50 protein-coding genes, 1 tRNA gene, 2 pseudogenes and 1 riboswitch (1 of these 54 running past the window's edge) are annotated in these 56,033 nt (G+C 63.2%); of the genes and pseudogenes, 25 read left to right on the forward strand and 28 right to left on the reverse strand.

All coding sequences use genetic code 11. The features are described 5' to 3' along the window. Window positions 1-331: 331 nt before the first annotated feature. A complete protein-coding gene (gene apaG, locus FHX14_RS27315; protein WP_003588769.1) occupies window positions 332-724 on the reverse strand; it encodes a Co2+/Mg2+ efflux protein ApaG in 393 nt (130 codons plus the stop codon). 252 nt (window positions 725-976) lie between these two features. Beyond that, the gene (locus tag FHX14_RS27320; RefSeq protein ID WP_184380048.1) at window positions 977-2,161 is read right to left on the reverse strand and encodes an O-succinylhomoserine sulfhydrylase; all 1,185 of its coding nucleotides are present in this window, start codon (window positions 2,159-2,161) and stop codon (window positions 977-979) included. Between the two features lie 42 nt (window positions 2,162-2,203). Next, window positions 2,204-2,282, reverse strand: a riboswitch (SAM riboswitch). A 73-nt stretch (window positions 2,283-2,355) separates the two neighbouring features. On the opposite strand from FHX14_RS27320, the gene FHX14_RS27325 reads away from it, so the two are divergent. Next, entirely contained in the window at window positions 2,356-3,450 is a 1,095-nt protein-coding gene (locus FHX14_RS27325) for a 2'-deoxycytidine 5'-triphosphate deaminase (RefSeq protein WP_184380049.1), read from the forward strand. 122 nt (window positions 3,451-3,572) lie between these two features. After that, a tRNA-Gly gene (locus FHX14_RS27330) sits at window positions 3,573-3,646 on the forward strand. Between the two features lie 11 nt (window positions 3,647-3,657). On the opposite strand, the gene FHX14_RS27335 is transcribed toward FHX14_RS27330, so the two are convergent. Both FHX14_RS27335 and FHX14_RS32820 read right to left on the reverse strand, forming a co-directional pair. Then, window positions 3,658-3,936, reverse strand: coding sequence for a hypothetical protein (locus FHX14_RS27335; protein WP_184380051.1), 279 nt, complete (start codon window positions 3,934-3,936; stop codon window positions 3,658-3,660). 58 nt (window positions 3,937-3,994) lie between these two features. After that, window positions 3,995-4,312, reverse strand: coding sequence for a hypothetical protein (locus FHX14_RS32820; RefSeq protein ID WP_210301153.1), 318 nt, complete (start codon window positions 4,310-4,312; stop codon window positions 3,995-3,997). Between FHX14_RS32820 and FHX14_RS27340 the strand changes: the two genes are divergently transcribed. Beyond that, window positions 4,298-4,678, forward strand: a complete 381-nt coding sequence (locus tag FHX14_RS27340) for a VOC family protein (protein ID WP_184380053.1) — start codon at window positions 4,298-4,300, stop codon at window positions 4,676-4,678. The genes FHX14_RS32820 and FHX14_RS27340 overlap by 15 nt on opposite strands. Window positions 4,679-4,883: 205 nt before the next feature. Here the strand turns inward: FHX14_RS27340 and FHX14_RS27345 are convergent, their stop codons facing one another. Beyond that, window positions 4,884-6,893, reverse strand: coding sequence for a methyl-accepting chemotaxis protein (locus FHX14_RS27345; RefSeq protein WP_184380055.1), 2,010 nt, complete (start codon window positions 6,891-6,893; stop codon window positions 4,884-4,886). A 623-nt stretch (window positions 6,894-7,516) separates the two neighbouring features. On the opposite strand from FHX14_RS27345, the gene FHX14_RS27350 reads away from it, so the two are divergent. Continuing rightward, window positions 7,517-8,392, forward strand: coding sequence for a transporter substrate-binding domain-containing protein (locus FHX14_RS27350; RefSeq protein WP_184380057.1), 876 nt, complete (start codon window positions 7,517-7,519; stop codon window positions 8,390-8,392). Window positions 8,393-8,402: 10 nt separating this feature from the next. Here the strand turns inward: FHX14_RS27350 and FHX14_RS27355 are convergent, their stop codons facing one another. From FHX14_RS27355 to FHX14_RS27375, 5 genes are all read right to left on the reverse strand, one after another. After that, window positions 8,403-8,816: a tellurite resistance TerB family protein gene (locus FHX14_RS27355; protein WP_003570543.1), complete on the reverse strand. Its 414-nt coding sequence runs from the start codon at window positions 8,814-8,816 to the stop codon at window positions 8,403-8,405. 82 nt (window positions 8,817-8,898) lie between these two features. Then, window positions 8,899-9,618, reverse strand: coding sequence for a thermonuclease family protein (locus FHX14_RS27360; RefSeq protein WP_184380059.1), 720 nt, complete (start codon window positions 9,616-9,618; stop codon window positions 8,899-8,901). Window positions 9,619-9,629: 11 nt separating this feature from the next. Beyond that, a complete protein-coding gene (locus tag FHX14_RS27365) occupies window positions 9,630-10,319 on the reverse strand; it encodes a helix-turn-helix transcriptional regulator (protein ID WP_184380061.1) in 690 nt (229 codons plus the stop codon). 113 nt (window positions 10,320-10,432) lie between these two features. Continuing rightward, window positions 10,433-11,080, reverse strand: a complete 648-nt coding sequence (locus tag FHX14_RS27370; protein ID WP_184380062.1) for a response regulator transcription factor — start codon at window positions 11,078-11,080, stop codon at window positions 10,433-10,435. A gap of 93 nt (window positions 11,081-11,173) precedes the next feature. Further along, window positions 11,174-11,572: a hypothetical protein gene (locus FHX14_RS27375; RefSeq protein ID WP_003588756.1), complete on the reverse strand. Its 399-nt coding sequence runs from the start codon at window positions 11,570-11,572 to the stop codon at window positions 11,174-11,176. A 123-nt stretch (window positions 11,573-11,695) separates the two neighbouring features. Here FHX14_RS27375 and FHX14_RS27380 point away from each other — a divergent pair, with 123 nt between their 5' ends. Further along, entirely contained in the window at window positions 11,696-12,049 is a 354-nt protein-coding gene (locus FHX14_RS27380) for a DUF952 domain-containing protein (RefSeq protein WP_184380064.1), read from the forward strand. Continuing rightward, window positions 12,046-13,134 carry a quinone-dependent dihydroorotate dehydrogenase gene (locus tag FHX14_RS27385; RefSeq protein WP_184380066.1) on the forward strand — a complete coding sequence of 363 codons (1,089 nt, stop codon included), beginning with the start codon at window positions 12,046-12,048 and terminating at the stop codon, window positions 13,132-13,134. The genes FHX14_RS27380 and FHX14_RS27385 overlap by 4 nt, the downstream gene beginning before the upstream one ends. Here the strand turns inward: FHX14_RS27385 and FHX14_RS27390 are convergent. The 3 genes from FHX14_RS27390 to FHX14_RS27400 are packed head-to-tail and all read right to left on the reverse strand — an operon-like array spanning window position 13,110 to window position 15,245. Next, a complete protein-coding gene (locus FHX14_RS27390) occupies window positions 13,110-14,450 on the reverse strand; it encodes an MATE family efflux transporter (RefSeq protein WP_184380068.1) in 1,341 nt (446 codons plus the stop codon). The two genes, FHX14_RS27385 and FHX14_RS27390, sit on opposite strands and share 25 nt — an antisense overlap. 29 nt (window positions 14,451-14,479) lie before the next feature. Continuing rightward, complete coding sequence (locus tag FHX14_RS27395; RefSeq protein WP_003588749.1) at window positions 14,480-14,977, reverse strand: CAP domain-containing protein; 498 nt, start codon at window positions 14,975-14,977, stop codon at window positions 14,480-14,482. A 1-nt stretch (window position 14,978) separates the two neighbouring features. Then, the gene (locus FHX14_RS27400) at window positions 14,979-15,245 is read right to left on the reverse strand and encodes a DUF6460 domain-containing protein (RefSeq protein WP_164006429.1); all 267 of its coding nucleotides are present in this window, start codon (window positions 15,243-15,245) and stop codon (window positions 14,979-14,981) included. 174 nt (window positions 15,246-15,419) lie between these two features. Here FHX14_RS27400 and FHX14_RS27405 point away from each other — a divergent pair, with 174 nt between their 5' ends. The 3 genes from FHX14_RS27405 to FHX14_RS27415 all read left to right on the forward strand — a co-directional run bounded on the left by FHX14_RS27405 (window position 15,420) and on the right by FHX14_RS27415 (window position 17,462). After that, window positions 15,420-16,352 carry a methyltransferase gene (locus FHX14_RS27405; protein ID WP_184380167.1) on the forward strand — a complete coding sequence of 311 codons (933 nt, stop codon included), beginning with the start codon at window positions 15,420-15,422 and terminating at the stop codon, window positions 16,350-16,352. A gap of 208 nt (window positions 16,353-16,560) precedes the next feature. Continuing rightward, entirely contained in the window at window positions 16,561-17,196 is a 636-nt protein-coding gene (locus tag FHX14_RS27410) for a YitT family protein (RefSeq protein ID WP_183698224.1), read from the forward strand. Window positions 17,197-17,294: 98 nt separating this feature from the next. Then, entirely contained in the window at window positions 17,295-17,462 is a 168-nt protein-coding gene (locus FHX14_RS27415) for a hypothetical protein (protein WP_003588742.1), read from the forward strand. Window positions 17,463-17,809: 347 nt separating this feature from the next. Here FHX14_RS27415 and FHX14_RS27420 read toward each other — a convergent pair whose 3' ends face one another. Both FHX14_RS27420 and FHX14_RS27425 read right to left on the reverse strand, forming a co-directional pair. Then, entirely contained in the window at window positions 17,810-18,271 is a 462-nt protein-coding gene (locus FHX14_RS27420; protein WP_003588739.1) for a carboxymuconolactone decarboxylase family protein, read from the reverse strand. Window positions 18,272-18,292: 21 nt separating this feature from the next. Next, window positions 18,293-18,793: an Rrf2 family transcriptional regulator gene (locus tag FHX14_RS27425; protein WP_184380070.1), complete on the reverse strand. Its 501-nt coding sequence runs from the start codon at window positions 18,791-18,793 to the stop codon at window positions 18,293-18,295. A gap of 129 nt (window positions 18,794-18,922) precedes the next feature. On the opposite strand from FHX14_RS27425, the gene FHX14_RS27430 reads away from it, so the two are divergent. The 3 genes from FHX14_RS27430 to pdeM are packed head-to-tail and all read left to right on the forward strand — an operon-like array spanning window position 18,923 to window position 22,907. Beyond that, a complete protein-coding gene (locus FHX14_RS27430) occupies window positions 18,923-19,555 on the forward strand; it encodes a YitT family protein (protein WP_184380072.1) in 633 nt (210 codons plus the stop codon). A 48-nt stretch (window positions 19,556-19,603) separates the two neighbouring features. After that, a complete protein-coding gene (locus FHX14_RS27435) occupies window positions 19,604-22,129 on the forward strand; it encodes a ligase-associated DNA damage response DEXH box helicase (RefSeq protein WP_184380074.1) in 2,526 nt (841 codons plus the stop codon). Window positions 22,130-22,181: 52 nt separating this feature from the next. Further along, on the forward strand, window positions 22,182-22,907 hold the full coding sequence (pdeM, locus tag FHX14_RS27440) for a ligase-associated DNA damage response endonuclease PdeM (RefSeq protein WP_184380169.1): 726 nt from the start codon (window positions 22,182-22,184) through the stop codon (window positions 22,905-22,907). 233 nt (window positions 22,908-23,140) lie between these two features. Here the strand turns inward: pdeM and FHX14_RS27445 are convergent, their stop codons facing one another. The 9 genes from FHX14_RS27445 to FHX14_RS27485 all read right to left on the reverse strand — a co-directional run bounded on the left by FHX14_RS27445 (window position 23,141) and on the right by FHX14_RS27485 (window position 33,885). Then, complete coding sequence (locus FHX14_RS27445; protein ID WP_003588729.1) at window positions 23,141-23,722, reverse strand: transglycosylase SLT domain-containing protein; 582 nt, start codon at window positions 23,720-23,722, stop codon at window positions 23,141-23,143. Between the two features lie 28 nt (window positions 23,723-23,750). Continuing rightward, entirely contained in the window at window positions 23,751-24,737 is a 987-nt protein-coding gene (locus tag FHX14_RS27450) for an alpha/beta fold hydrolase (RefSeq protein ID WP_184380076.1), read from the reverse strand. Window positions 24,738-24,843: 106 nt separating this feature from the next. Further along, a complete protein-coding gene (locus FHX14_RS27455; RefSeq protein ID WP_184380078.1) occupies window positions 24,844-25,401 on the reverse strand; it encodes a dihydrofolate reductase family protein in 558 nt (185 codons plus the stop codon). A 179-nt stretch (window positions 25,402-25,580) separates the two neighbouring features. Continuing rightward, window positions 25,581-26,381 carry a TIGR02186 family protein gene (locus tag FHX14_RS27460; protein ID WP_184380080.1) on the reverse strand — a complete coding sequence of 267 codons (801 nt, stop codon included), beginning with the start codon at window positions 26,379-26,381 and terminating at the stop codon, window positions 25,581-25,583. After that, window positions 26,381-27,304: a sulfite exporter TauE/SafE family protein gene (locus FHX14_RS27465; protein WP_054183786.1), complete on the reverse strand. Its 924-nt coding sequence runs from the start codon at window positions 27,302-27,304 to the stop codon at window positions 26,381-26,383. Before FHX14_RS27465 ends, FHX14_RS27460 begins: the two co-directional genes overlap by 1 nt. Window positions 27,305-27,854: 550 nt before the next feature. Beyond that, window positions 27,855-31,640: a peptidoglycan-binding protein gene (locus FHX14_RS27470; protein WP_184380082.1), complete on the reverse strand. Its 3,786-nt coding sequence runs from the start codon at window positions 31,638-31,640 to the stop codon at window positions 27,855-27,857. Window positions 31,641-31,968: 328 nt separating this feature from the next. Next, window positions 31,969-32,334, reverse strand: coding sequence for a VOC family protein (locus FHX14_RS27475; RefSeq protein ID WP_184380084.1), 366 nt, complete (start codon window positions 32,332-32,334; stop codon window positions 31,969-31,971). Between the two features lie 84 nt (window positions 32,335-32,418). Beyond that, on the reverse strand, window positions 32,419-33,120 hold the full coding sequence (locus FHX14_RS27480; protein WP_184380086.1) for an SDR family NAD(P)-dependent oxidoreductase: 702 nt from the start codon (window positions 33,118-33,120) through the stop codon (window positions 32,419-32,421). Window positions 33,121-33,195: 75 nt separating this feature from the next. Further along, window positions 33,196-33,885: a DNA-3-methyladenine glycosylase I gene (locus FHX14_RS27485; protein ID WP_184380088.1), complete on the reverse strand. Its 690-nt coding sequence runs from the start codon at window positions 33,883-33,885 to the stop codon at window positions 33,196-33,198. A gap of 238 nt (window positions 33,886-34,123) precedes the next feature. Between FHX14_RS27485 and FHX14_RS27490 the strand changes: the two genes are divergently transcribed. From FHX14_RS27490 to FHX14_RS27510, 5 genes are all read left to right on the forward strand, one after another. Then, window positions 34,124-35,920 (forward strand): acyl-CoA dehydrogenase C-terminal domain-containing protein, encoded by a 1,797-nt coding sequence (locus FHX14_RS27490; RefSeq protein ID WP_184380090.1) that lies wholly within the window; start codon window positions 34,124-34,126, stop codon window positions 35,918-35,920. A 203-nt stretch (window positions 35,921-36,123) separates the two neighbouring features. Then, on the forward strand, window positions 36,124-37,332 hold the full coding sequence (locus FHX14_RS27495) for an acetyl-CoA C-acetyltransferase (RefSeq protein ID WP_003588709.1): 1,209 nt from the start codon (window positions 36,124-36,126) through the stop codon (window positions 37,330-37,332). A gap of 2 nt (window positions 37,333-37,334) precedes the next feature. Next, window positions 37,335-37,718 carry a cupin domain-containing protein gene (locus tag FHX14_RS27500; RefSeq protein ID WP_012556535.1) on the forward strand — a complete coding sequence of 128 codons (384 nt, stop codon included), beginning with the start codon at window positions 37,335-37,337 and terminating at the stop codon, window positions 37,716-37,718. A 16-nt stretch (window positions 37,719-37,734) separates the two neighbouring features. After that, window positions 37,735-39,948: a 3-hydroxyacyl-CoA dehydrogenase NAD-binding domain-containing protein gene (locus tag FHX14_RS27505; protein WP_184380092.1), complete on the forward strand. Its 2,214-nt coding sequence runs from the start codon at window positions 37,735-37,737 to the stop codon at window positions 39,946-39,948. A 503-nt stretch (window positions 39,949-40,451) separates the two neighbouring features. Beyond that, window positions 40,452-40,661: a cold-shock protein gene (locus tag FHX14_RS27510; protein ID WP_003545273.1), complete on the forward strand. Its 210-nt coding sequence runs from the start codon at window positions 40,452-40,454 to the stop codon at window positions 40,659-40,661. 141 nt (window positions 40,662-40,802) lie between these two features. Here the strand turns inward: FHX14_RS27510 and FHX14_RS27515 are convergent, their stop codons facing one another. Continuing rightward, window positions 40,803-41,303 (reverse strand): MarR family winged helix-turn-helix transcriptional regulator, encoded by a 501-nt coding sequence (locus tag FHX14_RS27515; protein ID WP_052636253.1) that lies wholly within the window; start codon window positions 41,301-41,303, stop codon window positions 40,803-40,805. Window positions 41,304-41,361: 58 nt separating this feature from the next. Here FHX14_RS27515 and FHX14_RS27520 point away from each other — a divergent pair, with 58 nt between their 5' ends. The 3 genes and pseudogenes from FHX14_RS27520 to FHX14_RS27530 all read left to right on the forward strand — a co-directional run. Then, window positions 41,362-41,766 carry a GFA family protein gene (locus tag FHX14_RS27520; RefSeq protein ID WP_003588705.1) on the forward strand — a complete coding sequence of 135 codons (405 nt, stop codon included), beginning with the start codon at window positions 41,362-41,364 and terminating at the stop codon, window positions 41,764-41,766. An 83-nt stretch (window positions 41,767-41,849) separates the two neighbouring features. Beyond that, a complete protein-coding gene (locus tag FHX14_RS27525) occupies window positions 41,850-42,314 on the forward strand; it encodes a nuclear transport factor 2 family protein (protein ID WP_003588704.1) in 465 nt (154 codons plus the stop codon). A 262-nt stretch (window positions 42,315-42,576) separates the two neighbouring features. Next, a pseudogene (locus tag FHX14_RS27530) lies at window positions 42,577-44,493 on the forward strand (methyl-accepting chemotaxis protein); the annotation flags it as partial. Here FHX14_RS27530 and FHX14_RS33490 read toward each other — a convergent pair. Beyond that, a pseudogene (locus FHX14_RS33490) lies at window positions 44,454-47,114 on the reverse strand (PAS-domain containing protein); the annotation flags it as partial. The pseudogenes FHX14_RS27530 and FHX14_RS33490 overlap by 40 nt on opposite strands. A 220-nt stretch (window positions 47,115-47,334) precedes the next feature. Between FHX14_RS33490 and mscL the strand changes: the two are divergent. From mscL to FHX14_RS27560, 5 genes are all read left to right on the forward strand, one after another. Then, window positions 47,335-47,772, forward strand: a complete 438-nt coding sequence (gene mscL / locus FHX14_RS27540; protein ID WP_003588699.1) for a large conductance mechanosensitive channel protein MscL — start codon at window positions 47,335-47,337, stop codon at window positions 47,770-47,772. Window positions 47,773-48,105: 333 nt separating this feature from the next. Beyond that, window positions 48,106-49,272 (forward strand): pyridoxal phosphate-dependent aminotransferase, encoded by a 1,167-nt coding sequence (locus FHX14_RS27545; RefSeq protein ID WP_184380094.1) that lies wholly within the window; start codon window positions 48,106-48,108, stop codon window positions 49,270-49,272. Between the two features lie 193 nt (window positions 49,273-49,465). Then, window positions 49,466-50,500 (forward strand): UDP-glucose 4-epimerase GalE, encoded by a 1,035-nt coding sequence (galE, locus tag FHX14_RS27550; protein WP_183693511.1) that lies wholly within the window; start codon window positions 49,466-49,468, stop codon window positions 50,498-50,500. A 101-nt stretch (window positions 50,501-50,601) separates the two neighbouring features. Further along, window positions 50,602-52,563 (forward strand): EAL domain-containing protein, encoded by a 1,962-nt coding sequence (locus tag FHX14_RS27555; RefSeq protein ID WP_184380096.1) that lies wholly within the window; start codon window positions 50,602-50,604, stop codon window positions 52,561-52,563. Between the two features lie 126 nt (window positions 52,564-52,689). Further along, the gene (locus FHX14_RS27560; RefSeq protein WP_184380098.1) at window positions 52,690-53,742 is read left to right on the forward strand and encodes an enoyl-CoA hydratase/isomerase family protein; all 1,053 of its coding nucleotides are present in this window, start codon (window positions 52,690-52,692) and stop codon (window positions 53,740-53,742) included. Window positions 53,743-53,752: 10 nt separating this feature from the next. Here FHX14_RS27560 and FHX14_RS27565 read toward each other — a convergent pair whose 3' ends face one another. After that, window positions 53,753-55,813 (reverse strand): ATP-dependent helicase, encoded by a 2,061-nt coding sequence (locus FHX14_RS27565; RefSeq protein ID WP_184380100.1) that lies wholly within the window; start codon window positions 55,811-55,813, stop codon window positions 53,753-53,755. A gap of 104 nt (window positions 55,814-55,917) precedes the next feature. Further along, window positions 55,918-56,033, reverse strand: partial view of a hypothetical protein gene (locus FHX14_RS27570; RefSeq protein ID WP_012556549.1) — the final stretch only. It continues 166 nt past the right edge of the window; the window shows 116 of its 282 coding nt (coding positions 167-282); its start codon lies beyond the right edge, outside the window; its stop codon occupies window positions 55,918-55,920.

A 56,033-nucleotide genomic window follows, 5' to 3' on the forward strand; every position in this document is an offset into this window, starting at 1 on the left:
CATCGCCTTGCTCGCCGCACTGCTAGCCGAAGACGACCTGCCGGCCCTCGATCCCGAGGCGCCGGACTCTCTCCCCCTGGCGGCCTGAACCGATCGGCATTGCCGATCTGGCGTCTCGTCGCCATCGCCATTACCAACATCTCTATCGCCGTCTTGCACGCGACCATCAGGCCGATCGCCATCGGCCAGCTGCTACATCGACTGCGAGAACCACCACGAAGGCGACGCGCCATCGCACATCGGCAGCTAAGTTAGCGCCTATGGGGCTTGACCCGAGGACCCATGCGGCAGGCACGGCGTTCGTGTTCGCACTGACCGCGAACCTACGTGCTTAGTTGAGCACGCGCAGCAGCCCCGGTGAATCCAACGAGAAAGCGGGGATGTCGACATCGAACATCTCGCCTTCATCCGTTTCCATCTGGTAATGCCCGAACATCAGGCCGGAGGGCGTGTCGAGCGGGCAGCCGGAGGAATATTCGTAGGTGTCGCCCGGGCTCAGCCGCGGCTGTTCGCCGACGACGCCGGGGCCGGTCACCTCGTCCACCTGCCCGTTCTGGTCGGTGATATTCCAGTAGCGGTTGACCAGGCGAACGGCGATGGCGGAATTGTTGCTGATGACAATCCGGTAACCCCAGACATAGCGATCGTCTTCCGGATCGGATTGCTCCTCCAGATAGAATGGTTCGACGACGACTTCGATATCTTTTGTGAGGGCGCGATACATGCCTTGCACCTTAGTCAAGATATGTTACCCGTATCTTATAAGAGGCGCTGTCCGTCAAGAAACGGAACGTTGATCGTGACTAAAACGGTCCTGATCCAAGCTGTTTCGATCGTTAAGCCTAATTGACAGTGTTAATTTCACTTCCGAACGCCGGCACCGCCGAACTTGTTCCCCGGCCGGACCGCAGTGAGGTCCGGCCTATGCCAACGTGGCGTGCCGAACCTCAGAGGGGTCCGGCCGCCATGGGTGCGATCAGGCCGAGACCTTGGCAAGCGCCTTGGCGAAATCCTCGATCAGGTCGTCGGTATCCTCGATGCCGGCCGAAAGGCGGACCGTGCCCGGGGAGATGCCGAGTTCGGCGCGCGCCTCTTCCGTCAGGTTCTTGTGCGTCGTCGTTGCCGGATGGGTGATCAGGCTCTTGCTGTCGCCGAGATTGTTGGAAATCTTGACGATATCGAGCGCGTTCTGCAGCGCGAAGGCCGCCTCCTTGCCGCCCTTCAATTCGAAGGCGACGAGGGTCGAGCCGCCGGTCATCTGCTTGGCGATGATATCGGCCTGCGGATGGTCCTTGCGGCCGGGATAGATCACCTTGGCGACCTTGTTTTGCTCGGCGAGGAAATCGGCGATCTTCGCCGCATTCCCGGTCTGCTGCTTGACGCGCAGCGGCAGCGTTTCGATGCCCTTCAGCAGCGTCCAGGCATTGAACGGCGACATGGCCGGGCCGGTATGGCGGAAATAGTCGTGCAGGTTCTCATCGATCCAGTCCTTGTCGGCAAGCACGACGCCGCCGAGGCAGCGGCCCTGGCCGTCGATATGCTTGGTGGCGGAATAGACGACGATATGGGCGCCGAGATCCAGCGGCTTCTGGAAGAGTGGCGTCGCAAAGACGTTGTCGACGACGACCTTGGCGCCGATCTGATTGGCGAGCTTGGCGACGCCTGCGATATCGACCACCTCGAGCGTCGGGTTGGTCGGGCTTTCCAGGAAGAACACCTTGGTGTTCGGCCGGATTGCCTTTTCCCAGTTGGCAAGATCCCGGCCGTCGACCAGCGTGCACTCGACGCCGTATTTCGGCGCCAATGTTTCCACCACCCAGCGGCAGGAGCCGAAAAGGGCGCGTGCGGCGACGATGTGATCTCCGGCTTTGACCTGGCAGAGGATGGCCGCGCTGACCGCCGCCATGCCGGACGCGGTGGCGCGGGCGTCTTCGGCGCCTTCGAGCATGCACATGCGCTTTTCGAACATGTCGTTGGTCGGGCTGCCGTAGCGGGCGTAGATGTAACCGTCCGTCTCGCCCTTGAAGCGGGCTTCGGCCGCTTCCGACGTGTCGTAGACGAAGCCCTGCGTGAGATAGATTGCCTCGGATGTTTCGCCATATTGCGAACGCAAGGTTCCGCCGTGGACGAGTTGGGTTGCCGGGCGCCAGGTCTTGCTCATGCCATCACCTTCACATAACAAAAAAACCGGCCGCAAAAGCAGACCGGTTTCAACCCGGTCTTTTTAGCCACTTGTTTAACGTGGCTGCAAGCCGACCGGCCAAATCACCACGGGATAATTCTGCAATACTGCTGTTAGCTGCTTGCGTCAATTCCCCGTATTTGGTTTTGTCGGCGGCAAATGATGGATGGGGCATGATGGCTCGTGAAACGGGAATTCTGGCGGACCGCGCGATCTCGGCGCTGTTCGAAACGGGGCGGCTGATCTCCGAGCGCGAGCTGGACCGCGACCAGATCCAGCCGGCAAGCCTCGACCTGCGCTTGGGCGCCAAGGCTTTTCGCGTGCGCGCCAGCTTCATGCCCGGGCCTTCGCATCTGGTCTCGGACAAGCTCGACCGGCTGAGCCTGCATGTGATTGACCTCACGGAAGGCGCGGTGCTCGAAACCGGCTGCGTCTATATCGTGCCGCTGATGGAGAGCCTAGCGCTGCTGGCCGACATGTCGGCCTCGGCCAATCCGAAGAGCTCGACCGGCAGGCTCGATATCTTCACCCGCGTCATCACCGATTACGCCCAGGAATTCGACAAGATCCCAGCTGGCTATTCCGGCCCGCTCTATCTCGAAATCAGCCCGCGCACCTTCCCGATCGTCGTGCGCCGCGGCTCGCGCCTGTCGCAGATCCGTTTCCGCGTCGGCCAGGCCCTGCTCGGCGAGCCGGAACTGTTGAAGCTGCATGAAAGCGAAACGCTGGTCGCCAGCAAACAGCCGAACGTATCGGGCGGCGGCATCGCGCTGTCGATCGACCTCGCCGGAGATGAAGACGGCCTGATCGGCTACCGCGGCAAACACCATACCGCCGTCGTCGATGTCGACAAGAAGGCCCAGCACGACATCTTCGATTTCTGGGAACCGCTTTATAGCCGCGGCCGCAACGAACTGATCCTCGATCCCGACGAGTTCTATATCCTTGTCTCGCGCGAGGCCGTGCATGTGCCGCCGGATTATGCCGCCGAAATGACCCCCTTCGACCCATTGGTCGGCGAATTCCGCGTCCACTACGCCGGCTTCTTCGATCCGGGCTTCGGCCATGCGCCGGCCGGCGGCCGCGGCAGCCGCGCCGTGCTCGAAGTGCGCAGCCACGAAGTGCCCTTCATCCTCGAAGACGGCCAGATCGTCGGCCGCCTCGTCTACGAACACATGCAGGAAAAACCGACCAGCCTCTACGGCTCCGGCCTCGGCTCCAACTACCAGGCCCAGGGCCTCAAACTCTCGAAGCATTTTCGCATCTGAGGGGTTGCGCAAGAGCATGATGCCGAAAAGTGTGAGCGGTTTTCGGGTGACATCATGCTCTAACTCTTTAATCTAGGGGCGACTTGACAGCGGCCCCCATCTGTTGGAAATCTCGCATCACTGCGGGTGTAGCTCAATGGTAGAGCAGCAGCTTCCCAAGCTGAATACGAGGGTTCGATTCCCTTCACCCGCTCCAGCGACGTCCCACTAATCCCCAAAAAACCGGATCGGCTTGTACTGCCGATGCGCGATGATCAGGCTGCGGTCGGGCTGGATGATGTAGGTTTCCTCCACCTGCCGGCCGTACTGGTCGATGAAATCATGTGGGAAGGCGGAGCCAACAGGTGATTTGGTGAGCTTGCTGCGTGGCTGGCCGTTATAGGTGATGCTTCCCGGGATCGGCTCCAGGCCGGGGCCGCTATAGGTAACGGTGCTGCATCCGGTGAGAATAAGGGTGCCGATGAGGCCGATGAGCGCGGGTTTCATGTCCATCCCTTCCGATGCCGCCGACGAAGCGATCTTACTCTCTATTGGCGCCGGCGCATCATGCAAACGGCATGGCCAGTTGCAATCCTTCGAGAAGCACCGCCTGGCGCGTCGTGATCGCTTCAGCCTTTCCATTGCCGAAACCGGCGACCTCTGTTAGATCGGCAGCGTCGAAAAAGGCAGGATCGGTTGAGGTAAGCCCGGTCCCTTCCGTCAGAGCGTCATCAGCGCTCTCAAGAAGCTCTGCTCCGTAGCCTATGGCACGAGAACCCGCGATGTGATCCGCATGCAAATGCGGGATCCCGGCGGCGTGCGGAGACGGCATATTGCAGTCCCGGGATTTTTTTGAACGGAGACTGTCATGCGCCTGAACCATCTCGATTTTCACGTACCCGACATCGCTGCGACGGCGGATTTCTTCATCCGCCATTTCGGCCTGCGGCTGAAGGATATGCGCGGCAATAATGGCCTTGCGATCCTGGAAGACGATGCCGGCCTTGAAATCGTCCTCAGCCACGCCATCGCCAAGTTCGGCACCGCCGACCAGGTGGAGATTGGGCGTCAAACCTATCATATCGGCTTCATTCTGCCTGATAGGGCGGATGTCGATAGGGTTCATGCCGGGCTTGTTGCTGACCGTGCGGCGCTCTCCGGCCCGCCGGCCGCTATGCGCGGCGGCTGGCTGTTTTATTGTACAGCGCCAGGGAATATCCTTGTCGAGGTGGGGTGGCGGCCGGGTTAGACGAGATCCGAAAAGGAAGGGCGCCGGCCGCCGCTTGCCCCTCATCCGGCTGCCGCCACCTTCTCCCCGCTAGCGGGGCGAAGGGGAAAAGTGGCAACCTCTCCGTTCCTCGCTAGCCTCGCGCATGGCACGTCCCCTCGCCCCGTTTACGGGGAGAGGGTTAGGGTGAGGGGCAGGCTTCGGGCGTGAACTGAACGGCTGTGCCTCAAAACTCCGTCCAGTCACCATCCTGGCCCTTCGGCGCGCTGTTGGTTGCGCCGAAAGCGTTGGCGAGGGTCTGGCCGAGGGCGCGGGCCGGTGAGGCGGTTGGGCGGGCGGTGCCTTCCCGGGCGACGCGGACCGCGGGGGCCTTGGCAACTGGGCGCGCGGCGGCGCGTGGTGCGGCTGCCGGCGGTCGGGTAGAGGAGATCGGTGCGGCAGCGGCGAAGCCGCCGGTGCCGGTCAGCCGGAATTGGCCGAGCAGATTGTTCAGCGCTGTCGCTTCCGTCGCTAGGCTGTGGCTGGCGGCTGTGGACTGCTCGACCATCGCCGCGTTCTGCTGCGTGCCCTGGTCCATGGTGTTGACGGCGGTGTTGATCTCCTGCAGCCCGATCGACTGTTCGCGCGAGGCTTCGGCGATGGCGTGGACGTGCTGGTTGATTTCCTGCACCTCCTGGACGATCGAATCGAGCGCCTTGCCGGTTTCGCCGACCAGCGAAACGCCGGTCTGCACATGCGTGCCGGAATTGGTGATCAGGTCCTTGATTTCCTTGGCCGCCTTGGCGGAACGCTGGGCGAGTTCGCGCACCTCCTGGGCAACGACGGCAAAACCCTTGCCGGCTTCGCCTGCGCGCGCCGCTTCGACGCCGGCGTTCAGCGCCAACAGGTTGGTCTGGAAGGCGATGTCGTCGATGACGCCGATAATGTTGGAGATCTCGCCCGAAGACTTTTCGATCTGCTGCATGGCGGAGACGGCCTTGCGGACGATCTCGCCGGATTTTTCGGCGCCGAGGCGGGTGCGGGCGACGAGCTGGCTTGCCTCCTCGGCACGCTTGGCGGCGTCGCGCACCGTCGTGGTGATCTCCTCCAGTGCTGCCGCCGTCTCTTCGACGGAGGCCGACTGCTGTTCCGTCCGTCTGGAAAGCTCGTCTGCGGAAGAACGGATCTCATTGGCGCCGGCGCCGATCGCCCGGGCATTGGCGCCGACCGTGTGCAGCGCCTCGTTGAGCTTCTCGACCGAGTTGTTGAAATCCTCGCGCAGCGCATCGAGATGCGCAACGAAGGGCTGGTCGATATGCGAGGCGAGATCGCCGGCGGCAAGCCGGCGCAGGCCGTCGCCGAGTGCGGTCACGGCGCCTTCGAGCTCCGCTGCCTCGCGGGTCCGCTGCGCCTCGCGTTCGCGGCGCTCGCCGTCACTGAGGTTGCGGTCGGCTTCGGCACGCGCCTCGATCCGGCCACGCTCGATCGCATTGTTGCGGAAGATCGAGACGGCCTTGGCCATCTGGCCGACTTCGTCGCCGCGGTCGAGCCCGCCGACCTCGCTTTCGGTGTCGCCCTCGGCAAGCCGTGTCATGCGCAGGTTGAGCCGGGTCATCGGGCCGGCAATGCCCATCTGGGCGACGACCACGCTGAAGCCGACGGCGGCGAGCACGGCGATGCCGATCAGAACGAGGCAGAAGACGATCCGCCCGTTGACCGAAGCCGAAAGCGCGTCGCCGCCGTCATTGAGCATCGCCATCATCGCATCATTGTTGGCGATCATCTTCGGCGTCAGCGCATTGAGTTTGGCATTGATCAGGGCAACGCTCGCCTGCGCCCCGGCGCTGTCCTTGGCTTTGCTCTGCTCGATGATCTTGTTCGCCAGCGTTTCGATCTCATCGATGCCTGCCTGAATTTCGTCGATCGCCTGTTTGCGGCTCGGCACCAGCGCCAGCGCATCCTTCATCCGCTCACGGGCCTGCGGCAGTTTGCTCGGCGTGGCGAGCGTCGTCTGGAATGCCGGCGTATCCGGCTTCATGTCGGCAAGCAGGCTCACCTGCAGCACCGAGGCCACCACCGAGGCGCTGGCGCGCGCGCTCTGCATCGAGGCCATCGCTTCATGATCGATGAAGGCGCTGTAGGCGGCATCCGCACGGCGGAACTCGGCGATGACATAGACCAGCCCGGCCATCGTGATCAGCCCGAGGAGCGCCACGACCGATATGATTTTCGTGCGGATTTTCAGATGCTTCAACATGGAAATGTTACCCGGTTGACCGGGGCGTCGCACGCCCGGTTCTTTGAAATCAATTGTTGCAAACAGAGCGCTGCGTCGGTGTCGCGGCTCAGGGATTATTGCGGCGTTGACGCATGCATCATGCAATCGGCCGGCGGGTCCGTGTCGTCGTCACAAATAGAGGCGATATTCTTTAATTCCGCGCTAACGGCGGGGCGGCGCCGCGGTGATTTTTGGGGATAAGGTGGGCAGGTGCCATGCCAAATCGAGCGCGGCACGGAGAGGTGGAGAGGGCAGGGCGAGGGGTTCCGTCTCCGTTGTTGGTGCGGTGATGCTCCTGCAAGCAGCAAGCGCCTGCATTCAAAAGAGCCTCATCCTGAGGTGCCCCGCAGGGCCTCGAAGGACGGGGCGGGCATTCCGGTGTGGAGATATGCAAGGAGCAGCGTTGCAGCGTGTCCTTCGAGGCTTCAGCCTTCGGCTTCCGCACCTCAGGATGAGGGACGTTGGAGGGTGCCGCGCGGCTGCGAGGCCGATGAGTTCGCATCGGTCATCCGCTCCAAGCATAGATATTCCCCGTCCCGCATGACTCTGCTACATCTCGCCGACACCACACGCTTCGCGCTTAACCCGAGATCAAGATCACGATGATGCAATCGAAGTTGGCATCCCTGGCTGTGAAGGGTTTTCCCGCGTTCGGGCTGTTTCTCCTGGCGCTGTTTTCCGGCTTTGCCGCATCCGCCCAGCAGGCAACACCATCGCTGCCGCTGCTTTTCGACGCGCGTGAACGTCTGGCGAGGCCCGACCTCTCCTCGCTGGTCCGCTTGCGCTTCCTGACCTCGGTCGATTTTCCGCCCTTCAATTTCACCGATCAGAACGGCAAGCTTTCCGGTTTCAACGTCGATCTCGCCCGCGAAATCTGCAGTGAGCTGGAGATTTCCGACAAGTGCCAGATCCAGGCGATCCCCTTTGCCGATCTGAAGGATGCGCTCGCCGCCTCGCAGGGCGATGCCGTGATCGCCGGTCTTGCCGTGACGCCGGAGCTGCGCCGGCAATTCGTCTTCTCCCGGCCGTATCTGATGCTGCCGGCCCGCTTCGTGCGCAATCTCGCCGTGCCGCTCGACGGCAAGACGGCTGCCGCGCTTTCGGCGCACCCGGTCGGTGTGGTCAAAGGCACGGTGCACGAGGCGATGCTGGCCGCCTTTTTTCCGGCGATCAAGGCTCAGGCCTTCGACACTAAGGACGCTCTGCTTGCGGCACTCAAGGATCGCAAGGTCGATGCCGCCTTCGCCGATGCGCTGCAGCTTTCCTTCTGGGTTTCGTCGCCCGCCTCGGCCAAATGCTGCGCCCTGTTCGACGGGCCCTATCTCTCCGAGCATTTCCTCGGCGAGGGCATGACGATCATGCTGCGGCAGAAGGACAGCGTGCTGACGGCGGCCATCGACCACGCGCTCGCCACGCTGTCACGCAACGGTCGTCTGCAGGAAATCTATCTGCGCTATTTTCCCTACGGCCTCTATTGAGCCTGCAAGCTTATCCCTTGCGGAAGCGGGCAATGGCGCTCCGCTCGATCGCCGCGCAGGTGAGCTTGTCGAGGCCGAGCCGGTCGCGCAGCAGGCTGAGCAACCGCAGTTCCTCGGCTTTGACAGAGAGATCGGCGGAAGCGACTTCGACGGCCAGCGCATAGGCGGTGTCGTAGAGTTTTGCCGGCAGGGTGTCGCGCACGGTTTCGAGAACGACGTCGAGGCCCTCGGGCCCGGCCAGCAGCGAGGCGCAATCGCGCGCCACCGAAATCAGCTTGTCGTCGTCGAAATCCCGGAAAACCGGCAGGAAGCCGATCAGTTGTCCGATCCTTTCCATCTCCCGGTCGTTCATCGTGCTGTCGACGGCGGAGGCCATCACCATCACGTAGATCAGCGCATCATGGGCGGAAAGCGGCTTGTTCATTTCTGATTCCTTTTTCGATCAGCCCAGAGTGGGAATTTGCAGCCGGCATTACAAGGGATCGGCGCTCTGTCAAGACCGCCGGTCACCGCCGGCGCGGGTCGTCGCCATAAAGGCCTTTTCCCGCCTGCCTGGCCTTTTCGGCAGCCCATGCAAGCGGCGAACCCGCCGCTGCCTCGGCCCAGCCGTTTTCGGCAAGCCATGTGCCGAGATCCTGCGCGCCGAGCCGGCAGGCGGTGGTCGCCGTATCCTTCCATTCGGCGCTGTCGAGATCGCAGGCGATGCTGCGGTTGCGGAGCAGCTGGCGCAGCGCGGTCTTGGCCATCATGCCGCAGGGCCATTGCCGGCCCGTCGGCCCGCATATCTTGTCGGCCGGCGTCGGCACGATGCCGGCAAGCTGAAGCTTGCGCTCGTCGAAGGAGAGGAGGCCGGCATTTTCGACTGCCGGCCGCGCCAACTCCACCGGTTTTTTCGCGGCGGGTCTTGCCGTCTGCCCGGCGGCGGTCTCGGCCCGCTTCTCGCTCTCGGCGGATTTGGCCGCGATGCCGTCGGCGGGCCCGGGGGAGGGCGGCGCCGGCGGTTGCGCCGCCGGTTCCGTCGAGCGGACGATCACTTCAGCCCGGTCGTCCGAAATCGTAGCCGGTTCGCCGGCTGGCGCGGGCGGTTCCACCGCGGCCGCCGTTTCCTCGGCAGAGACGGGCTCGTCCCCGGCCGTGCCGCCCCGCAGCCTTGCTTCACCCGCCATCAGCAGACCGGCCACCACCGCCATGCCCATAAGACCTGTGAAGATGGCGGCAGGGCGCATGGAATATCTTCCTATTGGCTGGCCCAGATGATGCGGGCGATCCAATCGACATCGGAAAGCTCGAGGGTACGGTTGGGATGTTCGGGATTGAGCGACATCAGCTCGATCGAGCGCGGGCTTTGGCGCAGCAGCACCTTGGCCATCACCTCGCCCTCGCATGTGCGCACGACGACGCGGTCGTTGCGGCGGACCTGCGCGCCGGGCTCGACGATCAGCACGTCGCCGTCGCGGTAGAGCGGCATCATGCTCTCGCCCTGCACCTCCAGCGCATAGACGGCTGACTTCTGCGCCGGAGCCGCCGGAAATTCCACCACGTCCCAGCCCTGGCCGGCCGGAAAACCGCCATCGTCGAAGAAGCCGCCGGCGCCGGCCTGGGCGAAGCCGAGCAGCGGGATCGAACTGCCCTGCGGCGGAAAGGCGCCGTCAGGCTGTGCGGCCTGCTGCCCGGCCAACTGCTTCGAAAAACCGGCATCCGGCTGCAGGAAGGCAAGGAACTGCTCGACGCTCGCCCCGGTGGCGTCGAGCACCTTGGCGATCGATTCCGTCGAGGGCCAGCGCAGCCGTCCGTCAGCAGAAAGCCGTTTCGACTTGTTGAAGGAGGTGGGGTCAAGCCCGGCGCGCCGCGCAAGACCGGATGGCGTCAGCTCGTGCCGCTCGGCAAGCCTGTCGATCGCTCCCCAGATCTGATCGTGTGACAGCATAGGCGCCCGATTCCGTGCGCGGCTCATCCGCGCGTCAGCCGGCCGGAATATTAACCGACCGTGCCGCCTGAGTAAAGGCAAAGGAGGAATAAAATCCTGTTATTGCAAGGGTTTCAGGCAACCATCGCCATGTTGATCTTGCCGAGCTGGATGACTGCCTGCGTCCGGCTGTCGACGTCGAGCTTCAAGAGGATCGCCGAGACATGCGCCTTGATCGTCGCCTCGGAGACGCCGAGTTCATAGGCGATCTGCTTGTTCAACAGCCCTTCGCCGAGCATGGTCAGCACCCGGCTCTGCTGCGGTGTCAGCGTATGCAGGCGGTGGATCAGGTCGGCGACATCGGGATCCTGCTCCTGGCCGCCGCGGTAGTTTTCCGGCGTGGCGATGTCGCCGGCAAGCACCGTCTGGATGCTGCGGCGAATGTCGTCGATGCCGGCGGATTTGGAAATGAAGCCGGAGGCGCCGAGTTCAAGCGCCCGGCGGATCGTCGTCGCATCGTCGGTCGCCGAGACGATGATGATCGGCAGGCTGGCGAATTCGGAGCGCAGCGCCATCAGGCCGGAAAAGCCGCTGACCCCGGGCATGGCGAGGTCGAGCAGCATCAGGTCGGCCTCGGCATGGTCGCCCGCCGCTTTGCGTGCGGCCGCGAAATCGCCGGCCTCGATGATCGCCTGCCGGCCCTCCATGCCGATGACGGCCTGGCGCAGCGCATCGCGAAACAGCGGATGATCGTCGGCAATGATGATGGTCTGTTCCTGCATCGAAAACTCCCTCCCAAGAGCCCGATCGTGCCCACATGCGCCGCCGTCCCCTGCGACCTCTGCATGCATGCCTAGTGATATGACTATATCAGATCAGGTCTTCTGCGGAAGGGGATTGGCGTTTTCCTCAGCCTGAAACTCCTTCACCATCCCCATGAAACTCTTCATCATCTTCTCCATGATGCTGATCGAGCGGTCGACTTCGGCATCGCTCGGCAGCGCCCGCTGGATGGGGCCGCCCTGTTCCAGCTTCGTCACCCGCTCGGAAAGCCGGTCGAGTTCGTCCTCATAGGCCGCCCGTTCGTCGGCCGCCATCCGGCAGACGAGGGCGCCGTCCTTGTCCTGGCAGATCGACATCGCCCCGGTCTGCCGGTCGAGCCGGACGAAATGGTCGCCGCTCTTTTCCAGCTGGAACCGGCTTGCATCGGCCTCGGCTGCGGCGGCCCCAAACGGCAGGAGAAGAACGCCAAGTGTCAGAACCAAAATCTTCATCGTCTCATCCTCCGGAATTTGCTCTCGCTATTTAGTCCCCGTTTTTAACGGCCGGGGCGTGGACATCGCCGCCTCTTTCCGGCAAAGCGCTGGTGACCGAGGATCAGCAATCGCGAGGCCATGATGAGCGTGACACCGACCCTTTACAAGATCGTGACGGAAACGCTCTGGCATCAAGCCAGACAAACCGGCATTTTTCATGGCGCCGGCATCGATCTCAAGGATGGTTTCATTCATTTCTCGACGGCAGACCAGGTAAAGCAGACCGCCGCGCTGCATTTTGCCGGCCAGTCCGACCTCATGCTGATTGCCGTCAATGGCGGCCGCTTCGGTGACAAACTGGTGTTCGAACCCTCGCGCGGCGGTGATCTTTTCCCGCATCTCTATGCCGATCTGCCGCTTGAAGCCGTGCTCTGGGAAGCGCCGCTGCCGCTCGACCATGCCGGCGCCCATATTTTCCCGGAGCTGCAGCCATGATCGATCCTTTCAAGCATCTCGCCCGCAAGGGTCTCTTCCTCTTCGATCCGGAAACGGCGCACGGCATGTCGATCGCCGCGCTGAAATCCGGCCTGGTGCCCGCCTGCCAGATCACGCCCGATCCGCGCTTGCGCCAGACCGTTGCCGGCCTCACCTTCGAAAACCCGCTCGGCATGGCGGCAGGCTATGACAAGAATGCCGAGGTGCCCGAGGCGCTGCTGAAGCTCGGCTTCGGCTTTACCGAGATCGGCACGGTGACGCCGAAGCCGCAAGCCGGCAATCCGCGGCCGCGCATCTTCCGCCTGGTCGAGGATGAGGCGGTCATCAACCGCCTCGGCTTCAACAATGAAGGCCATGAGGCCGCTTTCGGCCGCCTCGCGACGCTGAGCGGCAAGGGCATCGTCGGCGTCAATATCGGCGCCAACAAGGACAGCGAGGATCGCATCGCCGATTACGTCGCCGGCATCCGCCGCTTCCATTCGGTGGCGCGCTATTTCACCGCCAACATCTCCTCGCCGAACACGCCCGGCCTGCGTGACCTGCAGGCGCGTGAAAGCCTGGCGGCGCTGCTGTCATCAGTGCTGGCGGCGCGCGACGAAGTGGCGGCGGCCTCGGGCCGCAAGGTCCCGGTCTTCCTGAAGATCGCCCCCGATCTGACCGAGGAAGGCATGGACGATATTGCGGCGGAAGCGCTTTCGCATGCGCTGGATGGCTTGATCGTCTCCAACACCACGCTGTCGCGCGACGGTCTCAAGGATCAGCGGCAGGCCAAGGAGACGGGTGGCCTCTCCGGCGTGCCGTTGTTCGAAAAGTCGACTTCGGTGCTTGCGAGAATGCGCAAGCGTGTCGGTCCAGCACTGCCGATCATCGGCGTCGGCGGCGTCTCCTCGGCCGAAACAGCGCTGGAGAAGATCAGGGCGGGCGCCGATCTCGTCCAGCTCTATTCCTGCATGGTTTATGAAGGCCCCGGTCTGCCCGGCGATATCGTCCGCGGCCTCTCCAAACTCATGGACCGCGAAAAGGCGGCCGGGATCGGCGAGCTGCGCGACAGCAGGCTGGATTACTGGGCGGCGCGAAAGCTCTGATCGGCCCGCGGCTTGACCAGCAGCGCCAGGAAAAAGCCGCGGAAGAGCAGGAAGGCATTCATCGCCAGCCACAGGCCGTGATTACCGAAGAGCGGCACGAAGACGGCGAGCATCAGCAGATAACCGGCAAAGGACATCAGCATCCGGTTGCGCATATCGGCCGACCATGTGGCGCCGATGAAGACCCCGTCCATCAGGAAGGCGAGCGCGCCGGTCAACCCGGTCACCGCCGCCCAGGGCAGGTAAGCCGCTGCCGCCTGCCGCACCTCGGGTGAAGTCGTCAGCACCGAGATCAGCCAGGGACCGGCGAGGAAGAAGAAAGCGGAAACGATCGCCGCCAGGCCGAAGGACCACAGGATCGTCAGCTTCAGCCCGCGGTCGAAGGCCGGCCGGTAACGTGCGCCGATCGCCCGGCCGGTGATCTGCTCGGCGGCATTGGCAAGCCCGTCGAGATAATAGCTGGAGAGCAGGACGAAATTCATCAGCACGGCATTGGCGGCAAGGGTGACGGCGCCGAAGCTGGTGCCGATCCGCGTCATGATGGTGAAGGCGCCGATCAGCACGAAGGTGCGGATCAGGATGTCGCGGTTGAGGGCGAAAAGCTCGGCCAGCCGATGCCGCGAAAAGATCTCCGCCCATGCCGGCCGCTCGGCCTTGGCAAAGCCGCTAAGCACGATGAAAAGCCCGGCAAGCGCGCCGGCCGTCTCGCCGGCCATCGTTCCCCAGGCGACCCCCGCCACGCCCCAGCCGAGCGTCAAGCCGAGATAGATCGACAGCAGGATATTGATGCCGTTGATGATTGCCTGCAGCAGCAGCCCGATCTTGCCCTGTCCGCGCCCGAGCACGAAGCCGAGAATGGCGTAGTTGGCGAGCGCAGCCGGTGCAGCGAGAATCCGGATCGAGAAATAGGTGCTGGTCGCCTCAGCGATCGCGCCTTCCGCGCCCATCAGCCGCAACCCCGCCGCGTTCAGCAGCGGCGAAAGACAGAGCAGCGCCAGCCCGCAGCCGAGCGCCGAAATCAGCGCCCTGGAGAAGACCGCCTGCTGCTCGTGCTGGTCGCGCCGGCCATAGGCCTGCGCCGTCAGCCCCGTGGTCGAGGCGCGCAGGAAATTGAAGCTGCCCATGATCAGATCGAACAGCATCGCGCCGATCGCGAGCCCCGCCAGCGCTTCCGGGTCGCCCATACGGCCGACGACGGCGGTGTTGGTCAGCCCGAGCATCGGCGTCGTCATGAAGCCGAGCGTCATCGGAATGGCGATCGACAGCACCAGCCGGTGCGTCACCTCGAAGGCGAACTTGTTATTGTGCGTATCCATTCATGGCCTGATATCGAGGCCGAATCGCCTCAGCTAGACAGCACCATGGCCCAATAGGGCAGGTTCCGGGAAGACGAATTGTGGGCGACGGCGACGCCGAGGCCGTCATAGCGCCCGAGCATGTTTTCCAGATGATGCGGCGAGTTGATCCAGGCGGTCACCACCGCATCGACGCTCTGCTGGCCGGAGGCGATATTCTCCGCTGCCGGCAGCCGGACGCCGCTCGCCTTGACGCGGGCGCCGAAACTGTCGGTCAGCCCCATCAGATGCGCCATCTTGCCGGCGCTCGCCATGCGTTTGGCCTGGAACAGCGCGGCCGTGCTCGCCGCCGGATCGACAGCTAGCGGCGGCAAGCCGTTCTTGGCTCTCAGCTGGTTGACCAGCGGCAGCACGCTCGCCGTTTCGTCCTCGCCGTTCGAAGGCGTGCCGGCAAGGCGCGGGGTGGTGGTGCAGCCGGCGATGCCGGCGGCAAGCGAAAGCCCGGAAAGGATGAGCAGGCTGCGCCTGGAAAGATCGATCGATGTCATGTTACCGGCGATAGCTGAAAAGGCGAAGGATGACGAAGAGCGGGATGACGATCGTCGCCCCGAGGAGGAGATAGTCGCCGACGCGCCCGAGCGCTGAAAAACCGCGATGCCAGATCTCCAGGATGAAGTCGCGGAACCCATAGATGATGTTCCACGGCGTCAGGCCGAACACGGTCATGACGAAACCGACGATCAGCGACACGACGATAAGCTTTATCAATGTGCGGGCGAAGGAATCGCCGAGGAACTTGTTCACCTGATCGGACATGCGCCATCTCCTGTTTGCCCTTGGAATAAGGTTGCGGCGTGTTGCTCGCAAGCCCTTTCGGGGATTGGCCGCTTCGCCTCTGAAATAGGACTTGAGTTTTTTTGTGGCCGCCGCCAGATGCGGGCCACGCAAAACTGTGCAGCGCAACGACATGCGTCAAATAAAGAGCCGATGATGCAGCCCCACCAGCTTTCCTCAGGCGACGTCATCGCCGACCGCCGCGCCGATTATGCCCGAATGCTCGACGAGGGCGGCGAGCCGGAAGCGGCAGCCGAGCTGATGGAACAGGCACTGGAACTGGTGCCCGGCTGGGCAGCCGGCTGGTATCGGCTTGCCACCTATCGCGAAAAGGCGGGCAGGGGCGAGGCCGCGATCGACGCCTATCGCAACACGCTTGCCCTTGATCCCGACGACATTTTCGGCGCCGCCCTCAAGCTCGCCCTTCTCGGCGACGGCGAGACACCGGATCGGCCGCCGAGCCGCTATGTCGAGCGCCTGTTCGACGACTATGCCGACCGTTTCGAATCAGCGCTCGTCGAAAAACTCGATTACACTGTCCCGCAGAAGCTCGCAGCCCTCGTCGCATCCACCGGCAGGCATTACGCATGCGCCGTCGATCTCGGCTGCGGCACCGGCCTGCTCGGCCCGGAAATCCATGGCCGCGTCAGCCGCCTTGAAGGCTTCGACCTCTCGCAGAATATGCTGGCCAAAGCCGCCGAGAAGGGGGTCTATGATCACCTTGCTCAGACCGATCTGTCGCTGGCGCCGGATCTCTCCGGCTTGTTTGCCGATGCCGCGCGCCATCGCGCCGATCTGGTGACGGCCGCTGATGTGCTGATGTATCTCGGCAATCTCGAAAGCGTCTTTGCCATCATCGAAGACCTCGCCGCATCAGGCGCCGATATCGCCTTTTCCGTCGAGGATGCGGGGGATAGCGGGGGCTTCCACCTCGCGCCGTCGCTGCGTTATGCCCATTCGGAAGCCTATGTGAGACTGCTGCTTGCCGGCCACGGCCTCGACATCCTGAAGATCGTCAAGACGGTCATTCGCAAAGATGGCGGCAAACCGGTTGCCGGCATTCTGTTCCTTACGCGCAAAGCCGCGTGAGCGAACATTTCTTGCGATGTTTTTATAGGTCAGCATTACTTACCTATTTTGCTTGATCCGCGCGCGGAAAGGCCCGATACTGCACCACATCGGCAGCGAGCCCGGCAATAAACGCCAAGGCGCTCAAGCTCATTTCATGACCAAAACTTCCGCCGCGCCGGGACTTCCCGGCGTGTCCTTGACCTCGTCTGCCGTGGAGACTGGCGACATGACACAGCGCATCAATGCCCTTGGCTTCTGGAATACCAGCGCGACGCGCCATGCCCCGATCGAAGACGTCCAGGGCATCTTCTCCGGCAGCCTCGTCGCAGCCCTCGGCCTCTACGTGCTCGCCAGCGCCGGGCTTCTCACAGGCAGCACCGCCGGCGTCGCTTTCCTTCTGCATTATGCTTTCGGCGTCAATTTCGGCCTTGCCTTCTTCCTGCTCAACCTGCCGTTCTTCTGGCTCTCCTGGAAGCGTCTCGGCATGGCTTTCACCATCAAGACCTTCATCGCCATCGGCCTGACTTCGGTGCTATCAGACGTGCAGTCGCGCTTCTTTTCCATTTCGAGCATACATCCGGCCTGGGCCGCCCTTCTTGGCGGCCTGCTGCTCGGCTTCGGCGTGCTGGCGCTCTATCGCCACCGCGCCAGCCTCGGCGGCGTCGGCATTCTCGGCGTCTACCTGCAGGAGCGTTTCGGCATCCGCGCCGGCCTCGTCCAGCTTGCCATCGACCTCTGCGTGCTCGCCGCCGCCTTCTTCGTCACCACCCCGCCGGTGGTCTTCTATTCCGTCCTCGGCGCCGTCGTCCTCAACCTCTTCGTCGCCATCAACCACCGCGCTGACAGGTATATTGCGCTCTAACATTACAGATCCGTAACCCATTCTAAACAAAACGTAACTTGCCTCTGCTCCATCCCGGCGCAACATTTCTTCCCGCGCCGGATTTGATGAGGTGAGTTATGTCAGATTTGGAAAAGCTTGTGAGACGCCGCATGCAGGAAGAATACGCCAAAGGCGCTTCCGCAGAGGAAATCGCGAAAGTCGTCCGCGATCTCTTCAACAGCATCGACCTTTCGGGCTCATCGCCTGACGCCGTTGCCGTACGAGCCACTCCGAATTACGAGTGACCTTATATTCAACCGACCCGAATCTTTCGGGTCGGTCGCCGGGATGCCATCATGAAGGCGCGCGGAGGGCAGATGATGGGGTTGAGAAGCCCACGTAAAAATCGCAGCCGCGCCCGATTCCTCGCTGTCCTTGCTCCAGAAATCACCCCACACTCCGTCCTCCTCGGGCTTGACCGAGGATCCACGCCGCCCCCACCAGCGGGGCCATGGATCCCAGGCTCGAGGCCTGGGATGACGGAGGTTGGGGGCTGTTTTGCCAAACTCGCCGTTGACGCAACGGATTACACGTCGCACTTCCTGGTTCAACGCGGTGCTGTGTGGCCCCGACGTCTGCCGTGGCATTGGCCTCAAGCCGCCTTGACGGCAGCATCGATCGGATGTTGCGAGCGGAAGCCGACGGCAAGCCGGTTCCAGATATTGATCGCGCCGATCGCCACGGTGATCTTGGTCATCTCCTCCTCGGAGAAATGCGCCTTCAGCGCCTCGTAATCGGCATCCGGTGCGCCTGACTTGGCAAGGTTTGTCACCGCATCGACCCAGCCGAGCAGGGCGCGTTCGCGGGCGTCATAGATCGGCGATTCCCGCCAGACGCACATCAGGTTGATCCACTGCTCGCTCAGCCCATCATGGCGGGCTTCCTTCACATGCATGTCGACGCAATAAGCGCAGCCGTTGATCTGCGAGGCGCGCAGCTTGATCAGGTGGATGAAGCGGCGCTCCAGCCCGGAAGACTGGACGTACTGCTCGAGTGCGGCGACCGCCTTGTAGGCGTCGGGGGCGGCTTTGGCGAAGTTGAAACGCGGTTGCATGGTCTTCTCCTTTGTTGTGGCTCAGCGAGCCGTCTTGCGTTCATGGATTTCAAGGAAGGCGCAGCCGCGGGCTGCGATCGATCCGTCGTCGATAGCGGTCAATTCGATGCCGAGATCGGCAATGCTGGTCTTGGCGAGTTCCGCCCGATAGAACCGTTCGGCTCTGAGCATCGCCGCGCTGATGTTGCAGGGCTTGGCGAAGAGCCGGTCGGAGACCGGGTTCGGCCCGCGCTGGCGGATTTCGGCGCAGCGAAAAGCCGGCGCCGGTCCTTCGACGGCGAGCAGGATGTCGAGCAGCGAAATCTCTTCCGGCGCCTTCGCCAGTCTATATCCGCCCCGCGGCCCCGGCACGGTGTCGAGGATGCCGGCGCCCGAGAGCGCCTGCAGATGTTTCAGCAGATAGCTCGTCGACACGCCGTGGAATTCTGCCAGTGCCGCGGCCGAAAGCACGCCGCCTTCGGAGAGCCCGGCAAGCATCGCAACGCTGTGTATGGCCTGCTCGACGCCATCGCTCATCTTCATCGAAACAATCTCCTATCGTGGATAAAAAATATCCATGATTATGCCGGTTGTCAAGACCTGCCCTGCTGCTTGCCGCTTGCCTTTATCGTGACGGCGGATAGAAACGGCAAAAGCCGAGAGGGGAACATCATGGCAGCCAACGCCTTTACAGGCCTTTTGAATTCCAGCGCCGACCGCCACTCGCTGTTCGACGACGCCCAGGGCATCGTCGCCGGCAGCATGCTTGCCGTGCTCGGCGTCTCGCTGCTCTCCGGCGCAGGGCTGCTTGCCGGTGGCACGGCGGGTCTCGCCTTCCTCGCCCATTATGCGACCGGCTTCAGCTTCGGCCTCTGCTTCTTCGCCGTGAACCTGCCCTTCTACTATCTCGCCTTCCGCCGCATGGGCCCGGCCTTCACCCTCAAGACCTTCGCCGCCATCGCGCTGACCTCCGTTCTGTCCGAATTCGTGCCCGGCTTCATCGGTATTGGGCACGTCAATCCGATCGCCGGCGCGCTCTTCGGCGGCCTCGTCATCGGCGCCGGCATGCTGGCGTTGTTCCGCCACCGCGCCAGCCTCGGCGGCATCGGCATTCTCGCCCTCTATATCCAGGATCGTCTCGGCTGGCGCGCCGGCCTCGTCCAGCTCGGCTTCGACTGTCTCATCCTGGCGCTCTCCTTCCTGGTCGCCAGCCCCTCGATCATCGCCTGCTCCGTGCTCGGCGCCATCGTCTTCAACCTCACGCTTGCCATCAACCATCGCAAGGACCGCTATATCGCGGTGTAAGCCGCCCAACGCTCTTCTTTTTCCTCAGGCTTTCACTACCTTCAGGGCGTGGACCAGACCGATTCCGAATCCCGCGCTTTGCTGCCTGCCGCCTTTACCCGCTGGTTTGCGGAAAAGGGCTGGCGGCCCCGCGCCCATCAGCTGGAGCTGCTGTCCCGCGCCGAGGCCGGCGAAAGCACGCTGCTGATTGCGCCCACAGGCGCCGGCAAGACGCTTGCCGGTTTTCTGCCGTCGCTGACCGATCTCACCCGCCGCGGCAAAATTCCGCCCGGCTCCGCCTTCACCGGCATTCACACGCTCTATGTCTCGCCGCTGAAAGCGCTGGCGATCGACATCGAGCGCAATCTGATGAAGCCGGTCGAGGAGATGGGCCTTCCGGTCACCGTCGAAAACCGCACCGGCGATACGCCGAACGCCAAGCGCCAGCGCCAGAAGCTCAACCCGCCGGATATTCTGCTGACGACGCCCGAACAGGTCGCCCTGCTTCTGGCCAACCGCGAGGCCGAGCGCTTCTTCAAGGATCTGAAATATGTCGTCCTCGACGAGTTGCATTCGCTCGTCACCTCCAAGCGCGGCCATATGCTGTCGCTCGGCCTTGCCCGCCTGCGCCGCCTGGCCCCACGCCTTCAGACCATCGGCCTGTCGGCGACCGTCGCCGAGCCGATGGATCTGCAGAAATGGCTGGTTGCCCAACAGGAGGGCAGCGGGCAGGAGGGCAGGGAACACCATGCCGGTCTCGTCGTCGTCGAAGGTGGCGCCAAGCCTGATATTTCGATCCTGTCGACCGAAGAGCGCATTCCCTGGGCCGGCCATTCCGCCAAATATGCCATTCCCGACGTCTACAACCAGCTGCTCGACCACCAGACGACGCTGCTCTTCGTCAATACCCGCAGCCAGGCCGAAATGCTGTTCCAGGAACTCTGGACGATCAATGACGAGAACCTGCCGATCGCCCTCCATCACGGTTCGCTCGATGTCGCCCAGCGCCGCAAGGTCGAGGCGGCGATGGCCGAAAACCGGCTGCGCGCCGTCGTCGCCACCTCGACGCTCGATCTCGGCATCGACTGGGGCGATGTCGATCTCGTCATCCATGTCGGCGCGCCGAAGGGTGCCTCACGTCTTGCCCAGCGCATCGGCCGCGCCAATCACCGGATGGACGAGCCTTCGAAGGCGATCCTTGTGCCGGCCAATCGCTTCGAGGTGATGGAGTGCCAGGCCGCCCTCGACGCCAATTATATCGGCGCGCAAGACACCCCGCCGGTCGGCCGCGGCGCGCTCGACGTGCTTGCCCAGCACGTGCTCGGCATGGCCTGCGCCGAACCTTTCGACATGCTGGAACTCTACGACGAGATCATCAGCGCCTCGCCCTATGCCGATCTCAGCTGGGAGACCTTCGAGCGCATCGTCGATTTCGTCGCGACCGGCGGTTATGCGCTGCGCACCTATGAGCGTTACGCCCGCATCCGCAAGACCAAGGAGGGCCGCTGGCGCGTTTCCAATCCGGCCGTCGCCCAGCAATATCGCCTCAACCTCGGCACCATTGTCGAAAGCCCGATGCTGAACATCCGCATGGTCAAACGCGGCGAGGGCGGCCGGATCGGCCGCGGCGGCGCCACGCTTGGAAAGGTCGAGGAATATTTCCTCGAGCAATTGTCGCCGGGCGACACGTTTGTCTTCTCCGGCAAGGTGCTGCGCTTCGAGGGCATCCGCGAAAACGAATGCCTGGCCTCGCAGGCATTTTCGCTCGATCCGAAAATCCCCTCCTACAATGGCGGCAAGTTTCCGCTGTCGACCTATCTCGCCGAGCAGGTGCGGGCGATGATCGCCGATCCCGACCGCTGGCGCCATCTGCCGGATCAGGTGCGCGACTGGCTGTCGCTGCAGGAGGACAAGTCGATGCTGCCGAAGCGCGACGAGTTCCTGATCGAAACCTTCCCGCGCGGCAGCCGCGGTTATATGGTCGCCTATCCCTTCGAAGGCCGTCTCGCCCATCAGACGCTCGGCATGCTGCTGACCCGCCGGCTGGAACGGGCGGGCGCCAAACCGCTCGGCTTCGTCGCCACCGATTATTCGCTGGCCGTCTGGGGCCTCGAGGATATGGGGATGATGATCGCCAATGGCCGGCTCAGCCTCTCCGACCTCTTCGACGAGGACATGCTCGGCGACGATCTCGAAGCCTGGCTCGACGAATCCTTCCTGCTGAAGCGCACCTTCCGCAATTGCGCCGTGATTGCAGGCTTGATCGAGCGCCGCCATCCGGGCAAGGAAAAGAGCGGCCGGCAGATCACCGTCTCGGCCGATCTGATCTATGACGTGCTGCGCAGCCACGAGCCGGATCACATCCTCTTGCAGGCGACGCGGCAGGATGCGGCGACGGGACTTTTGGATATTGGCCGCCTTGGCGATATGCTGAGGCGAATCAGCGGCCACATCACCCACCGCCCGCTCGACCATATTTCTCCGCTCGCCGTGCCGGTGATGCTGGAGATCGGACGCGAGGCGGTGCCGGGCGAGGCCCATGACGCGCTCTTGGCCGAAGCGGCCGACGATCTGATCGCCGAGGCGCTCGCCTGAAGAGACTGGGCCTGGAGATTGGGCCCGACGAGAATTGGAAACGACGATAGTGATGAACCGCCTGGCGCTGGCGCGCGACATATCCGGATTGGCTGCAATCCCCGGGATCGAGACATCGGTCCATGGCATTGCCGCCGTCTGCGATCCGCTCGGCGCCCTCTATCTGCCGGACGCCGGCCTGCTCGTCGTGTCCGACCTGCATTTGGAAAAAGGTGCCGCCTTCGCCCGCCGCGGCATGATGCTGCCGCCCTATGATACGCTTGCGACGCTCACCGTGCTTTCAGCCGTCATATCCCGCTATGATCCGAAGCTCGTCGTTTCGCTCGGCGACAATTTTCACGATCGCATCGGCTCCAAGCATCTGCCGGAGAATTTTCGGGCGCTGATCGTCGCCATGGCCCGCGGCCGCGAATGGATCTGGGTCAACGGCAACCACGATCCCGACGGTGTCGTCGATCTGCCCGGCGCTTCAGTCGACGAGATGCACTATGCCGGTCTGACTTTCCGTCACGAGCCGCGGAACGGCTTGCAGAGCGGCGAAATCGCCGGCCACCTGCACCCGTCGGCGACGGTGCGCCGCCGCGAAAGATCCATCCGCCGCCCCTGTTTTGCCACCGACGGCGCCCGCCTGCTGATGCCCGCCTTCGGCGTCATGAGCGGCGGCCTCGATCTCGGCCATCAGGCGATGAAAGGCCTGTTCGACACATCGTCGCTGGTGGCGCATCTGTTGGGGCGGAATCGGATTTATTCGGTCAGGTATGGGAATTTGAGGGGGTAGGCCCCCTGTGATCCGGATGGGGTGTGCCGTGCCAGCCCCCCTCTGGCCTGCCGGCCATCTCCCCCACAGGTGGGGAGATCGCAAGTGGCCAAACCTTCGCATCCGTCTATCGTTTCGCCGGGCTGTGACGCCGATTGCTTGGGGAACCATCGCGCCCTGCCGATCTCCCCACCTGTGGGGGAGATGCCTGGCAGGGCAGAGGGGGGCGCCACACGGAATGCCCCCAATTGTCGCTAATCACACCCCTGCAACTGCTGCTGATACGTCCCGGCCATCCGCGCAAATTTCTGCGCCGTCTGCTGCAACTGCCCGTTCGAGCGCCAGTCGCCGCGCTTGTATCCCGTCGGGCCGGAATAATAGGCGAGGTAGAGATTATAGGCATCGTTCAGCGGAATGCCGGTCTCGGCGCTGTTCTGGGCGTGGTACCAGCCGATGAAATCGATCGCGTCGGCGAAGTTCGCCCGCCGCGCGGTCCAGTTCCCGGTCTGCGACTGATAATGGTCCCACGTCCCGTCGAGCGCCTGCGAATAGCCATAGGCGGTCGATGGCCGGGTCCAGGGAATGAAGCCGAACAGTTTGGTGCGCGGCGGCCGTGCATAGGGCTGGAAGCCGGATTCGGTATACATCGTCGCCATCAGGATCGGCACCGGCACGCCGTATTTCTTCTCCGTTCGCTCGGCGGCACTCTGCCAGCTGGAGAAAAGCCCGTCGCGCTCGTCGAAGACGGCGCAGATGTTCCGCGTCTGCTTCGGCGCCGTCGCGCAGCCGGCAAGCAGCGCGAGACCCACGGCGGTCAGAACGATACGAGTACGCATGACAAAATCTCTCGTTTCCGAGAGATTACTAACTCGTAAATGTTAAAAACCGGTTTTTAGTCGAATACGAACTTCTCTGGAGCGCTGCCTGCGCCGGCCAGGGATGGATGCCGTCGCGCAGCCAGAGGACGCTATCGCGCCAGAAACCCTCGCAATGACGTGAATGGAACAGGCCGAAATGGCCGATCGCCTCGAAGCCGAGATCGGCGGGCTGCAACAGCACTTCGTCGATCTCGGCATTGCGGTAATAGGCAAGCGTGCGGCGGATCGCCGGCACGGTTCCGAGTTCGTCGTCCGACATGGCGACGGCCAGGATGGGTGCGGTTACCGCAGCAAAACGCTTGAGCACCTCGTCCCGTTCCGCGGCCGGGTGGCTCATTTCCATGCGCGCCCGGCGAAAGCTCCATTCATGGGCGACGCCGGCCGGCAGATCCTCGAGCCAGCCGAGCCGTTTGCCGGGAAAATAGCCGAAGAGCGCCGTCAGCGCCGGCATGGCGACGTGCCATTTCATCAGCAGCCGCATCCGGCGCGCCGGCGCATAATCGCGCCAATAGGCGTATTGGGCGCCCATCGTCAGCATGCGGTCGATCCGGCCGGCATGTTTCGAGAGACCCGGCAGAAAACCGCCGATACTGTGGCCGACGATGTAAAGCGGCTGGTCCGCCCGTCCGTCGATGAACCGCAGCGCCGCATCGAAGTCCTTTTCGCCCCACTCCCGCCACCGATAACCGCAGCCGCGGAGCCGCGCCGGCCGCGAAAGCCCAATGCCGCGGTAGTCATAGGTCAGGACGTCGAAACCGTGAGCGGTGAGAAACTGGGCGTAACGGTGATAATAACGTGCAAGCACGCCGGTCGCCGGATTGATGATGACGCTGGCGTGAGCTTTCGCCCAGCCCGAGGTCCAAAGGTGGCCGCCGAGCATCACGCCATCGCTGCATCGGATCTCCACCGGTGTATCCACCGCCGGTCGTTCATCTTGTTCTTCCGCAGGCGGCAGGTCAGCGCCTTCTGCCATGCTCCGTCTCCCATGTTCGGGAACGATGATAGAGGCGCCATTTCCGCAGGAAAAGCCGAATGCGGCCCCGGATTGGGCCGCCGGCGTTATCAGATAGTCTAACACGCTACGCTTTCACGGGCTCGTAGCGCAGGATCACCGCGCCGCCTTGTGTCGTTGAGGATTCGATGAGTTTCAGCGGCACCTGGCCCGCCGCAGGCTTGAAGAGTGGGTTGCCGCCGCCGAGGATGACGGGCACGACGCAGACCTTGATTTCATCGATAAGCCCCGCTTTCAGCAGGCTGTCGGCAAGCTCGGCACTGCCGAAGATGAAGATCGTCTTGCCGTCCTCCTGCTTCAGCCGCGTCAGTTCCGGGATCGGATCGCTGACGACGCGGGCATTGTTCCAGCCGGGCTCGGCCATCGTCCGCGATACGGCGATCTTGGCGATGCCGTTCATATAGGCCTTGATTGTGTCTTCGCTTTCGGCGGTCGGCCAGTAGGAGGCCATGCCCTCATAGGTCTTGCGGCCGAACACCAGGAGATCGCCTTCCTCGCCGAATTGCTCGGCATAGCGCTGTAGTTCCGGCCCCCAGGCGAGATTGTGGAAGTCGATATCCCAGGGCTTGGTGCCTTCGAAATAGCCGTCGAGGGTCATCAGGTTCCAGACGATAAGCTTTCTCATGTCCATCCTCCTTGTGGATTGCATTCACCACAACAAACCGATTGCGATTAGCAACTGGTTCAAACTAGAGCGACTGATAGCAAAATGCAAGCGGTTTTTCACGCGAAGGCAGGATGAACCGCATCCGCGCCGCGTGCCATTCCGGGAGGAGATTTTCATGATGCCGCGCCGGCGGCGGCTCAGTCCTTGCGGAAGATCAGGCTGGCGCCCCAGCCGGTGATGAGGGCGAGCAGCACGGACGCGCAGCCGTAGAGGATCGGCTGACCATGGGCGGCGTCGGTGATCATCTGCTCGATGCCGGTCTTGATGACGCGTAGCGGCAGCGATTCCTCGGTCACCAGAATGCCGCTCTTGAACAGATAGGCGCGCACGGTGTGGACGCCGTTCGGGATGTTTGCCGGCAGGCGCAGGCTCGCCTTGAAGAGGTTGGAGGAAACGAAGCGCACGCCGCTCGGGTTGCGGTCGTAGAACCCGCCGCCCTGCTGCAGCCGCCGGAAGGCATCGCGGAATTCGCCGAGATTGCTGCCGTCGCCGACGAAGCCGACCGGCGTCAGCGGAATATGATCGATGCCGATCCCCTGGTCGGTCAGTTCGAGCGGCGTCGTCAGGTCGTCGATCATCCGCGAACTCGACATCGAATAGGAGTGCGGCACGGATTCGAAGGTCATCGAGCGCGTATTCACCCAGATGCCGAAGACGCGCTCCTTCTTGCGCACCGTCGCATCCTGTCGCGGGCCCTCCAGCACCACGACCACGTCATATTGGCCGATGGCGAGCAGCAGCTGGTCGGTATTCGACAGCGCCCCGAAAATGGTCAGATCGGCGCCGTGGAAATCCGAGGTGATGGCGATTTCGCTGGTCGACGTGCCGATCTCAAGCCCTTCGCGCACCGCTTCGGTTGACTGCCCCGGCAGCCATTGCGCTCCGGCTACCGCCGGCAGCAGGCAAAGCAATGTGAGGACGGCGGCAAGCAGGCGCATCAGTTGTGGGCTCCGATCACCACCGAATAGATGTCGGCCGGCGTAACCACCAGGGCGATCGCCAGACGCAGGCCGACGGCAAGCACCAGCAGGCCGAGCAGCGCGCGCAGCTGTTCGCCGCGCAGCTTCTGGCCGACGCGCACGCCGTATTGCGCGCCGATGACGCCCGCCACCATCAGGATGAAGGCGAGCACGATATCGACGGAAAAATTCGTCGCCGCCTGGACGATCGTCGTATAGGCGGTCACGAAGATGATCTGGAACAGCGACGTGCCGACGACGACATTGGTCGGGATGCGCAACAGATAGATCATCGCCGGCACCATGATGAAGCCGCCGCCGACGCCCATGATCGAGGTGAGGATGCCGATCGCAAAACCGAGCGCGACGATCGGAATGACGCTGAGAAAGATCTTCGATTTCTTGAAGCGCACCTTCAGCGGCAGTCTGTGCACCCAGTGCTGGTGGCCGGGCTTGCGCGGCGCCGGCGGCTCGTTGCGCGCCGCCCGCCGCATGGCGTTGATGCTTTCGAGCAGCATCAGCCCGCCGACCGTGCCGAGAAAGATGACATACATCAGCGAGATGATCAGATCGAGCTGACCGATGGCGCGCAGCAGCGAGAAGATCCAGATGCCGACCGTGGCGCCGGTGAGGCCGCCGATCAAAAGCACCGTGCCGAGCTTGACGTCGAGCGTGCCGCGCCGGAAATGGGTGATCGCCCCCGAGATCGACGAGGCCACGACCTGGTTGGCGCCGGTGGCGACGGCAACGACCGGGGGAATATTGTAGAAGATCAGCAGCGGCGTGATCAGAAAGCCGCCGCCGACGCCGAACATTCCAGACAGGAATCCGACGGCCGCCCCCATGCCGAGAATGATGAAAATGTTCACCGACAATTCTGCGATGGGCAGATAGATTGTCACAGCCGACCCCGAATGATGACCGCTCCTGCCGGGCGGTTTCTGTCACGTCCCCGTTCGAATGCGCACCATACTGTGAAATCGTTGCCAGAGGCTTTCGATCGGCCCTTGGATCGAGCGATGGAGATGGTGGCAGAAGATTCGCCGGATGCGCGGATGGATATGTCCCGCATAATCCGGCTTTTTTCAGATTGCATGACGGGCGGGCGCAAAAAGTGGAGAAAGCCTTGCGGCATAGTGCCGCCAGGCTCGGATCGCGGACAAAGTCCGGCCGAGCCTTTGGATTTGCAACACAATAGCTGCCCACCCTAACCCCGCCGGGGACATGCCTTGGGAGAGTTCGGCAGAAAGCCAACCCCACTCTCCGTCATCCTCGGCCTTGAGCCGAGGATCCCTGCCGCGGCTGCTGGTGGATGCCGTGTGGACGCTCGGCTCAAGGCCGAGCATGACGGAGGGTGGGCGTGCACGAGGGACTATTCACGGCTCAGAGCCCGGTTCCGGATGCCATCCACCAATTGCCAACGCGGATAAAGACCGTCCGCCGCCGCGCCTCTCAGATCGCCTTGGCTCCCTGCTTGTTGCGTTCGAGCAGCGCTTTGACGGTCGCGTCGGTCACTTTGCCGTCCGGCTCCTGGCCGATCGACTTCTGGAAGTTCTTGATCGCGGTCACCGTCTTGGCGCCCATTTCGCCATCCGGTGTCCCGGCGTCGAAGCCGTTATTGTTGAGGATCGCCTGGATGTTGCGGACCGCCTTCTTCATGTCGACGCTCGCCGTCTTCAGGCCGGTTCCCGCCCATTCGTCCGGAATGTCGATGGTATTGCTGCGGTGGTCGAGCGGCTCCGGCTTCCAGAGATCGGCCTTCGCGCGGGCGCGTTCGAGCTGGTCGGGCTTCATGGCGTTGGCCACTTCGTCGCGCTTCTGCGCCGCATCCTTGTCGCCGGCCTTGGCGGCGATCGCGAACCATTTGTAGGATTCTTCGAGATCCGCCGGAACGCCGTTGCCCCTCGCACAGAGGATCGCCAGGTTGAACTGGCTGTCGGTGATGCCGAGGTTGGCGGCCTTGGTGAACCACGAGGCCGCCGTCGCATAATCCTGCTGGCCGAGCGCGCCGGAGGCGTAGAGCACGGCGAGATTGTGCATGGCGCTGGCATTGCCCTGGTTCGCCGCCTGCTCGTAGAAGCCCTTGGCCTTGGCGATGTCGCGTTCGACGCCGTTGCCCTTCTCGTACATGCTGCCGAGGCGGTATTGCGCCGGCGCAAAACCCTTGTCGGCCGAAAGCTGGTACCAGCCTGCAGCCTGCTTCTGATCGACCGCGATGCCGTTGCGGCCGTCCGAATAACGCGCGCCGATCTCAAACAGCGCCAGCGCATCGCCGCCCTGCGCCGCATCGGCAAGCGATTTCGGCTGGATGGTATCGGGAATGGTGATAGCGGCCTGCGGGCCTGATGCGGCCGGCGTGTTCGGGACGAAACCCGATGTCTCCTGCGCAGCACCCGATGGGGCGGCCGGGGCAAGCGTCGCCGCCCCCTCGCCATCAAGCGGCGTTGCGTCGGTCAGATGATCGCCGGCAACCGGCGGGGCTGCTTGCGGCTGTGTCTGCTCGCCGGCCGGTGGCGTCGCCTCCGTTGCGGGAGCGGCCATGTCTGCCGCATTGTTCTCCGGCTGGGCGGGTGTCACCTCAGGCGAGGCCGGCTGCGGGCTTTCCGTGGCGCCGGTCAGCGCCGAGACTTCGGCCGGCGCCTGCGGCGCGCTCTCGCCGCTCGTCAGCGTTCTGGCAAGCGGAAATGCCATGATCGCGAGCAGCACGGCGCCGACTGCCAGCAGGATCGGCCGGCGGTAGCGCGAAAAGGCGCTGGTCTTGCCTGTCTTATCCGTCTTGTCGGAAATCTTTCCGGCCTTGTCGGCAGCCTTCTTCTCGCCCTTGACGGCTGCCTGTTTCGGATTGGCGTCCACTTCCATCGCGGCCGCCTGGGCGGCGCGGCGGGCAGCGGCGATATAATCGGCGCGATCGGTTTCGGCGGCCGGTTTGCCGCGTGCCGCACTCTGGCTGGCGCGGACCCGCTCGAGGATCTTCTTGACGTCGGGTGCGCCCGAGCCAGGCTCGAGCAGTTCGTTGGACGCGTCGGTCGGCACCACGTCGGCGGGATCGATCGACGGCGCAGGGTCGATCATCGGGCGTTCGGTTGCCCGGCTCTCGGTCTTCTTGCCGGGCAGCAGGCGCTTGCCGAGACTGGCGAGCAGGCTGGCCTTTGCCGGTGCCTGTGCCAGCGCTGGGGTGGCAGCCTCCGGTGTTCTGGTCGCGGCTTCGATGGCGATCGCGCTCGTTCCGCTCATGGCGGTCGCCTGCGCCGGGGCGGCAGGTTCGGCGGCGACCTCGGCGGTGCGGATGACCGGAGAGGCCTTCGCCGTGGCGACAGCGGCCGGCGCCTTGTTCATCTCGGCCTCGGCCACCATCAGCGCATAGGGATCGACATCGAAATCGACCTCGGCCAACGGCATCTGGGCGGCCGGCCGCCCGCGCTCTTCCATGCCGTCGAGGCGGTCGGCGATATGAACCAGCGTCTCGTGCAGCGCCTTGAAGGTCTTGTGCGTGCGTTCCTCGCTGTCGCGGCTGATATCCTCGAGATGGCGCAAATCTTCGGCGAGCGCCGTCAGCGCCGACATGTCGGCGGCGGGCACGCCGCCCTGCGCGGCGCCATTGCGCGAATAGGCCTCGACGACGGCTTCCGCCGCCTGGCGCGCCGCCTCGATGATATATTCGTCGCTCGTCGCCATATAATCTTCGATCGCGCCCATGCGCCGGTCGAGATCGGCGGGGATCTGAGCGCTTTCGCGCGGCTCGCTCATCAGGGCCGAAAGATTGGCGATCTGGTCTTCGAGGTTCTTCAGCGCATGCGGATCGGTCGGCGCTGCCGCCGTGCTCTCTTCCAGCCGGGCGGCGATGTCGCTCAGCCGTCCTTCGAGGCGCCGGAAGGCACCATCGTCGACCGCAGCGGCCGGCGCCGGCGGCTGATGGGCCATCTCGTCGATGCGCCGGGCGAGATAATCGAGCCGCTGCGCCAGCACGTCGTTGACGGCGCCGTTCTCGAGCGCGTCGATCTTGCGGGAAATGTCGGAAAGCGGTCCGGTGAGATCGGGCTGCGGCGCGGCCTTCTGGCTGTGCTCCAGCAGATAGGAAAGATGTTCCAGCCGTTCGTCGAGCCGCGACGTCGCTTCCGCCTTGGTCAGCTCCTCGACGCGGGATGTCAGCGCCTCCAGCCGCAGCGCCAGCTCGTCATCAGGCGTGGCGCGATTGGCCGCATCATGGCTCATCAGGTCGATCTGGTCGGCGAGCGCCGAAAGCCGGCCTTCCAGCCGCTGCATCAGCCCCGGATCGTTGGCGGCAGCCGCACGTCCGCTGGCCGCGATCGCCCGGCTGATCTCGTCGAGCCGCATGTCCATGGCGGCGAACTGTTCGGACATCACCCGGTCGTGCGGCTGGATCATGCTGCCGAACTGTTCCATCGCCGTGGCGATGGCGATGAGCTTGTCCTCAAGCGCCCTGACTGCCGGGCTTTCGCCCATGCCGCCGATATGGCGCTTGATGTCGTCGAGTCGGTAGGCGAGCGAAACCAGCTCTTCCTGCAGCCCCTCGGTATCGAGTGCGGCAAGCCGGCTTTCGAAGCCGTCCCAGCGATTTTCCATATGGCGCAGCGAATCCTCGCGCGCCAGCCCGTCCATCAGCGAGCGCAGCTCCTCGAAATCCTCGCGAAGGCCGGCGGCCTCCGGGGCGCTCGAACGGCCGGTCAGCTGGGTGATGCTCTGGGCAAGGCGGCCCATATCGGCGCGCATGTCGTCGGCGAAGCGGCCGTCTCCGGCATTCGTCTTGATCTCGCGCAATTCGGTGCGCAGCGCGTTCATCTCGCGGGTGACGCCTTCGGAGATGTCGCGCTTCAGGTCCTGGCGCAGGTTGACGAGCGCCTGGGCGATCTCCGTCATCGTGTCGTCGCCGGCGCGGAAGGCGGGTGCCGCCTGCGGTGCGGGGCGCGGCGCAGGGTCGCGCAATTGCGGGGCCGGCTCGCGTCCGTAGGGCCGCTCACGGCCGGCTTCGAGGGCGCGCTGGCGCTGGCGGATTTCGGCGAGCGGATCCGGCCGCGGCTCGATCGGCGCCCTTGCCGGGCGCGGCGTGTTGGAGCCGGCATAGGGATCGCGCTCGGCCGTTGCCGTGCGCGGCCGCTGTTCGCGCCCGCTGCCCATCAGCCCTTCAATGCGTGCCTCCAGCCCCTCGATCGTGCGGTTCAGCGCATCGAGCGAGGTCCTGTCGGACTGTCGGGAAGGATTTGATCGCGATCCGTTCATCTTCTTGCTCGCTTCGACTGCTCGACCCCTCGTCAGAGCTCGATCCGTGGCTTTTCCGTCTGTGGCCCGCGTCTTCACGCGGACCGGAGCATCTTTCATCAGAGGTTAGTCAATTAGACTTTCCTCAAGCTGAACGATGTAGCGGCATCCTTGAGAAACGCGAGACTGGGAAAAGGAATGCGGATTGCTATTGCTCAATCCGCACCTTTCACGAAACGTGGTAAACAAGCCGTTAATGTCGCTGAGAATTTTTTAACGTTTGGGCTCAAAACGCCGTTTTTGGCGGCAATTGCCGGCCAATTGTTCGGATCGAACAGCGGTGGTGCGTTCAGGCCGGCCGCTTATATTGCAGCTCGATCTTCACGCCCTCGGGGCCGTAAACGAAGACTTGGCCGAGATCGGTGTCGGGAATATCGTAATATTCGTAGCGATAGCCGCTCGCCTTGATGCGCTCCAGCGCCGGGGCGAATTCATAAAGGCTGAAGGCGATATGGTCGAAAATCCCCAGTGGAAAATCGGCGCTGCGCGATGTCAGGCTGAGATGGATGACCGGGCGGTCGTCGAGATAGAGCCAGTGGCCGGGCGAGGGGAAGGGTGGCCGATAGCCTTCCTCGACGCCGAGCACGGTCTTGAAGAAGCCGATCATGCGAGGCGCATCGCGTGTTTCGATCGTGACATGGTCCAGGCGCGGCATCGGTTCCTCCCAACCAGCTCTTTCGACGAAACATAGTCTGTTCGTAACCGCCGCGAAAGCGGCCTCTTCGGCGCCGCCGGCGGCTCAGAAGTTCTCCGTCCAGGGCCGGACTTCCACCTCCAGCGACCATGCCCTGCGGTGCTGGCGAAGCACGTCGATATAGGTCTGGGCGATCGCATCCGGCAGCAGCGTGCCGTCGGGTTTCTCTGCCCGATCCGGCCGGATTTCGGAACGCACGCCGCCGTCGATGACGAAATGGGCGACATGGATGCCCATCGGCCCGAGCTCGCGGGCGGCACTCTGGGCAAGGCCGCGCAGCGCGAACTTGCCCATAGCGAAGGGAGCCGATTGCGCAAAGCCTTTCACGCTTGCCGAAGCGCCGGTGAAGAAGATCGCGCCGCGGCCGCGCGGTATCATGTGCTGCGCCGCCTGTTGCGCCACCAGAAAGCCGCCGAAGGCGGTGGTCGCAATCGCCTTTTCCACCTCGGGGGGGTCGAGTTCGGCAAGCGGGCCGCGCACCCGGGCGCCCGCATTGAAGATCACGACCTCTGGCCCGCCGATGGTGGCGGCGGCCTCTTCGAACAGCGCCGCGACGCTGGCAGGCTGCGAAACATCGGCGCTGAATGCGCTGGCGCCTGTTTCTTCCAAGAGCGCCTGGAGCTTTTCGATGTTGCGGGCGGCAAGCCCGACCTTGACGCCGAGCGCCGACAATTGCCGGGCGAGCGATGCGCTGATGCCGGAACCCGCCCCGACGATGAGGGCGCTGGCATAGGGAAAGTCGGACATGAGTATCTTCCTGCGTGGATCGTCCGAAAGAGGTAGGAAGTGGCAATGGCTCGTGCCAGCGCCCTGGCCGGAGTTTCAGTGCGGCCCTCCCGCATCGATCGAATAGGCGCTGATGCGCGAGAGGTGAATGAAGGAAAGGCCGGTCTCCTCGGCCCATTGGTTGAAGGCCTGCTGGATCAGCGGCTGATCCTTCTTCGCTGTGCCGGAAGCAGACAGCGGCACGCCCGCCGATCGCAGGCAGGCGAGCACGTCCATCGTTGCGACGAAACTGTCGCGGCCGATACCGCGCAGGAAATATTGCCCGGTCATGCCGCCGAGCCGGCTGCCGCGTTTGCTCAACAGGTCCAGAAGGCCGATCTGATCCTCCCGCGGCCAGTCGGCGAAAAAGGCGCCGGCGCTGCCATGTTCCTTCGCCAGTTCCCGGACGAAGGCGGCATTGGCGCGCACCGACATGATCTTCGCGCCGTTGCGGATGATCCGTTCGTCCGAGGTCAGCTCATGCCAATATTCGTCGGGCGCGATATTCAGCATTGCCGGATCGAAGCCGGAAAACGCCGCTTCGAAACCCGGCCACTTCGCATCGATCACCTTCTGGACGAAGCCGCTGTAGAAGATACGCCGGGTCATATCGGCGAGGATGCGGTCGTCGGGCATGGCGCGCAGCGTCTGGTGATCCGGCCGATGTTTTTCCAGAATTGCCTGCAGCGCGGCCGCGCCGCCTTTCCGCTGCTCTGCACGCTGCCTTATCGCCTCGAAACTGATCATCGTGAAGCATTCCCGATCTGCCGTTTAAATAGCCTTCCCGCTTATACGCCGTTCCGCGATGGACAAGGAAGGGGAGATGGCGTCTCGTCAGCCCGCAGCAGTTGCGGATTCGCGCCCGCAATTTTTTTCGCGAAAGGCGGCCAAGGTGCCGATTTTGACGTTTACGCAAACGTCAATATTTTGTAAGACAGTCCGCGAGGCCGGCGCGACCGGCAGTCGAATGGGAGGAATTTGACAGATGCCAGTCTACAAGGCCCCGGTGAACGATACGCTCTTCGTCCTGAACGACGTGCTGGGCCTCGAACGCTACAACAATCTGCCGGGTTTTGCCGACGCCACGCCCGATATGATCGAAGCGATCCTCGGCGAGGCGGCCAAGGTGGCCGAAGAAGTTCTCTTTCCCGTGAATTATTCCGGCGATCAGGAGGGCTGCACGCGCCATGACGATGCCAGCGTCTCGACGCCGAAGGGCTTCCAGGATGCTTACAAAGCCTATCGCGATGGCGGCTGGATCGGCCTTGCGGTGCCGGAGGAATTCGGCGGGCAGGGGCTTCCCTATACGCTGCATACCGCCGTCGGCGAATATACCTCCGCTGCCAACATGTCGTTGATGATGTATCCGGGCCTGACGCAGGGCGCGATCGCCGCGATCCTCGTCCACGGTTCGACCGAGCAGAAGGCGACCTATCTGCCGAAGATGGTCGACGGCGCCTGGACCGGCACCATGAACTTGACCGAGCCGCATTGCGGAACCGATCTCGGCATGCTGCGCACCAAGGCGGTGCCGCAAGCCGACGGCAGCTACAAGATTTCCGGCCAGAAGATCTTCATCTCCGCCGGTGAGCATGACCTGGCCGACAATATCGTCCATCTGGTGCTTGCCCGCATCGAGGGCGCGCCGGAGGGTACCAAGGGCATCTCGCTCTTCATCGTGCCGAAATTCCTGGTCGGCACGGACGGCGCGCTAGGCGCCCGCAACGCGGTCACCTGCGGCGCGATCGAGCACAAGATGGGCATCCACGCCAACGCCACCTGCGTCATGAATTACGACGAGGCGACCGGCTTCCTGATCGGCGCAGAAAATCGCGGCCTCAACGCCATGTTCGTGATGATGAACGAGGCCCGTCTGATGGTCGGCCTGCAGGGCATCGCCATTTCCGAGATCGCCTATCAGAATGCCGCCAACTACGCCCGCGACCGCATCCAGGGTCGTTCGCTGTCCGGCCCCAAGGCGCCGGATAAGAAGGCCGATCCGATCATCGTCCATCCCGATATTCGCCGGACGCTGATGACCATTCGCGCCTTCAACGAGGCCGGCCGCGCCTTCCTGCTGTGGACGGCGCTGAAATCCGATATCGCCCACCGCGCCACCGACGACAAGGAGCGCCAGACGGCCGACGATATTCTCGGCCTCGTCACCCCGATCCTCAAGGGCGTGATGACCGACAAGGGCTTCGACCATGCCGTCATGGCCCAGCAGGTCTTCGGCGGCCACGGCTATATCGAAGAACACGGCATGAGCCAGTATGTGCGCGATGCCCGAATCGCCATGATCTATGAAGGCGCCAACGGCATTCAGGCGCTTGATCTCGTCGGCCGCAAGCTGGCTCTGAACGGTGGCCGCGCCGCCATGGCGCTGTTCAAGGAGATCGGCGATTTCTGTGAGGAGAACCGCAGCGACGAAAAACTCTCCTTCTTCACCAAGCATCTGAAGAAGGGCTTGAACGACGTCCAGGCCGCGACCATGTGGTTCATGCAGAACGCCATGGCCAAGCCCGACAATGCCGGCGCCGGCTCAACCGACTACATGCACCTCTTCGGCCTCGTCGTTCTCGGCTATATGTGGGCCAAGATGGCGAAAGCCGCCGAGGACGGCCTTGCTTCCGGCGACGGAGCCCGCGAGGATTTCCTGAGGAATAAGCTGATCACAGCGAAATTCTTCATGGAGCGCATCATGCCGGAAACCGCCCTTCGCAAGGCCCGCATCGAAGCCGGCGCCGACACGATGATGGAGCTGGCCGCGGAAGCGTTTTGAGACGAATTCCCCCTTCTCCCCAGAGGGGAGAAGATGTCCGAAGGACAGAGCGGGGGTGAGCGACGAAGGAGCGAACGGCCGCGCGTAGGCAAGGCCGAGTTTGCCGCGAGCGCCCCTCATCCGACCTTCGGCCACCTTCTCCCAGCGGGGAGAAGGGGAGTTGAGATTTACCGGCGCCGCCGCGCCGCCAGGGAGACGAGACAATGACCGAGGTTTTCATTTACGACCACGTCCGCACGCCGCGCGGCCGCGGCAAGAAGGACGGCGCCCTGCATGAGGTGCCCTCCGTCCGCCTTGCGGCCAAGACGCTGGAAGCAATCCGCGACCGCAACGGGCTCGACACTGCAACCGTCGACGACATCATCATGGGCTGCGTCGATCCGGTCATGGATGCCGGCGCCGTCATTCCCAAGGCCGCCGCTTTCGAAGCCGGTTATTCCACCAGGGCGCCCGGCATGCAGATCTCCCGTTTCTGCGCCTCCGGCCTCGATGCCGTCAATTTCGGTGCCGGCAAGATCGCCCAAGGGGCCGACGATATCGTCATTGCGGGCGGTGTGGAAAGCATGTCCCGCGTCGGCCTCGGCATGTCCGGCGGCGCCTGGTTCATGGATCCTTCGGTGAATTTCCCGGCCTATTTCATGCCGCAGGGCGTCTCGGCCGATCTGATCGCCACCAAATACGGTTTCTCCAGAACCGATGTCGACGCCTACGCCGTCGAGAGCCAGAAGCGCGCCGCCCATGCCTGGCAGCAGGGCTGGTTCGACAAGTCGGTGGTGCCGGTCAAGGACCAGAACGGCCTGACGATCCTGGACAAGGACGAGCATATGCGCCCCGGCACCGACATGCAGGCGCTCGCCTCCCTCAATCCCTCTTTCCAGATGCCCGGCGAGATGGGCGGCTTCGAAGCCGTCGGCATCCAGGCCCATCCGGAAATCGAGCGTATCAACTATGTCCACCATGCCGGCAATTCCTCCGGCATCGTCGATGGTGCCGGCGTCGTTCTGCTCGGTTCAAAGGCCGGCGGCGAAAGCATGGGTATCAAGCCCCGCGCCCGCATCAAGGCCTTCGCCAATATCGGCTCCGATCCGGCCCTGATGCTGACCGGACCCGTCGATGTCACCGAGAAGCTGTTGAAGCGGACAGGCATGCGCCTTGCCGACATCGACCTCTTCGAGCTGAACGAGGCCTTCTCCGCCGTGGTGCTGCGCTACATGCAGGCCTTCGACATCGACCACGACAGGATCAACGTCAATGGCGGCGCCATCGCCATGGGCCACCCGCTCGGCGCCACCGGTGCGATGATCCTCGGCACGGTGCTCGACGAGCTTGAACGCCGCGACTTGAACACCGCGCTGGTGACGCTCTGCATCGGCGCCGGCATGGGCACGGCGACGGTTATCGAAAGGGTCTGATGATGAGCTTCAACACCGGCACGATCGAAACCGAATATGCCGAGGTCACCGAGCACTGGTCGCCTCGCGTCATTGCCGATCTCAACGGCCAGAGCGTCAAGCTCGCCAAGGTCCAGGGCCAACTCACCTGGCATTCCCACCGCGACGAGGATGAGCTTTTTCTCATCTGGAAGGGAGCGCTGACAATCGAATATCGCGACCGCCCGCGTGTACATCTCAAGGCTGGTGATTTTCACGTCGTGCCGAAGGGTGTCGAGCATAATCCGGTGGCCGAGGAGGAATGCTGGATCGTGCTTTTCGAGCCGTCGCAGACCAAGCATACCGGCGACGTCGTCACCGAAAAGACGAAGACAGTCGACGCGCAGCGCAGCCATTTGCCGGCCTGATCGGGGAGGAAACCTAATGACCTACATAAATTTCACGGTCGAAACCGACGCCGACGGCATCGCTCTTGTCACCTGGGACATGCCCGACAAATCGATGAACGTCTTCACATCAGAGGTGATGGCCGAACTCGACGCCATCATCGACGCCACCACCGCTGATGCCGCCGTCAAGGGCGTCGTCTTCACCTCGGGAAAATCCTCCTTCTCCGGCGGTGCCGATCTGTCGATGATCAAGTCGATGTTCGGTTCCTATCAGGACGAAAAGGAAAAGAGCCCGGAGACGGCGGTGCAGACGCTCTTCGGCCTGGTCGGGCGCATGTCCGGCCTGTTCCGCAAGCTCGAAACATCGGGCAAGCCCTGGGTTTCCGCCATCAACGGCACCTGCATGGGCGGGGCTTTCGAACTGTCGCTCGCCTGCCATGGCCGCGTCGCCTCCAATGCCAAGAGTGTCAAGATCGCGCTGCCCGAGGTGAAGGTCGGCATCTTCCCCGGCGCCGGCGGCACCCAGCGCGTACCGCGGCTGGCCAATGCCCAGGATGCGCTGCAGATGATGACGACCGGCCAGTCGCTGAGCGGCTCCCGCGCCAAGGCGATGAACCTCGTGCATCAGGTGGTCGAGCCGGATCAGCTGATCCCCGCCGCCAAGCAGATGATCAAGGACGGCCTGAAGCCGATCGCCCCCTGGGACGAGAAGGGCTTCAAGCTGCCCGGCGGCGGCATCTGGACGCCGGCCTCCGCCCAGCTCTGGCCGGCAGCACCCGCGATCCTGCGCCGGGAAACCTCCGGCAATTATCCGGCCGCGCTCGCCATTCTGAAATGCGTCTATGAAGGCCTGCAGGTGCCGTTCGACACTGGCCTGAAGATCGAACAGCGTTATTTCACCGAGGTGCTGCAGACCCGCGAAGCCTTCTCGATGATCCGTTCGCTGTTCATCTCCATGCAGGAACTCGGCAAGGGCGCCCGCCGCCCGGCAGGCATCCCCAAGACCGAGCTGAAACATGTCGGCGTCGTCGGCGCCGGTTTCATGGGCGCCTCGATCGCCTATGTCACCGCCGCCGCCGGTCTGGCGGTGACGCTGATCGACCGCGACATGGAGGCCGCCGCCAAGGGCAAAGCGGTCTGCGAAGGTCTCGTCAAGGATTCTGTCGGTAAGGGACGGTTTACGCAAGACGAAGCCGCAGCCCTTCTCGCCCGCATCACGCCCTCGGCCGACTATGCCGGCCTTGCAACTGCCGGCCTGGTCATCGAGGCGGTGTTCGAGGATCGTGAGGTAAAGAAGGCGGTCATCGAGGCGGTTGAAGCCGTGCTGCCGGAAGGCGCGATCTTCGCCTCCAATACCTCGACCCTGCCGATATCAGGGCTGGCGAAGAACTCCAAGCGCCCGGCCGATTTCATCGGCATCCACTTCTTCTCGCCTGTGGAGAAGATGATGTTGACCGAGGTCATCCTCGGCAAGGAGACCGGTGACAAGGCGCTCGCCGTCGCGCTCGATTACGTCGCGGCGATCAAGAAGACGCCGATCGTCGTCAACGACACCCGTGGCTTCTTCGTCAATCGCTGCGTGCTGCGCTACATGTCGGAAAGTTATGACATGCTGATCGAGGGCGTGCCGCCGGCGATGATCGAGAACGCCGCCAAGATGGCCGGCATGCCGGTCGGTCCCTTGGCGCTGAACGACGAGGTTGCCATCGATCTCTCGCTGAAGATACTCAAGGCGACCGTCGCCGATCTCGGCGAGAAGGCGATCGACCCAAGGCATATGGACCTCATTTCCCGCATGGTGGAAAAGGAGGGCCGCTTCGGCCGCAAGAATTCCAAGGGTTTCTACGATTATCCGCCGAAACCGGCAAAGAAGTCGCTCTGGCCTGAGTTGAAGACGCTCTACCCGCAGAAGAAGGCAGATGAGGTCGACGTCAATGTCCTGAAGCAACGCTTCCTCGTCACCATCGCGCTCGAAGCCGCCCGCACCGTCGAGGAAGGCATCGTCACCGACCCGCGCGAAGCCGACGTCGGTTCGATCCTCGGCTTCGGCTTCGCGCCCTATACCGGCGGCGCGCTCAGCTACATCGACGGAATGGGCGCGAAGGCCTTCGTGGAACTGGCGGAGAAGTTAGCGGAGGCTTACGGAGATCATTTCAAGCCGACGCCGCTGCTGAGGGATATGGCTGCCAAGGGCGAGACGTTTTACGGGCGGTTTGATCCCTATGCGGGGGCGAAGGTGGCGGCGTAAGCCGTTTCGCGGCCTTGGTTTTAACGGGACGATCTTTACCGTTGTGCCGTGACCGCCCCCCTCTGCCCTGCCGGGCCCGGGGCGAGCCACGGGTCTCGCCCGTCCTTCGGGCCCCCCACAGGTGGGGAGATCGGCAAGCAGCCAAACCTTCCCGCCTCTCTATCGTTTCGCCCAGCCGTGACGCTAGTTGTTTGGGGAAGCCAGCGAGCCCAGCCAATCTCCCCACCCGTGGGGGAGATGCCCGGCAGGGCAGAGGGGGGGCTGCCACGGCACGACGGCAAAGGTCCTTTTCGCCCCAGATGCACGAATTCGACTTTCCCGTGCGGACGCCTTGTCACGGACACAATTTCCGATTAAACGTTCTCGCATCGATCTTGCTAGATGAACTTTGAAACGACGCTTGCGTCGTTCCTGGCGAACTTCCTCCAAAATCGGTTTTCATCGCCGCTCGTGCTTCGGCTCGCGCGGCAATCTTCTATGAACGATTCGAAAAGGATATCGTCATGAGCACTGGTACCGTAAAGTGGTTCAACGCAACCAAGGGCTTCGGCTTCATTCAGCCGGATGACGGCGCTGCCGACGTTTTCGTCCACATCTCGGCCGTTGAACGCGCTGGCATGCGCGATCTCAAGGATGGCCAGAAGCTGTCTTACGAGCTCGTCCGCGACAACAAGTCCGGCAAGATGTCGGCAGACCGCCTCCAGGCGGCTTAATCTTGACGCGTCCGCTGGGACGCGTGAAGCTTTGAATATCATCTCCGGATCGTGACCACGGATGTACTGGCACGGTTCGTTGAGATGGCAGGGAAGGTCGGGTTAGCCCGGCCTTTTTTATTTGCGGTCAGCCTCGGCCGTTCAGCCGCGCGACGCCTCTTCGGCCTCCAGCATCTCCATCACCCGCGCCATCACCGCCCGTGCGGTATCGAGTTCAGTTGCTGTAAACGCGGCGCCGAGCCCATCGGCCCATCCGGCCTGCGCCACCTCGATGACGCCGAGCCGCCCCGCCCCGTCCGCCGTCAGCCGCACTAGCTTGGCCCGCTGGTGCTGCGGGTTGTCGGCATAGGCGATCAGCCCTTCACCCTCCAGCACGTCGGCAAGCCGCTGCACACCCTGGCGGGCGAGGCCGAGGGCGCGGGCAATCTGCGCCACCGACATGTCGCCGCGCCTCGCCGCGGCCAGCACCTGCCAGCGCGCGCTTGTCTGTCCCGCGGGCTTTGCCAACTGATCGCCCGCCGCCGTCAGATGGCCGGCGAGACGAAGGGCGGTGATGGCGAAAGCGGAAAAGGCATTCCCCTCCATCGTTCGCTCCGGCCGATTTTGTTTGACAACATGTTGTCGATTATGTATCTCATCCATAGTGACAACATATTGTCATATCGAAGCGTTGAAGGCAACAGCGAGGGAGGCGAGCGCCATGAAGAAGACCTACAAGGGAAGCTGCCATTGCGGCAAAGTGCACTACGAGGTCGATATGGATCTCGAAGAAGGCACCGGCCGCTGCAATTGCTCGATCTGCGCCAAGCGGCGTTATTGGGGCGCCAACGTCAAGCCGGAAGATTTCCGGCTGATGTGCGACGAGGCTGAGACATCGGACTACCAGTTCAACACGATGAGCGGCCATCACCGCTTCTGCCGCACCTGCGGCGTGCCGGCCTACGGCAACGGTTATGTCGAGGCGATCGGCGGCGCCTATGTCTCGATCAACATCGCCTGCCTCGACGACATCACCCCTGAGGAACTGGCAGCCTTATCAGTCCGTTATTACGACGGCAGGCACGATGCCTGGTGGAACGAGCCTGAAGTGACGAGTTATCTCTGAAGCAATTCAGCAAATTGCGTGGCGGTTGTCGGATCGTCTTCCTCTCGTTCGTCCTCTGGCCGTCGTGGAAAAGGAGAACGATCGTGAAAGACGAAGCCAATGCCAGGCATGAAGAAGAGGCGATCATCGCCATGCTGATGATGCGGGCCAAGGCGCTCGGTGAAAAGAACGCCGAAGAGGCGCTTTCCTATGAGGCCGAGGATTCCGTCGAGTTTTCGCTGGCGCCGCCGCTCGTCATAAATGGCAAGGACGAGGCCGGCGTGCAGGCCTGGTTCGATACCTGGGAAGGCCCGATCGGTGGCGAAGTGCGCGATGCCAGGTTGACGGTCGGCGGCGATGTCGCCTTCTGGAGCGGTCTGACGCGCATGACCGGCACCAAGACCGATGGCACGGAGGTCGATCTCTGGTTCCGCCAGACCCTCGGCCTCGTCAAGCGGGATGGCCGCTGGCTGGTCGTCCATCAGCACGCTTCCGTCCCCTTCGCCATGGATGGCAGCGGCCGTGCGCTACTCGATCTGAAGCCGGAAAGTGCAGGCCCTGCGGAATAATTCCGTCGTCTTCCAAGCATGCCGCGCAGACCGTGCAGCGGTTCTGCGGCAAAGACATGCGTCAAAAACAAAGACTTAAAGCGCGTGCACGGATCTCAAGGATAGTGGCGCCGCTTTGGAGCATAAGAACTTTCTTTTAATCAAATTTTGCAAGCATGAATATTGGGGGGCCTTCAGTTTCTGCTGGATGACGGTTGTTTAAACGCGCCGGCGAATTGGACTTGAGGCATGCGCCAGTACAGCAGCGAAGGCGAGCGGGAACATGCTTTTCAAGTCTACGACAAGTCGCAATCTTTTCTCTGTGGCGGCCTGCGGCGTCATTGCCGTTATTGTCGCTTCGGGGGCCATTTTCTATCGGTCCTATACTGAAATTCGCAGCGGCAGCATCGAACAGATGCGCCAGATCGCGACGGCTGAGGCGCTGAAAGTCGAAAAGAATATCGGCGGCACCGTGCATATCGTGGACGGGCTGAACGCCGTGCTGACGACGATGAAGGAAATGGGCGACACCGATCGTGCCAAGGCGGACAAGGTCTTGCACAACATGCTGCAAGCCAATCCCCCGGTCCTTGGGATTTGGACCGGATGGGAGCCCAATGCTTTCGACGGCAAGGACAAGGATTACGTCGGCAAGGAAGGACACGACACGACGGGGCGCTATGTGCCCTATTGGGTGCGCAGCGGCGGCCAGATCACCCATACGGCTTTGACGGATTACACCATCGCCGGAGCGGGCGACTATTATCAATTGCCGTTCACGCAGCGCAAAACCGTGATCATCGAGCCTTATTCTTATGCGATCGATGGAAAAGACGTTTTGATGACCTCCGTCACCGAGCCGGTTGTGATCGACGGCAAAGCCGTCGGCGTTGCCGGCCTTGACCTTTCGCTTCAGGACACCGCCAAGGCGCTGTCAGCCAGCCGACCGATGGGAGCGGGTTTTCTTGGCCTGGTCACCAGTGCCGGCAAGATCGTCAGTCACCCGGATGCAAGCCTCATCGGCAAAAGCCTGTCCGAGACCGGCACGAAAACTGCGGATTGGGACCATCTCATCGCCAATCCCGGTGCTGAGCGTGAAGTGACCGATGAGGACGGCAGCGTCTCCCTGGCGATTGCCACCGCCGTCAAGCTTGCCGAGGGCTCCAATTGGTATGCGGTCGTTTCGGTCCCGAAGGCGACACTCTTCGCACCGCTCTATGCGGTGGTGCGGGATGCCATCGTCGCGACGAGCCTGGCGGCGGTGCTGCTGGGCCTTGCCGGATGGTTGATCGCACGCCGGTTCGTCGGCCGGATTTCCGGCGTCATCGCCGAAACTGCCGCGATTGCCGCGGGCAAACTCGATGCGACCCTCAAGGACGGCGAGGCGAAGGACGAAATCGGCGATCTCTCCCGCTCGCTGAAGGCGCTGTTGGAGAGCAACCGCGACAGGGCGCGTCTGGAAGCCGAGGCGGAAGAAAACCGCGCGCTGCAGGAACGGGAGCGCGCCGAGCGCGCCCGGATCGACCAGGCTCAGGAAGCGGACGTCAAATTCGCCGTCGGTGAATTGGCGCTTGGCCTGGCCAAGCTTGCCGAAGGCGACATGACGAGCGCGCTCGAGCATCCTTTCGCGGCGACGCTTGACGAGACCCGCATCAATTTCAACGAGTCGGTCGTCAAGCTGCGTTCGGCGCTGGTATCGTTCTCGCAAAATGCCGAGGTCATCCAAAGCGGCACCGAGGAGATCCGTTCTGCGGCCGACGACCTGGCGCGCCGGACGGAACAACAGGCTGCCTCCGTCGAGCAAACTGCCGCAGCGCTTGAGCAGATTACGACATCCGTCAAGGATTCGACGGCGCGTGCCGAAGAAGCCGGGTCGATGGTTGTTCGCACGAAGGAAAATGCCGAACGGTCCGGCCAGATCGTGCAGCGGGCCGTCGAAGCGATGAACGACATCGAACAGTCCTCCAAGTCGATCTCCAATATCATCGGCGTCATCGACGAGATCGCCTTCCAGACAAACCTGCTTGCGCTGAACGCCGGCGTCGAGGCGGCGCGTGCCGGTGAAGCCGGCAAGGGCTTCGCGGTCGTCGCTCAGGAGGTCCGGGAGCTGGCGCAGCGCTCGGCCGGCGCGGCCAAGGAGATCAAGGCGCTGATCAGCAAGTCGGTTTCGATCCGCTCCAACAGGTCGGAAAGTGCCACGGCAGCGAGCCGCGGCCGCATCGCGCCGGTATCGAGCCTGGAGATATCGAGCACGGCGCCGAGAATGGTTTCGACCGATTCCAGGGCGGAATCGATGTTGCGTACGATCGGGCTGTTGTCGGATTGGGCCATCCGCTCGACCAGCGCCGAGGAATAGAGCCTGGCGGCATTCAGCGGCTGCAGAATGTCGTGGCCGGCGGCGGCGAAAAACCGGGTCTTGCCGATATTCGCCTCGTCGGCGGCGGCGCGCGCCTCGGCAAGCTCGTGGTTGACGCGGGTCAGCTCGGCCGTGCGTTCGGCGACGCGCTGCTCCAGCGTCTCGTTCGCCTGTTTCAGCGCCTGGTCGGCACTGACGCGCTGGGTGATATCGGTGAAGGTGGCGACGATGCCCTTGTCGGGCATGGCGTTGGAGCGCACCTCGATAATCCGCTCGCCGCCGCTGAGCACCAGCGCGAAGGGTTTGTCCAGCGTCAGGAAATGCCGCACCGTCTGATTGAGATCGCCGGGCGCGATGTCGCCGCGCTCACTCAGCGTGGTGACGATGTCGGCGAGGGGAAAGCCGACCTGGCCGGCACTTTCCGGCAGGTCGAGCAATTGCCGGAAGCGCCGGTTCCAGATGGTCAGCCGGTTGGAGCTGTCGAACACCGCAATGCCCTGGTCCATCTGCGAAAGCGCGGTCTGCAGCATGTCCTGGTTATATTGCAGCGCCTCGCTCGCCTGGTCGAGCAGCCAGGCGGTGTCGGACGAGGCATCCTCGATCTTCTGCAGGATCAGCGACAGCACTAGCCGGGCCGAGGACGAGCCGATGGCGCTGCCGAGCAGCTGTTCGCTGAAATGGATCAGCGCCATGTCGGCCGGCTGATCGTCCTCCAGCTTACGGCCGGAGCTTTGCTCGTAAGTCGTCAGCGAGCGCTGCATCCGCTCTTCGCCGAGATAACGCGAGATCGCCGCCTTGAGATCGCCGACGCTGATGCGGGTCTTCCAGCCGCGGGTGGCGAATTGCGAGCGAGAATGGCGTTTGACGAAGATGCCGGCCTGGATGCGTTCGAGCGGCCTGGCATTGCGGGTGAGCGAGCCGACGATGAAGAAGGCGGTGTTGACGAGCAGGCTCATGACGGTCGCATTGACCAGCGGATCGGCGTCGGGCGCGGCAAACAGCGTCGTGCCCGGAAAGATGAAGCCGAGCACGGCGCTTGCCACATAGGAATAATCGGGCCCGCCGAGCGAGGGCAGGAACAGCAGGTAGACCCAGATGATGAAGCCGGAGGAAAGCCCGAGGATGGCGCCGCGTGCATTCGCCCTCCGCCAGATCAGCCCACCGAACAGCGCCGGGGCGATCTGGGCGATGGCGGCAAAGGAGAGAAGGCCGATCGAGGCAAGGCCGGCGGTGCTGTCGGTCGAGCGGTAATAGGCGTAGCCGAACAGCAGCACGGCGAAGATGGCGCTGCGGCGGATATTGAGCAGCGTCTTGGCGAAATTGTCACGCTGGCTGGCGCGGCCGGCAAGTTTGCGCCTGAGGAAGATGGGCATGATGATGTCGTTCGACACCATGATCGACAGCGCCACGGAATCGACGATCACCATCGCCGTTGCGGCGGAGAAGCCGCCGATGAAGGTGATCAGCGACACCACAGGCATCTCACCGGCAAGCGGCAGCGATAGCATGTAGAAATCGGCATTGCCGGCACCGCCGAAGGTCAGCAGCCCGCCGATCGCCACCGGCAGCACGAAGAGATTGATCGCGATCAGATAGGTGGGAAACAGGAAGCCTGCGAGTTTCAGCTGTTTCGGCGTCCGGTTTTCGACGACCGTCACATGGAATTGCCGCGGCAGCAGGATGATCGCGAAGGCCGACAACAGGATCAGCGTCATCCAGCGGCTGATCGGCGTGTGGTAACTCAGCGCCGACATCACAAGGCCGTTGTCGACCGTTTTCTGCCAGAGATCGGTCGGGCCGTCGAAGAGAAACCAGATGACGCAAATGCCGGCCGTCAGGAAGGCGACGAGCTTGACCACGGATTCCATCGAGACGGCGAGGATCAGGCCGTCCTGATGCTCAGTCGCATCGGTATGCCGCGTGCCGAACATGATGGCGAAGCAGGCAAGCACCAGCGTCGCAACCAGCGGCAGGTCGAGGAAGTAGAGATTGCCGCTGCCGATGCCGTAGTCGGACGGGTTGACCATGGCGCTGACGGTGCTGGAGATCGCCTTCAGCTGCAGCGCGATATAGGGAATGGTGCCGATCAGCGAGATCAGCGCGACGATGGTGGCGACCGTCGGGTTCTTGCCGTAGCGCGCGGCGACGAAATCGGCAACCGAGGTGAGTTTCTCCGCCTTGGCGAGCTCGATGATCCGGCGAAGCAGCGGCATGCCGAGGGTGAAGACCAGAATGGGGCCGATATAGATGCCGGCAAATTCCAGGCCGCGCTGGGCGGCAAGCCCGACGCTGCCGAAATAGGTCCAGGAGGTGCAGTAGATCGCCAGGCTCAGCGCATAGACCACCGGCCATCCGCCTTCGAGCCCCCCCGGGCGGCGCTTCTTGCGGTCGCCATAGCTTGCCACGGCGAAAAGCAGGAGCAGATAGCCGAAGGCAGACGCGAATATGACCCAGCCTGGAAGCATTGACCCTCCGCCGGCGGAAACCCGCCGGGACCTCCCGCAACCCGTTCAGCTTAAGTCATTTCAGAGGCGTTGAAAATTCCCGCCCGTCTAGGCCTTAAGTCAAAGGCCGCCGGGGGTATTGCCAAATAATTGCGATTGCCGATTGATTAATCGCAATGAAGATGTAGCTAATGAAATCCATCGCATACTCTCTGAAATGGATCGAAGGGAGACGGATCCGATGCTCAACGAATTCAAGGCCTTTATCGCCCGTGGCAATGTCATGGATCTTGCCGTCGGCGTCATCATCGGCGGCGCCTTCGGCGGCATCGTCAAATCTCTGGTCGATGACCTGATCATGCCGATCGTCGGCGCCATTTTCGGCGGCTTCGATTTTTCCAATTATTTCCTGCCGCTCTCGTCGGCCGTCAACGCCCCGACCCTTGCCGCCGCCCGCGCGCAAGGGGCGGTGTTTGCCTATGGCAGCTTCCTCACCGTTCTCATCAACTTCCTGATCCTTGCCTGGATCATCTTCCTGATGGTCAAGGGCGTGAACTATCTGCGCCTGCAGGTCGAGCGCCAGGAGAAGGTCGCACCGGAAGAACTGCCCGCGCCGCCGGCTGATGTTCAATTGCTGACGGAAATCCGCGATCTGCTGGCCACACGCCCGACGGCCTGATCGGGGTTGGAGCCGGCGGCTCCGGGCGTCGGACTGAGGCTCCACAATAGCTCTGTCCGCCCCACCCTCCGTCATGCTCGGGCTTGACCCGAGCATCCACACCGCGTCCATCAGCAGCCACCGCATGGGTCCTCGGGTCAAGCCCGAGGACGACGGAGAGTGGGTTGGCTTTCCAGTCAAACTCGCCCATGGTGGACTGAGGTGCGCCGCGTTGAGGTGCCTCACCACGCCGACCCACCCAGTCCATTCATCACGAAAATCGATATGCCATCACTGGATATCATGGGATTTGCCGGTGCAAATCCACTATGAATGCGGAAACCGGAGATATGCATGTCGATCGTGAAGAGCCTCAGCCCGCGCGCCTTGGCGGCGCCAGAAAGCGGGATCGTCGAAGTCGTCAATTATGCCCGCGGCCGCGAAGGGCTGTTGCCGCTCTGGGTGGGTGAAGGCGACCTGCCGACGCCCGATTTCATTAGCAGGGCGGCGATGGACGCGCTTGCTTCAGGCGAGACCTTCTACACCTGGCAGCGCGGCATTCCGGAGCTTCGCCAGGCGCTTTCGGATTATTACAGCAGACATTTCGGAATCCGGCTTCCGGTCGAGCATTTCTATGTCACCGGTTCCGGCATGCAGGCGATCCAGATCGCCGTGCAGACGCTGGCCTCGCCGGATGATGAACTGGTTTACCTCACCCCCGCCTGGCCGAATATCGCCGCCGCCCTCGAAATCGCGGGCGCGCGCTCCGTCGGCGTCGAGCTGCAGTTCGAAGGCGGGAAATGGGCGGTCGATCTCGACCGCGTCGAAGCCGCCATCACGCCGAAAACCAGGGGCATCTTTATCAACACGCCGTCGAACCCGACGGGCTGGACGGCGACGAAGAAGGATCTTGCCGACATCCTGGCGCTGGCCCGCCGGCACGATCTCTGGATCATGGCCGATGAAATCTACGCGCTCTATTATTTTGCCGGCGGCCGGGCGCCGTCTTTCCTCGATGTGATGGAGCCGGACGACAAGATCATTTTCGTCAACTCCTTCTCGAAGAACTGGTCGATGACCGGCTGGCGCGTCGGCTGGATCGTCGCGCCGCCCGAGATGGGTCAGGTGCTCGAAAACCTCATCCAGTATTCGACCTCGGGCGTCGCGCAGTTCATGCAGAAGGGCGCCGTTGCAGCCCTTGATCAGGGCGACGATTTCGTTGCCGCCAATATCGCCAAGGCGGCCCGGTCCCGCGATATTCTCTGCGATGCGCTTGTCGCCACCAACCGCGTCGAGACGCTGAAGCCGGACGGCGCGCTTTATGCCTTCCTGAAGATCGACGGCGTCACCGACAGCCGCAGCGCCGCCATCGACATCGTCGACAAGACAGGCGTCGGCCTTGCCCCCGGAACCGCCTTCGGCGCCGGCGGCGAACTCTTCCTGCGCGCCTGTTTCCTGCGCGATCCCGCCCAGGTGGCGGTCGCGGCCGAACGTCTCTGCGACTATATCCTCAGGCGCTGAGAAGCGGCTCGGTCGGGTGATTTCGTGCCGGAATCGCCCGATCGATAAAACTTGAGCAAAGCCCGAAATCGGCCTCTAACCACAAGTCCAAACATACCGGTTCAAAGGGCCTGGAACGGCCATTCGATAAGAAAATTGGAAAGAAAAACCGGGCCTGATGCCCCTGCTATAAAACAAAGCAGGGATGCGGGACATGGCGGTTTTGGTGACGGGCGGCGCCGGATATATTGGCAGTCACATGGTTTGGGCGCTGCTCGATGCGGGTGAGGATGTGGTCGTGCTCGACCGTCTCTCCACGGGCTTTCGCTGGGCCGTGGCGCCGGCGGCGCGTTTCTATCTCGGCGACGTCGCCGATCCCGACGTCTTGAAGAAGATCTTCATCGAAAACGACATCGAAGCGATCATTCATTTCGCCGGCTCCGCCGTCGTGCCGGTCTCGGTCGCCGATCCGCTCTCCTATTACGACAACAATTCAGGCAAGACCCGGGCGCTGCTCTCCGCGTCGGTCGAAGCCGGCATCCGCAACTTCGTCTTCTCGTCGACCGCGGCCGTCTACGGTCAGCAAAAGACCGACCTGCCGGTGAAGGAGACCGCCTCCCTCAATCCGGAAAATCCCTACGGCCAGTCGAAGCTGATGACCGAATTCATGCTGCGCGATGCCGCTAGCGCCTATGATTTCAACTATGTCGCGCTTCGCTACTTCAACGTCGCCGGCGCCGATCCCGACCACCGCGCCGGCCAGTCGACCTCAGGCGCCACCCACCTCATCAAGGTTGCCTGCGAGGCAGCACTCGGCAGGCGCGACAGCGTCAGCGTTTATGGCATCGATTATCCCACCCATGACGGCACCGGCGTGCGCGACTACATCCATGTCACCGATCTTGTCGATGCGCATCTGAAGGCGCTGCAGCACCTGCGCCGGGGCAAGGGCTCGCTCGTTGCCAATTGCGGTTATGGCAGCGGCTATTCCGTGCTCGACGTGCTGAACATGGTCACCCGCCTGCACGGACATTCCTTCAAGATCCACATGGCGCCGCGCCGCGCAGGCGATTCCGCCAGCGTCGTCGCTGACGCTTCGCTCGCCCGGCAGGTGCTCGAGTGGAAGCCCAGGCACGATTCGCTGGAAACCATCGTCCAGAGCTCGCTCGATTGGGAACTCTTCCTAGCGAACAGAAACGTCGACGACCTGCACAGCATCCACCGGGCGCTGGCGGCCGCGTCGTTCTAGACCGGCGTCGGACCGTTACCGCCCCATGCCTCGCATGCCGTCACGTGAATAAGGAATGATCAAGCTTTCTCTGGCCGGCTCTGGCCGACGGAAAAGGGAAGATGAAGAAGTTTCTGGCCTCATTGCAGCTGCAAAAAGACAACCCGACGCTTCTGACGGCGCAGTTTCGGGCTCTGTCGTCGCAGATCCCCATTCTCTATGTTCTCCTGGTCATCAACGCCCTTGCGGTGGCAATCACCCACCTTGAATCCGCCCCGCTCTGGCTCTCGCTCTATATCCCCGTCGCCTTGAGCATCGTCTGTGTCTTCCGACTCTGCTGGTGGGAGATCAGGGGCAAGGAGAACGTCACGGCCGAGCGCGCCTACCGGCTGATGAAGATCACCATATCGGGTGCCGCCATCCTGACTGTTGCTTTCGGCGGCTGGGCGATCGCGCTTTACCAGTATGGCGATGCGTCCCAGCAGGGCCAGATCGCCTATTTCCTCGTCGTCACCGGCATTTCCTGCATCTTTTGCCTGATGCATCTGCCGATGGCGGCGGCGCTGACCACGGTGATCACCTTCTCGGCCATGATCGCCACCTTCATGTTCTCGGGCAATCCCGTTTTCGTCGCGACCGCCGTCAGCGGCCTCTTCCTGATCCTGCCCTTCCTCAGGGTGATCGACAGCTATTTCCAGAATTTCGTCGGCCTGGTGCAATTGACCGAGGAACTGAAGCAGAAGCGGGCGGAAGCCGAGGAGCTCAACCTTGTCAACAGCCGCAACGCGCTGCAGGACCAGCTGACGGGCCTTGCCAACCGCCGCAGCTTCTTTCTCTCGCTCGAAAAACGGTTGCAGAAGGATCCGTCCGCGCCGCCTGTTCTCGGCATTCTCGATCTCGACGGCTTCAAGCCGGTCAACGATGTCTTCGGCCATGCCGCCGGCGATCTCGTGCTCAAGGAGACGGCCCGCCGCTTTGCCGCGCTGGTCGGCGAAGCGGGCATCGTCTCCCGCCTCGGCGGCGACGAGTTCGGCATCATTTTCCCCTGTTCGATGACACGCCAGGCGATTGCCGATCTCGGCCAGGCGCTCTGCGCCGCGGTCCGCGACCCTTACGAAATCCCCGACGGCTCGGTCCGCGTTTTCGGCTCCTGCGGCATCGTCTATCCCGAGATCGGCAGATACACCGCCGAGGATCTCTACGAGAAAGCCGATTTTGCCCTCTACCAGGTCAAGAGCAAGCGCAGCAGCGGCGTCGAATTCTTCTCGGCCGAGCACGAGAAGATCCTGACCCAGCGCCACCTGATCGAACTCGAGCTGCAGGCGAATGATTTTGCCAGCGAATTGAAACTCGAATATCAGCCGATCGTCGAATTGAAGAGCGGCCGCGTCGTCGGCTACGAGGCGCTTGCCCGCTGGGACAGCGCCCGCTTCGGCCGCATTAGCCCCGAAGCTTTCATTCCCGCGGCCGAGCGCACCGCCGTCATCGGCCGGATGACGCGCATCCTTTTTGCCAAGGCGCTCGAAGCGCTGGCAATCATTCCCCGCCACCTCAAGCTCTCCTTCAATCTCTCGGCGCGTGATATTTGCGACCATGAGACATCGATGGCGCTGCTAGGCATGATCACTCGCTCCGGCATCGATCCCCGGCGCATCGAATTCGAGATCACCGAGACCGCACTGCTTTCCGATTTCGACACCGCCGACAAGGTCATCGCAATGCTGCGCTCGGCCGGCATCTCCATCGCGCTCGACGATTTCGGCACCGGCTATTCGAGCCTCAGCCATATTCACCGTCTCGGCTTCGACAAGCTGAAGATCGACAAGGCCTTCGTGATGAATTTCGATCGCGACGCCCGTTGCATGAACATCACCCGCTCGGTCGCCAATCTCTGCCAGAATCTCGGCATCGCCTCCGTTGCCGAAGGCGTCGAAAGCGAAGGGATCGCCGAGGGATTGAAGGCGATGGGCGTTCGCCTGGCGCAGGGCTATCATTTCTCGCGGCCGCTGCCGCTGGAGCTTGCCATCGACTACGCCGCCCGCTGCGAAGCCGAAGCCATTGCCCGCAATTCGCTGTCGGCCTGAGCGATCGATCTCGCCTGCTGTAAATCGACTGGAGCGACGCTGCATCGTCGTCTATTCATGGTTACGAGCCTTTCCTGGGCAGATGCTTCAATCGGATCAGGAAGGCTCCAGCAGCGGAGGTAAACCATGCAGGACGGCGAAGTCATCATTGAACGGCGGGGCACTGCCGGCATCATCCGGCTCAACCGGCCGCGGGCGCTGAACAGCCTGACGCTGCCGATGGTCCGGGCGATCACCGAGGCCCTTGATGGCTTTGCCGCAGATGCCGAGGTGGCGAGTGTCGTGGTGGCGGGGGAGGGCGAACGCGGCTTCTGCGCCGGCGGCGACATCCGCGCCCTGCATGAAAGTGCGCGCGCCGGCGATGGCCTCGCAGGCGCCTTCTGGCGCGAAGAATTCCGCCTCAACCATCAGATCGCCGTCTACCCAAAACCCTATGTCGCGCTGATGGACGGCATCACCATGGGCGGCGGCGTCGGCCTGTCGTCGCATGGCCGCCACCGCATCGTCACTGAGCGCACCCGGCTTGCCATGCCCGAAACCGGCATCGGCTACGTCCCTGATGTCGGCGCCACCTGGTTGCTGCCGAAGGCACCTGGCGAGGCCGGAACATGGCTCGGCCTGACCGGGCTCGATATTGGTGCCGCCGACGCAATCCACGCAGGGCTTGCCGACCGTCAGATCGCGTCGTCGCGGCTCGGCGCGGTGATTGAGGCGCTGTCGGCCCTGCCGCGCGGCAGCTTGTCCAGCGATGTCGATGCCCTCTTGCAGGGGCTTGCTGAGCCTGCGGGAGAAAGCCGGCTCAGGCAGAATGCCGCGATGATCGATCGCGCCTTTCGTTTCGACAGTGTCGAGGAAATCCTGGCAGCGCTTGCCGGGGAGGAGGGCGACTTCGCCGCCGAGACCCACCGGGTGCTGTCGACCCGTTCGCCGACCAGCCTGAAGCTGGCTTTGGCGCTGCTCAGAGCCGGCCGCCGCAGCGCCTCGCTTGCGGAATGCCTTGGCCGTGAACTCGGCGCCTGCCTGCAGATGCTCGATAATCCCGATTTCTTCGAAGGCATCCGCGCCGCCGTCATCGACAAGGACCGCAATCCGAAATGGTCGCCGGCAAGTGTCGAGGCCGTGGAACCGGCAACGGTCGAGCGATTCCTGAAACCGGCCGAGCCGCCGCTATCACTCTGACTTCGTCTGATTATCGCCACATGCCGCGCATGCGGGCGCCGACATCGATGCGCACCTGCCGCGCCTGCGCTTGCGCCGCCGCCTCGGATTTCACCTGCGGCCAGCTGCAGGCTTCGAAGAATTGCAGCAGCGTTGCCGGAATGAAGCGGCTGCGCGAGGCATAGACGTGCCGGTCGCCCTGGGCATTCTGCCCATAGGTGAAGAAGCGCTGCGGCACCACAAGGTCGAGACCGTCGCGGGCGCGCGTCATCGCCACATAGAGCAGCCGGCGTTCCTCCTCGATTTCGGCGGTGGCGCCGACGGCGAGATCGCTCGGAATGCAGCCGTCGACGACGTTCAGCATGAAGACCCTTGTCCATTCCTGGCCCTTGGCGGAATGGATTGTGGAAAGAATGAGGTAATCCTCGTCAAGCAGCGGCACGCCGGCCTGGTCGCTGGTCGCATCCGGCGGATCGAGGGTGAGCTCGGTGAGGAAACGCTCGCGCGAGGCATAACCGCCGGCGATCTGCTCGAGCTGCAGCAGATCGGCCTGCCGCGTCGCCGCATCCTCATGCAGCCGCTCCAGATGCGGCGCGTACCATTGCCGCGCCAGCTCGATTTCCGCCGGCCAGCCGGCCTTGCCCGATTTCATCTCCTGCAGCATGGAAACGAAATCAGTCCAGTCCTCGCCGGAGCGCGGTGGCGCCGGCATGGCGGCCAGCGCCGTTATCGGGCTCGCATCCTCGGCCATCAGGTCGAGCGCCTTCTGCGCCGTCGACGGCCCGACGCCCGGCAGGATCTGCATCAGCCGGAAGCCTGCCACCCGGTCGCGCGGGTTCTGTGCGAAGCGCAGCGCCGCCAGCATGTCCTTGACATGGGCGCTGTCGAGAAATTTCAGCCCGCCGAACTTGACGAAAGGAATGTTGCGCCGGGTCAGCTCGACCTCCAGCGGTCCACTGTGATGCGAGGCGCGAAAGAGCACGGCCTGCTGCTTGAGTGTCAGGCCTTCCTCGCGGTTGTCGAGCACCATGTCGGCGACATAACGCGCCTGGTCGGCCTCGTCGCGCACCGTGACCAGGCGCGGCCGCTCGGCAGATTGCCGCTCGGTCCACAGGTTCTTGGTGAAGCGCTCCGAGGCGAGGTCGATCACGGCGTTGGCCGCGGCCAGGATCGGCTGCGTCGAGCGGTAGTTGCGGTCGAGCGTGACGATATTGGCGGCCGGGCTGAAGGCTGCGGGAAAATCGAGGATATTGCGCACCGTCGCCGCTCGGAAGGAATAGATCGACTGGGCATCGTCGCCGACGACAGTCAGCCCCTGGCCTTGGGGCTTCAGCGCCATCAGGATCGAGGCCTGCAGCCGGTTGGTGTCCTGATATTCGTCAACCAGCACATGGTCGAAGCGGCTGCCGATATCCTCGGCAATCACGCTTTCGCCGACCATCTGCGCCCAGTAGAGCAGCAGGTCGTCGTAATCGAGCACGTTCTGGCTCTGCTTCGCCTCGACATAACAGGCGAAAAGCTCGCGCAGCTGTTTTTCCCAGGTCGCGCACCAGGGAAAAGCGTCGCGCAGCACCTGATCGAGCGCCGTCTCGGAATTCACCGCTCGGGAATAGATCGCAAGGCAGGTGCCTTTGGCCGGAAACCGGCTTTCCGTTTTGGAGAAGCCGAGATCGTGCCGGATGAGGTTGATCAGGTCGGCGCTGTCTTCGCGGTCATGGATGGTGAAATCGGCGTCGAGGCCGATCTGCTGCGCATAATCGCGCAACAGCCGCGCGCCGATGCCGTGGAAGGTGCCGGACCAGTTCAGCGCATCGGCCATCACACCGGCATTCGCACCCAGCACATCGCGGCAGATGCGCTCGACGCGCCGCGCCATCTCGGCGGCGGCCCGGCGCGAGAAGGTCATCAGCAGGATGCGGCGCGGATCGGCGCCCTTGACGATCAGATGGGCAACCCGATGCGCCAGCGTATTGGTCTTGCCCGAACCGGCGCCGGCAATGACCAGCAGCGGCCCGGCAATATGGCTGCCGTCGGTGAGCGTGCCATGCTCGACGGCCATGCGCTGCTGGGGATTGAGCTTTTCGAGATACATCCAGCCGTCCGGTCGGGCTCCCGCAGAATCACTGGGGAAGATTAGATGTTCCTTGAATGTTCGCGATTTCAGCCGCTGTCAAGCATTGAGGTGCCCGGGGGGCTTCAATCGGGGAAATCCGGTCCCACCACACGCCGCACCAGCTTCAGACTGCGATCCGGCTGAAGAATATAAGTCTCTTCTACGCGCTGACCGGTCCCGTCGTAGAACTGGTGGTGGA

Origin of the sequence: Rhizobium sp. BK619 (assembly GCF_014195245.1) — a bacterium.
GTDB lineage: Bacteria > Pseudomonadota > Alphaproteobacteria > Rhizobiales > Rhizobiaceae > Rhizobium > Rhizobium acidisoli.

Excerpts from the sequence above, each read along its gene's own strand:
- apaG (WP_003588769.1), bottom strand. The coding sequence starts at position 724 with ATGTATCGCGCCCTCACAAAAGATATCGAAGTCGTCGTCGAACCATTC.
- FHX14_RS27320 (WP_184380048.1), bottom strand. The coding sequence starts at position 2,161 with ATGAGCAAGACCTGGCGCCCGGCAACCCAACTCGTCCACGGCGGAACC.
- FHX14_RS27325 (WP_184380049.1), top strand. The coding sequence starts at position 2,356 with ATGATGGCTCGTGAAACGGGAATTCTGGCGGACCGCGCGATCTCGGCG.
- FHX14_RS27335 (WP_184380051.1), bottom strand. The coding sequence starts at position 3,936 with ATGAAACCCGCGCTCATCGGCCTCATCGGCACCCTTATTCTCACCGGA.
- FHX14_RS27340 (WP_184380053.1), top strand. The coding sequence starts at position 4,298 with ATGCGCCTGAACCATCTCGATTTTCACGTACCCGACATCGCTGCGACG.
- FHX14_RS32820 (WP_210301153.1), bottom strand. The coding sequence starts at position 4,312 with ATGGTTCAGGCGCATGACAGTCTCCGTTCAAAAAAATCCCGGGACTGC.
- FHX14_RS27345 (WP_184380055.1), bottom strand. The coding sequence starts at position 6,893 with ATGTTGAAGCATCTGAAAATCCGCACGAAAATCATATCGGTCGTGGCG.
- FHX14_RS27350 (WP_184380057.1), top strand. The coding sequence starts at position 7,517 with ATGATGCAATCGAAGTTGGCATCCCTGGCTGTGAAGGGTTTTCCCGCG.
- FHX14_RS27355 (WP_003570543.1), bottom strand. The coding sequence starts at position 8,816 with ATGAACAAGCCGCTTTCCGCCCATGATGCGCTGATCTACGTGATGGTG.
- FHX14_RS27360 (WP_184380059.1), bottom strand. The coding sequence starts at position 9,618 with ATGCGCCCTGCCGCCATCTTCACAGGTCTTATGGGCATGGCGGTGGTG.
- FHX14_RS27365 (WP_184380061.1), bottom strand. The coding sequence starts at position 10,319 with ATGCTGTCACACGATCAGATCTGGGGAGCGATCGACAGGCTTGCCGAG.
- FHX14_RS27370 (WP_184380062.1), bottom strand. The coding sequence starts at position 11,080 with ATGCAGGAACAGACCATCATCATTGCCGACGATCATCCGCTGTTTCGC.
- FHX14_RS27375 (WP_003588756.1), bottom strand. The coding sequence starts at position 11,572 with ATGAAGATTTTGGTTCTGACACTTGGCGTTCTTCTCCTGCCGTTTGGG.
- FHX14_RS27380 (WP_184380064.1), top strand. The coding sequence starts at position 11,696 with ATGAGCGTGACACCGACCCTTTACAAGATCGTGACGGAAACGCTCTGG.
- FHX14_RS27385 (WP_184380066.1), top strand. The coding sequence starts at position 12,046 with ATGATCGATCCTTTCAAGCATCTCGCCCGCAAGGGTCTCTTCCTCTTC.
- FHX14_RS27390 (WP_184380068.1), bottom strand. The coding sequence starts at position 14,450 with ATGGATACGCACAATAACAAGTTCGCCTTCGAGGTGACGCACCGGCTG.
- FHX14_RS27395 (WP_003588749.1), bottom strand. The coding sequence starts at position 14,977 with ATGACATCGATCGATCTTTCCAGGCGCAGCCTGCTCATCCTTTCCGGG.
- FHX14_RS27400 (WP_164006429.1), bottom strand. The coding sequence starts at position 15,245 with ATGTCCGATCAGGTGAACAAGTTCCTCGGCGATTCCTTCGCCCGCACA.
- FHX14_RS27405 (WP_184380167.1), top strand. The coding sequence starts at position 15,420 with ATGCAGCCCCACCAGCTTTCCTCAGGCGACGTCATCGCCGACCGCCGC.
- FHX14_RS27410 (WP_183698224.1), top strand. The coding sequence starts at position 16,561 with ATGACACAGCGCATCAATGCCCTTGGCTTCTGGAATACCAGCGCGACG.
- FHX14_RS27415 (WP_003588742.1), top strand. The coding sequence starts at position 17,295 with ATGTCAGATTTGGAAAAGCTTGTGAGACGCCGCATGCAGGAAGAATAC.
- FHX14_RS27420 (WP_003588739.1), bottom strand. The coding sequence starts at position 18,271 with ATGCAACCGCGTTTCAACTTCGCCAAAGCCGCCCCCGACGCCTACAAG.
- FHX14_RS27425 (WP_184380070.1), bottom strand. The coding sequence starts at position 18,793 with ATGAAGATGAGCGATGGCGTCGAGCAGGCCATACACAGCGTTGCGATG.
- FHX14_RS27430 (WP_184380072.1), top strand. The coding sequence starts at position 18,923 with ATGGCAGCCAACGCCTTTACAGGCCTTTTGAATTCCAGCGCCGACCGC.
- pdeM (WP_184380169.1), top strand. The coding sequence starts at position 22,182 with ATGAACCGCCTGGCGCTGGCGCGCGACATATCCGGATTGGCTGCAATC.
- FHX14_RS27445 (WP_003588729.1), bottom strand. The coding sequence starts at position 23,722 with ATGCGTACTCGTATCGTTCTGACCGCCGTGGGTCTCGCGCTGCTTGCC.
- FHX14_RS27450 (WP_184380076.1), bottom strand. The coding sequence starts at position 24,737 with ATGGCAGAAGGCGCTGACCTGCCGCCTGCGGAAGAACAAGATGAACGA.
- FHX14_RS27455 (WP_184380078.1), bottom strand. The coding sequence starts at position 25,401 with ATGAGAAAGCTTATCGTCTGGAACCTGATGACCCTCGACGGCTATTTC.
- FHX14_RS27460 (WP_184380080.1), bottom strand. The coding sequence starts at position 26,381 with ATGCGCCTGCTTGCCGCCGTCCTCACATTGCTTTGCCTGCTGCCGGCG.
- FHX14_RS27470 (WP_184380082.1), bottom strand. The coding sequence starts at position 31,640 with ATGAACGGATCGCGATCAAATCCTTCCCGACAGTCCGACAGGACCTCG.
- FHX14_RS27475 (WP_184380084.1), bottom strand. The coding sequence starts at position 32,334 with ATGCCGCGCCTGGACCATGTCACGATCGAAACACGCGATGCGCCTCGC.
- FHX14_RS27480 (WP_184380086.1), bottom strand. The coding sequence starts at position 33,120 with ATGTCCGACTTTCCCTATGCCAGCGCCCTCATCGTCGGGGCGGGTTCC.
- FHX14_RS27485 (WP_184380088.1), bottom strand. The coding sequence starts at position 33,885 with ATGATCAGTTTCGAGGCGATAAGGCAGCGTGCAGAGCAGCGGAAAGGC.
- FHX14_RS27490 (WP_184380090.1), top strand. The coding sequence starts at position 34,124 with ATGCCAGTCTACAAGGCCCCGGTGAACGATACGCTCTTCGTCCTGAAC.
- FHX14_RS27495 (WP_003588709.1), top strand. The coding sequence starts at position 36,124 with ATGACCGAGGTTTTCATTTACGACCACGTCCGCACGCCGCGCGGCCGC.
- FHX14_RS27500 (WP_012556535.1), top strand. The coding sequence starts at position 37,335 with ATGAGCTTCAACACCGGCACGATCGAAACCGAATATGCCGAGGTCACC.
- FHX14_RS27505 (WP_184380092.1), top strand. The coding sequence starts at position 37,735 with ATGACCTACATAAATTTCACGGTCGAAACCGACGCCGACGGCATCGCT.
- FHX14_RS27510 (WP_003545273.1), top strand. The coding sequence starts at position 40,452 with ATGAGCACTGGTACCGTAAAGTGGTTCAACGCAACCAAGGGCTTCGGC.
- FHX14_RS27515 (WP_052636253.1), bottom strand. The coding sequence starts at position 41,303 with ATGGATGAGATACATAATCGACAACATGTTGTCAAACAAAATCGGCCG.
- FHX14_RS27520 (WP_003588705.1), top strand. The coding sequence starts at position 41,362 with ATGAAGAAGACCTACAAGGGAAGCTGCCATTGCGGCAAAGTGCACTAC.
- mscL (WP_003588699.1), top strand. The coding sequence starts at position 47,335 with ATGCTCAACGAATTCAAGGCCTTTATCGCCCGTGGCAATGTCATGGAT.
- FHX14_RS27545 (WP_184380094.1), top strand. The coding sequence starts at position 48,106 with ATGTCGATCGTGAAGAGCCTCAGCCCGCGCGCCTTGGCGGCGCCAGAA.
- galE (WP_183693511.1), top strand. The coding sequence starts at position 49,466 with ATGGCGGTTTTGGTGACGGGCGGCGCCGGATATATTGGCAGTCACATG.
- FHX14_RS27555 (WP_184380096.1), top strand. The coding sequence starts at position 50,602 with ATGAAGAAGTTTCTGGCCTCATTGCAGCTGCAAAAAGACAACCCGACG.
- FHX14_RS27560 (WP_184380098.1), top strand. The coding sequence starts at position 52,690 with ATGCAGGACGGCGAAGTCATCATTGAACGGCGGGGCACTGCCGGCATC.
- FHX14_RS27565 (WP_184380100.1), bottom strand. The coding sequence starts at position 55,813 with ATGTATCTCGAAAAGCTCAATCCCCAGCAGCGCATGGCCGTCGAGCAT.